Origin of the sequence: Rhizobium sp. AC44/96, from assembly GCF_001692185.1 — a bacterium.
In the GTDB taxonomy this organism is placed as follows: Bacteria; Pseudomonadota; Alphaproteobacteria; order Rhizobiales; family Rhizobiaceae; genus Rhizobium.
Genome location: NZ_LXKO01000011.1, coordinates 1 through 56956 on the forward strand (window position 1 = coordinate 1; position 56956 = coordinate 56956).

At 58.8% G+C, this 56956-nt stretch carries 54 protein-coding genes and 1 pseudogene (1 of these 55 cut by a window edge); 35 read left to right on the top strand and 20 right to left on the bottom strand.

The window, feature by feature from the left end:
* Positions 1–286 (top strand): annotated as a pseudogene (locus A6U87_RS11265) (cytochrome b); the annotation flags it as partial.
* Between the two features lie 3 nt (positions 287–289).
* Positions 290–1171 (top strand): cytochrome c1, encoded by an 882-nt coding sequence (locus tag A6U87_RS11270; RefSeq protein WP_065691363.1) that lies wholly within the window; start codon positions 290–292, stop codon positions 1169–1171.
* A gap of 366 nt (positions 1172–1537) precedes the next feature.
* Here A6U87_RS11270 and A6U87_RS11275 read toward each other — a convergent pair whose 3' ends face one another.
* The 7 genes from A6U87_RS11275 to A6U87_RS11310 all read right to left on the bottom strand — a co-directional run bounded on the left by A6U87_RS11275 (position 1538) and on the right by A6U87_RS11310 (position 8230).
* Positions 1538–1771 (bottom strand): hypothetical protein, encoded by a 234-nt coding sequence (locus A6U87_RS11275; protein WP_065691364.1) that lies wholly within the window; start codon positions 1769–1771, stop codon positions 1538–1540.
* Positions 1772–1781: 10 nt separating this feature from the next.
* Complete coding sequence (locus tag A6U87_RS11280) at positions 1782–3416, bottom strand: copper resistance protein CopC (RefSeq protein WP_141683940.1); 1635 nt, start codon at positions 3414–3416, stop codon at positions 1782–1784.
* A gap of 53 nt (positions 3417–3469) precedes the next feature.
* Positions 3470–3997, bottom strand: a complete 528-nt coding sequence (locus A6U87_RS11285) for a YcnI family protein (RefSeq protein ID WP_065691365.1) — start codon at positions 3995–3997, stop codon at positions 3470–3472.
* Between the two features lie 54 nt (positions 3998–4051).
* Positions 4052–4495: a pseudoazurin gene (locus A6U87_RS11290; RefSeq protein ID WP_065691366.1), complete on the bottom strand. Its 444-nt coding sequence runs from the start codon at positions 4493–4495 to the stop codon at positions 4052–4054.
* Positions 4496–5129: 634 nt separating this feature from the next.
* The gene (locus A6U87_RS11300) at positions 5130–5438 is read right to left on the bottom strand and encodes a hypothetical protein (RefSeq protein WP_065691368.1); all 309 of its coding nucleotides are present in this window, start codon (positions 5436–5438) and stop codon (positions 5130–5132) included.
* A 129-nt stretch (positions 5439–5567) separates the two neighbouring features.
* A complete protein-coding gene (locus A6U87_RS11305; RefSeq protein WP_065691369.1) occupies positions 5568–7490 on the bottom strand; it encodes a PAS domain-containing sensor histidine kinase in 1923 nt (640 codons plus the stop codon).
* 14 nt (positions 7491–7504) lie between these two features.
* A complete protein-coding gene (locus tag A6U87_RS11310; RefSeq protein ID WP_065691370.1) occupies positions 7505–8230 on the bottom strand; it encodes a cyclic nucleotide-binding domain-containing protein in 726 nt (241 codons plus the stop codon).
* Between the two features lie 233 nt (positions 8231–8463).
* Between A6U87_RS11310 and ccoN the strand changes: the two genes are divergently transcribed.
* From ccoN to A6U87_RS11395, 17 genes are all read left to right on the top strand, one after another.
* Positions 8464–10086: a cytochrome-c oxidase, cbb3-type subunit I gene (gene ccoN / locus A6U87_RS11315; RefSeq protein ID WP_065691371.1), complete on the top strand. Its 1623-nt coding sequence runs from the start codon at positions 8464–8466 to the stop codon at positions 10084–10086.
* An 8-nt stretch (positions 10087–10094) separates the two neighbouring features.
* Positions 10095–10829: a cytochrome-c oxidase, cbb3-type subunit II gene (gene ccoO / locus A6U87_RS11320; RefSeq protein ID WP_065691372.1), complete on the top strand. Its 735-nt coding sequence runs from the start codon at positions 10095–10097 to the stop codon at positions 10827–10829.
* Between the two features lie 9 nt (positions 10830–10838).
* Positions 10839–10991 carry a cbb3-type cytochrome c oxidase subunit 3 gene (locus tag A6U87_RS11325; RefSeq protein ID WP_065691373.1) on the top strand — a complete coding sequence of 51 codons (153 nt, stop codon included), beginning with the start codon at positions 10839–10841 and terminating at the stop codon, positions 10989–10991.
* A 1-nt stretch (position 10992) separates the two neighbouring features.
* Entirely contained in the window at positions 10993–11856 is an 864-nt protein-coding gene (gene ccoP / locus A6U87_RS11330; RefSeq protein ID WP_065691374.1) for a cytochrome-c oxidase, cbb3-type subunit III, read from the top strand.
* Positions 11857–11866: 10 nt separating this feature from the next.
* Positions 11867–12055 (top strand): hypothetical protein, encoded by a 189-nt coding sequence (locus tag A6U87_RS11335; protein ID WP_065691375.1) that lies wholly within the window; start codon positions 11867–11869, stop codon positions 12053–12055.
* A 259-nt stretch (positions 12056–12314) separates the two neighbouring features.
* On the top strand, positions 12315–13877 hold the full coding sequence (gene ccoG, locus A6U87_RS11340) for a cytochrome c oxidase accessory protein CcoG (RefSeq protein ID WP_065691438.1): 1563 nt from the start codon (positions 12315–12317) through the stop codon (positions 13875–13877).
* Positions 13874–14359, top strand: a complete 486-nt coding sequence (locus A6U87_RS11345; RefSeq protein WP_065691376.1) for a FixH family protein — start codon at positions 13874–13876, stop codon at positions 14357–14359. The genes ccoG and A6U87_RS11345 overlap by 4 nt, the downstream gene beginning before the upstream one ends.
* Positions 14356–16638: a cation-translocating P-type ATPase gene (locus A6U87_RS11350; RefSeq protein ID WP_065691377.1), complete on the top strand. Its 2283-nt coding sequence runs from the start codon at positions 14356–14358 to the stop codon at positions 16636–16638. Before A6U87_RS11345 ends, A6U87_RS11350 begins: the two co-directional genes overlap by 4 nt.
* On the top strand, positions 16635–16793 hold the full coding sequence (gene ccoS, locus A6U87_RS11355; protein WP_065691378.1) for a cbb3-type cytochrome oxidase assembly protein CcoS: 159 nt from the start codon (positions 16635–16637) through the stop codon (positions 16791–16793). Before A6U87_RS11350 ends, ccoS begins: the two co-directional genes overlap by 4 nt.
* 19 nt (positions 16794–16812) lie before the next feature.
* A complete protein-coding gene (locus tag A6U87_RS11360) occupies positions 16813–17481 on the top strand; it encodes a Crp/Fnr family transcriptional regulator (protein WP_065691379.1) in 669 nt (222 codons plus the stop codon).
* A 185-nt stretch (positions 17482–17666) separates the two neighbouring features.
* A complete protein-coding gene (locus tag A6U87_RS11365; RefSeq protein ID WP_065691380.1) occupies positions 17667–19580 on the top strand; it encodes a HAMP domain-containing methyl-accepting chemotaxis protein in 1914 nt (637 codons plus the stop codon).
* A gap of 134 nt (positions 19581–19714) precedes the next feature.
* Positions 19715–20434: a response regulator gene (locus A6U87_RS11370; protein WP_065691381.1), complete on the top strand. Its 720-nt coding sequence runs from the start codon at positions 19715–19717 to the stop codon at positions 20432–20434.
* A gap of 78 nt (positions 20435–20512) precedes the next feature.
* The gene (ccmI, locus tag A6U87_RS11375; protein WP_065691382.1) at positions 20513–21634 is read left to right on the top strand and encodes a c-type cytochrome biogenesis protein CcmI; all 1122 of its coding nucleotides are present in this window, start codon (positions 20513–20515) and stop codon (positions 21632–21634) included.
* Positions 21631–22083 (top strand): cytochrome c maturation protein CcmE, encoded by a 453-nt coding sequence (ccmE, locus tag A6U87_RS11380; protein ID WP_065691383.1) that lies wholly within the window; start codon positions 21631–21633, stop codon positions 22081–22083. Before ccmI ends, ccmE begins: the two co-directional genes overlap by 4 nt.
* Positions 22080–24065: a heme lyase CcmF/NrfE family subunit gene (locus A6U87_RS11385; RefSeq protein ID WP_065691384.1), complete on the top strand. Its 1986-nt coding sequence runs from the start codon at positions 22080–22082 to the stop codon at positions 24063–24065. Before ccmE ends, A6U87_RS11385 begins: the two co-directional genes overlap by 4 nt.
* Positions 24066–24133: 68 nt before the next feature.
* Positions 24134–24565: a cytochrome c-type biogenesis protein gene (locus tag A6U87_RS11390; protein WP_244499478.1), complete on the top strand. Its 432-nt coding sequence runs from the start codon at positions 24134–24136 to the stop codon at positions 24563–24565.
* A 75-nt stretch (positions 24566–24640) separates the two neighbouring features.
* A complete protein-coding gene (locus tag A6U87_RS11395; RefSeq protein ID WP_065691385.1) occupies positions 24641–25327 on the top strand; it encodes a CBS domain-containing protein in 687 nt (228 codons plus the stop codon).
* Between the two features lie 467 nt (positions 25328–25794).
* Here the strand turns inward: A6U87_RS11395 and A6U87_RS11400 are convergent, their stop codons facing one another.
* The 3 genes from A6U87_RS11400 to A6U87_RS11405 are packed head-to-tail and all read right to left on the bottom strand — an operon-like array spanning position 25795 to position 27277.
* The gene (locus A6U87_RS11400) at positions 25795–26364 is read right to left on the bottom strand and encodes a DsbE family thiol:disulfide interchange protein (RefSeq protein ID WP_065691386.1); all 570 of its coding nucleotides are present in this window, start codon (positions 26362–26364) and stop codon (positions 25795–25797) included.
* Positions 26361–26624, bottom strand: coding sequence for a heme exporter protein CcmD (locus A6U87_RS30635; RefSeq protein ID WP_342587886.1), 264 nt, complete (start codon positions 26622–26624; stop codon positions 26361–26363). The genes A6U87_RS11400 and A6U87_RS30635 overlap by 4 nt, the downstream gene beginning before the upstream one ends.
* Positions 26519–27277, bottom strand: a complete 759-nt coding sequence (locus tag A6U87_RS11405; RefSeq protein WP_065691440.1) for a heme ABC transporter permease — start codon at positions 27275–27277, stop codon at positions 26519–26521. The genes A6U87_RS30635 and A6U87_RS11405 overlap by 106 nt, the downstream gene beginning before the upstream one ends.
* Before the next feature lie 326 nt (positions 27278–27603).
* On the opposite strand from A6U87_RS11405, the gene hemA reads away from it, so the two are divergent.
* Positions 27604–28818 carry a 5-aminolevulinate synthase gene (gene hemA, locus A6U87_RS11410; RefSeq protein ID WP_065691387.1) on the top strand — a complete coding sequence of 405 codons (1215 nt, stop codon included), beginning with the start codon at positions 27604–27606 and terminating at the stop codon, positions 28816–28818.
* A 34-nt stretch (positions 28819–28852) separates the two neighbouring features.
* On the opposite strand, the gene A6U87_RS11415 is transcribed toward hemA, so the two are convergent.
* From A6U87_RS11415 to A6U87_RS11455, 9 genes are all read right to left on the bottom strand, one after another.
* Positions 28853–30598: a bifunctional diguanylate cyclase/phosphodiesterase gene (locus tag A6U87_RS11415; RefSeq protein ID WP_065691388.1), complete on the bottom strand. Its 1746-nt coding sequence runs from the start codon at positions 30596–30598 to the stop codon at positions 28853–28855.
* Between the two features lie 99 nt (positions 30599–30697).
* The gene (locus A6U87_RS11420; RefSeq protein ID WP_065691389.1) at positions 30698–31132 is read right to left on the bottom strand and encodes a pseudoazurin; all 435 of its coding nucleotides are present in this window, start codon (positions 31130–31132) and stop codon (positions 30698–30700) included.
* 123 nt (positions 31133–31255) lie between these two features.
* Complete coding sequence (locus tag A6U87_RS11425; protein ID WP_244499471.1) at positions 31256–32254, bottom strand: FAD:protein FMN transferase; 999 nt, start codon at positions 32252–32254, stop codon at positions 31256–31258.
* Complete coding sequence (locus tag A6U87_RS11430; protein ID WP_065691391.1) at positions 32241–32807, bottom strand: nitrous oxide reductase accessory protein NosL; 567 nt, start codon at positions 32805–32807, stop codon at positions 32241–32243. The genes A6U87_RS11425 and A6U87_RS11430 overlap by 14 nt, the downstream gene beginning before the upstream one ends.
* The gene (locus tag A6U87_RS11435; RefSeq protein ID WP_065691392.1) at positions 32804–33631 is read right to left on the bottom strand and encodes an ABC transporter permease subunit; all 828 of its coding nucleotides are present in this window, start codon (positions 33629–33631) and stop codon (positions 32804–32806) included. Before A6U87_RS11435 ends, A6U87_RS11430 begins: the two co-directional genes overlap by 4 nt.
* On the bottom strand, positions 33628–34545 hold the full coding sequence (locus tag A6U87_RS11440) for an ABC transporter ATP-binding protein (RefSeq protein ID WP_198928698.1): 918 nt from the start codon (positions 34543–34545) through the stop codon (positions 33628–33630). The genes A6U87_RS11435 and A6U87_RS11440 overlap by 4 nt, the downstream gene beginning before the upstream one ends.
* Positions 34545–35918, bottom strand: coding sequence for a nitrous oxide reductase family maturation protein NosD (locus A6U87_RS11445; RefSeq protein ID WP_083199349.1), 1374 nt, complete (start codon positions 35916–35918; stop codon positions 34545–34547). The genes A6U87_RS11440 and A6U87_RS11445 overlap by 1 nt, the downstream gene beginning before the upstream one ends.
* Positions 35918–37837, bottom strand: coding sequence for a TAT-dependent nitrous-oxide reductase (nosZ, locus tag A6U87_RS11450; protein ID WP_065691394.1), 1920 nt, complete (start codon positions 37835–37837; stop codon positions 35918–35920). The genes A6U87_RS11445 and nosZ overlap by 1 nt, the downstream gene beginning before the upstream one ends.
* A 47-nt stretch (positions 37838–37884) precedes the next feature.
* On the bottom strand, positions 37885–40032 hold the full coding sequence (locus A6U87_RS11455) for a NosR/NirI family protein (protein WP_244499472.1): 2148 nt from the start codon (positions 40030–40032) through the stop codon (positions 37885–37887).
* Positions 40033–40292: 260 nt separating this feature from the next.
* On the opposite strand from A6U87_RS11455, the gene A6U87_RS11460 reads away from it, so the two are divergent.
* From A6U87_RS11460 to A6U87_RS11535, 15 genes are all read left to right on the top strand, one after another.
* Positions 40293–41150, top strand: a complete 858-nt coding sequence (locus A6U87_RS11460) for a ferritin family protein (RefSeq protein ID WP_244499473.1) — start codon at positions 40293–40295, stop codon at positions 41148–41150.
* Between the two features lie 294 nt (positions 41151–41444).
* A complete protein-coding gene (locus tag A6U87_RS11465; protein ID WP_065691444.1) occupies positions 41445–43238 on the top strand; it encodes an ABC transporter transmembrane domain-containing protein in 1794 nt (597 codons plus the stop codon).
* A complete protein-coding gene (gene hemC, locus A6U87_RS11470) occupies positions 43238–44203 on the top strand; it encodes a hydroxymethylbilane synthase (protein ID WP_065691395.1) in 966 nt (321 codons plus the stop codon). Before A6U87_RS11465 ends, hemC begins: the two co-directional genes overlap by 1 nt.
* 74 nt (positions 44204–44277) lie before the next feature.
* Positions 44278–45012 carry a LuxR family transcriptional regulator gene (locus A6U87_RS11475; RefSeq protein ID WP_065691396.1) on the top strand — a complete coding sequence of 245 codons (735 nt, stop codon included), beginning with the start codon at positions 44278–44280 and terminating at the stop codon, positions 45010–45012.
* A 626-nt stretch (positions 45013–45638) separates the two neighbouring features.
* Positions 45639–45839 (top strand): hypothetical protein, encoded by a 201-nt coding sequence (locus tag A6U87_RS11485; RefSeq protein ID WP_065691398.1) that lies wholly within the window; start codon positions 45639–45641, stop codon positions 45837–45839.
* A 133-nt stretch (positions 45840–45972) separates the two neighbouring features.
* Positions 45973–46164, top strand: a complete 192-nt coding sequence (napE, locus tag A6U87_RS11490) for a periplasmic nitrate reductase, NapE protein (protein WP_065691399.1) — start codon at positions 45973–45975, stop codon at positions 46162–46164.
* Between the two features lie 8 nt (positions 46165–46172).
* Positions 46173–46661, top strand: coding sequence for a ferredoxin-type protein NapF (locus A6U87_RS29250; RefSeq protein ID WP_083199350.1), 489 nt, complete (start codon positions 46173–46175; stop codon positions 46659–46661).
* Positions 46654–46935 carry a chaperone NapD gene (locus A6U87_RS11500; RefSeq protein WP_065691401.1) on the top strand — a complete coding sequence of 94 codons (282 nt, stop codon included), beginning with the start codon at positions 46654–46656 and terminating at the stop codon, positions 46933–46935. The genes A6U87_RS29250 and A6U87_RS11500 overlap by 8 nt, the downstream gene beginning before the upstream one ends.
* Entirely contained in the window at positions 46904–49414 is a 2511-nt protein-coding gene (napA, locus tag A6U87_RS11505) for a periplasmic nitrate reductase subunit alpha (RefSeq protein WP_065691402.1), read from the top strand. The genes A6U87_RS11500 and napA overlap by 32 nt, the downstream gene beginning before the upstream one ends.
* The gene (locus A6U87_RS11510) at positions 49384–49884 is read left to right on the top strand and encodes a nitrate reductase cytochrome c-type subunit (protein ID WP_065691403.1); all 501 of its coding nucleotides are present in this window, start codon (positions 49384–49386) and stop codon (positions 49882–49884) included. The genes napA and A6U87_RS11510 overlap by 31 nt, the downstream gene beginning before the upstream one ends.
* A 3-nt stretch (positions 49885–49887) precedes the next feature.
* Positions 49888–50595: a NapC/NirT family cytochrome c gene (locus A6U87_RS11515; RefSeq protein WP_065691404.1), complete on the top strand. Its 708-nt coding sequence runs from the start codon at positions 49888–49890 to the stop codon at positions 50593–50595.
* Positions 50596–50747: 152 nt separating this feature from the next.
* Positions 50748–51491 (top strand): (Fe-S)-binding protein, encoded by a 744-nt coding sequence (locus A6U87_RS11520; RefSeq protein WP_065691405.1) that lies wholly within the window; start codon positions 50748–50750, stop codon positions 51489–51491.
* On the top strand, positions 51488–52930 hold the full coding sequence (locus A6U87_RS11525) for a lactate utilization protein B (protein WP_065691406.1): 1443 nt from the start codon (positions 51488–51490) through the stop codon (positions 52928–52930). Before A6U87_RS11520 ends, A6U87_RS11525 begins: the two co-directional genes overlap by 4 nt.
* Positions 52930–53556: an LUD domain-containing protein gene (locus A6U87_RS11530; RefSeq protein WP_065691445.1), complete on the top strand. Its 627-nt coding sequence runs from the start codon at positions 52930–52932 to the stop codon at positions 53554–53556. Before A6U87_RS11525 ends, A6U87_RS11530 begins: the two co-directional genes overlap by 1 nt.
* 817 nt (positions 53557–54373) lie before the next feature.
* A complete protein-coding gene (locus A6U87_RS11535) occupies positions 54374–55327 on the top strand; it encodes a sensor histidine kinase (RefSeq protein ID WP_065691407.1) in 954 nt (317 codons plus the stop codon).
* Positions 55328–55561: 234 nt separating this feature from the next.
* Here the strand turns inward: A6U87_RS11535 and A6U87_RS11540 are convergent, their stop codons facing one another.
* Positions 55562–56956, bottom strand: the 3' portion of a protein-coding gene (locus A6U87_RS11540) for a CocE/NonD family hydrolase (RefSeq protein ID WP_065691408.1). Its footprint extends 366 nt past the window's final position; only the last 1395 of its 1761 coding nucleotides appear in the window; its start codon lies beyond the right edge, outside the window; the stop codon is at positions 55562–55564.

The following is a 56956-nucleotide window of genomic DNA, read 5'->3' on the forward strand; positions in this document are numbered from 1 at the left end:
TTCGGCGGTTTATCGTCCGTGGTACAAGATGGCTTACTGGCTGTTCGTGATCAACGCGATCATCCTCGGCTGGCTCGGTTCGCAGCCGGCGGAAGGCCTTTACACCACGATCTCGCAGATCTGTACGCTGCTTTACTTCGCCTTCTTCCTGGTCGTCATGCCGGTGCTGGGTCTCGTCGAGACGCCGCGCCGTGTGCCGAACTCGATCACGGAAGCCGTGCTTGAAAAGCGCAACAAGACTGCCTCGGCTAAGGCTGCGAACCATCAGGCGTTTGACAGGAACTGACACATGATCAAATTGATTTCGGCGATCGTCACCGCGGCCGTGGCGCTGCTCGCGCAATCCGTCCGCTCCGAAGAGGCGCCCCACCAACCGGCCGCGCTTCATGCGGAAGGGACGACACCGCATTATCCCCTGAGGCATCCAAAAGAGATCGATTGGTCGTTTGCGGGCTTCACGGGTCACTACGACAAGGCTCAACTCCAGCGCGGTTTGAAGGTCTACACCGAAGTCTGTTCTGCCTGCCACTCAATGAAGATGGTGCCCTTTCGCTCGCTCGCGGATCTGGGCTACAACGACGAGCAGGTAAAGGCTTTCGCTGCGAATTACGAGATGCAGGACGGCCCGGATGCCAACGGTGAGATGTTCACCCGCAAAGCGGTACCCTCCGACCACTTCCCTTCACCATTTGCGAACACCGAGGCCGCCGCCGCTGCTAACAACGGTGCTCCTCCGCCCGACTTTTCGCTGATTGCCAAGGCGCGAGGCATTACTCGCGGCTTCCCACAGTTTGTTATCGACATGTTACCGGGCGTCGGCGGATATCAGGAAGGGGGGCCTGACTACATCTACTCGCTACTGACGGGATATGACGAAACGCCTCCGGCGGGCCTCGAAATTGCGGACGGGACAAACTACAATCCCTATTTCGCTCACGCGGCAGCACTCGCCATGCCAAAGCCGATCTCCGACGATCAGGTCACGTACGACGACGGATCGCCCCAGACGGTCGACCAGTACGCTCGTGATGTGTCCGCCTTCCTCATGTGGGCTGCCGAACCGCATCTCGAGGAGCGTAAGCGAACTGGCTTAATGGTAATGGTATTCCTGATAATTTTCTCCGGCCTCATTTATTTGACGAAGCGCTCGGTCTATTCCGGCAAAAGTTGAAGCGCGCTCACAAATGTCTCTTCATTGCGCCGGCGCAAGCAGCCGCCGGCGTCTCCCTTCATGATGAGAGGAAGTCTTCAAAGGATCCGGAACCGATGTGCAAGATCACCTGCGTAGCCCTTTTATTTCACCGCAGTCGCAACACTGGCGCGTCCGGCTAACGCCGCCGCCTGCTAACGATTTGAGCTACAGCCCGCTTTGACCTGCGCCGAAAGCAGGGGCAATTCGGCGGACTTCGGCACTCAGTGCACTGGTCGGTCCGACACGGTCAGAGTGGAGCTCGCCTGCCCAACGGTCGCAAAGCCCACCTCGAGCTGCAGAACTTACCGCGGGGGGAGGCAGCTACGGCGATAACCGCGCGTGCGATCACGGGTCTGATGGCGGTTGGTCTCGACTTGATCGGGGAGGTTCGCTTCGACAGTGGACCGCGGCGAGGTCAACGAGGGCGAGGTCCACGACATCGCCCATTTTGAAGGACTGCGCCGTCTCGCCCAGGAGCGCCACAAGGTTGTCGCCTACGAGCCGAACCTCGTCCGTCACGAAGGTTCGCTCGTCGCCATTGTCGAGAACGGAAAGCACAAAAAGCAAATAGTTATCCATTTCGCCCGACCTATCTTTCATAGGCCGTCGATGAAGCTTCAGCCTTGGGAAATTCAGGATCTGCGCCCGCATCATTGGAGTCCGCTGCTTCTACGCCCTCGTCTAGATCAGCTTCGAGATGCGCGGTAGTGAAATCGTCTATCAGGACCTGCACGTCGACCTTCCATCCGTCGGGGGCTCGGAAGGGGACATCCTCAGTTTCCCATCCGCCATCCTTGGATTCAGCTAGCTCGTACTTTATCGGTTCGACACCTGCAGCGGGGTTCCAAAGCCGTAGTGTGACGGCCTTAGGATGCATCGGTGCGAAGTCAGATGCGAGGATCGTGACATGCACGCTCGCGGCGTCATGAGATTTCGGCTTCAATTCGAACTCGGCCATCGCCCTGTCGGTATGAATGTGGATCGAGACAGGGTGCAGAGGAGCGTACTGGAACTGGTCAGGGCCTGCGAAGCGCCATAGAGAGGCGGTGCCTACAATGGCGACAGCAAGCACGATTTCTGCCGATATGCTGGTCCGAAGTCGCCCGCGGGCCGCGACGTCCCCCTGTATGGCCGGGGCGGTAAGCCAGAACCGGTTATAGGCCGCGAGAAAGCACAGCAACGCTACCAGGCCGATCTTGACGACAAGCACGCGGCCGTAAATCGAATCCAGTATCGAACCCAGGTCGGGAAGCTCAAGGGCAGCAAGAGTAAGGCCAGCGACCAACATCGCGACGAACGGAGCTGGTATTGCTGCGGAAAAGGCTTTCAGGGACATCTGCCGAGAGGGATGGCGGCTTAAACGCCAGAGCGGCGGCAGACTCCCGATCCAGAACAGAAGTATTCCGCCGTGGAAAAAGATGCAGGTCTTCGCCAGCCACGGAGGGGTGGCAAGTGCGCTGTGCCCGGTGAATGTGAATGCTGCCGACGCGATCGTCATGGCGATTACTGCAGTCGACACAGTGAGCGACCGGGTTCTGAATGGCGGCAGAATGGCAAGAATGAGGGTAATCAAAAACAATCCGTTGGCAACTGCAACATTGCCCCCAATGGCGGTCGACAGCGGCGTTGCCCCGGCGAACGTGAAGCCCACGCCAATCTCGTCGAGTCCCTGGAGATAGAGACCCGAAGCAAGAAGAACGGATCCCACTGAGATCATCGTCAGTGGTCTCTTCGCGCGAACGTCCGACGGATTGAAGAGCGCGGAGAACAGCCTTCCGCCGACGACGTGCGCGACAAGGAGGATTGATGCGACGTGAACGAACCAGATGACCGCACCAAGGACGACCGAAGGTGTTTCAGACGGGCCGGCGGGAGCCGCTGAAGCCGCTCCGACGTGGAAAACAACGGCGCCCCCGACGGGATGACCATCCTCCGACACGACGCGATAGCTGGCGATCACGGTACCGCGGGCAAGCGAGGGAAGGCGAAGCGATATGTCCGCGCCTCTGCCCGAAGACTCGAGGTCAACGCTTTTGTCGTTAGCGAGCCGGGCACTCGCGCGGACAATTTTGACGGGCTCGTTGAAGTGGAGCTGGATCTCCGCTGGCGCCTCGTTCACTATCTGATTGTTTGCGGGAGAGGAGTTGAGGAGCACCGCGTGAGCGTATGCGTAGGCTGGGACAAGGGCTGAAAGCAGCAGGACCAGCAGGACTGCTGCTTGCATGGGGAGGGCCGCCCACGCACGTGCGATAGGCCACATGAGCGGCATTCCCTTTTTCAGGATCGGGGCTGCTCAACGACGTCGAAGAACGGCGCCGGCGTTTCATAATCGTCAGACGTTTTTCCCGCAGCGGGGATTTCTATCCAGCGTTCGGCGGCACCATCGGTGCACTCCTGAACGATAGGGACGTATACGCGGGTACCGACGGGAAGTTCCTTGGCCACCGTACCTCGGAATACAAACTCGTCGTATTCGTCATCAGGCAGGCTGTTGCCCGAGAAAACGATCTCAGTCGTGCCGTCCTTAACAGCCTCGCCCCAGAGCTCGTACGTCTTGGCATAGGATCCCTTGATCTTTTCGATCGTCCAGCCCGGCTTGGGCATCGGCTTCGCGGAGAGGAGGCCCTCTGGAACCTTGATCCGAACCTTGATTGTCGGCTTGCCTTCGCAGCCGTGTCCAATGCGCACGACGGCCTTATAGGCCTTGCCCGGGTTGGCCTGCGTCTGCTCGAGGGTGGCATGTGCGTAGGCGGTCCCGACGGTGAAAAGGGCGGCGACTACTGCGATCGAGGCATGCTTGAACATGAATGTCTCCTTGGCGGGGCGGCCCCTTGGGGAGGCCGCCATCGGCCTTAAGATTTACTGGGTGACCTGTGCGAGATCGGCGTCGAGACGCTTGCGAACCGGGTTCGGTACCTTCGCTGTCTTGATTGCGTCGAGATTGGCCGGAGCGTCGCCCACCTGGATCAGCGCGACCATGCCCATTCCAGCATGCGGTGTGCACTTGACGACGTAGGCGCCGGGGACGTCGAACTTGGCCTGGTACTGTTCGCTCGGCTTGGACTTGAAATCAGCCGCGCCTTCCGGGATCAGACCCTTGTAGGTCTCCACATTGTGGCTCTTGTCGGTCGGGATGAAGGTGACGGTGTCGCCAGGGGCGACCTTGACGAAGCCCGGTTCGAAGACCATCACACCGTCTGCGCCCTTGTTGAGCATGTGAACTTCATGGTCGGCCGCCATCAGCGGCGCAGCCGATGCGATCAGAACCGCGGTTGCAGTGATCAGACCGATATTGAAACGCATTGCATTCTCCTGTGTTACCGGGCCAACCTTGGCCTCGAGGAGTGTTCTATGCGATACAAAACCGCCGCTCTTTGACAAGCGTCAAATTCGCACGAAAGAGTTGAGAATAACCCGCGCCCACTTTGTTGAGATAGAAGGGGTGAAGCAGGCCCTGATAGATTTGGACGGCCAACCCACTTCGCAGGGCTTTTTCTTTGGCCTCATTGGATGCCTCGATAAGGTAGACGAGGACGCGACCCTCGGGCTCCTCTCACTCCGCAGTTTCGCGAGCGATGTTCAGCGCGAAAACCAAACGCGGGAATTTGCTTTCGATCAAGTACAGCCATCAATTCGCTTCCCAAGTTTGCCTCTCCTATCGCGACCTGGCCATGCATGACGGTTCAAAGCTTCTTGTAATTCTGACTTGGGTTTAACCCGCTCACGTCCACTCGGATCGCCGTCGCCTTGGCTCCACGTCCACGAGTAATCCCGAAGCGGCTTGTGGTCGCTGCACCAGGACAGCACGACGTGCAGCGCCCCGTCGCGCCCCCTACCGCAATATAGAAGCGCTAGTGCTGGGCGCTCGCGAATCCCGCTTACTCGAACGCGGCGAAGCGGCGGGATTGTTCCTATCAAAACTCGCCGGCTTGAGTGACTACGCGATCCCGCCTTTGATCGCACGAAGGCCAGCTTGCTGGGCAGTGATGACGTTCATGATGGCGTTCACCTCATTGGCGACCACAACATCCGACCAGAGAGGGGGAGTCTGCTGGTTTTCGCCTGGAAGATGGCGATCCCGATATGCAGTGAGCATTTCCAAGAGTTTGTTTGGCGATTCCGCGACGGCGGCTCCCAGGATTGCGATGACGCTGAAGTGGGCGCGCATTCGCTCCTCCAGTACCTCCACGCGCCTTGCAAGCTGGTCGTAGGGAACCTCGGCGGTCGAATTCGAGCGGGATTGCATGGAGAGCGTCCTGTTCTTTTGGGTCGCGGGAAGCTTATCCTCTTCCACGCGACCCCCAAAATGGGGCAACAGGATTAACAAAGGGCTAACGAATTAGCGTAGGCGAAAAAGTCAGTGTCTCCTTCGCGCTCAAACTCGGTCAAGAAGATCGCGGATCTTTCCTGCCAGCTCCTTCGCGGTGTAGGGCTTGCGAAGCCACTGGGCGCCGGGGATAACGTCCTTGGAGGCTAGGGCGGGTTCCGAATAACCGGATGTGAAAAGTACACGCAGATCGGGACGCTGTCGGATCGCTTCCGTTGCCATCTCATCGCCAGTCATTCCGCCGGGCATGACGATATCGGAGAACAGCAGGGCGACATCGGGATGCCCCGCAAGCACTTCCAGCGCCGTGCGCCCGTTGTCTGCTTCTAGCACGCCGTAGCCCATGTCCTTCAACCTGGCGACCGCCACCTTTCTCACTCGTGGGTCGTCTTCGACCACGAGCACGAGCTCAGTCCCGCGGGGTAGCGGAGTCTCGGCAGCTTCCGTCGCAACCGTTTGAGCGGCTTTCGGTTCGGCAAGAGCGGGCAAGTAGATGCGAACGGTCGTGCCGTGACCCAACTCGCTGTAGATCTGGAGATGACCGCCCGACTGCTTGACGAAACCGTACACCATACTGAGACCGAGACCGGTACCGGATCCAACGTCCTTGGTGGTGAAGAATGGTTCGACCGCACGTTTCTTGACTTCTTCGGACATTCCAGAACCGGTATCCGTCATTGAAATCAATACGAAATGACCGCTGCGAACTTCGGGGTACATCTTCGCGTAGTCCGCGTCCAGGCGCACGCGCGAAACCTCCGTAGTCAGGCTGCCGCCTTTCGGCATGGCGTCGCGGGCATTGAGCGCGATGTTCAAGATGGCGTTCTGGAGCTGCGAACCATCAACGAGCGCTTCGAAATGCGAGCCTGTGAGGATAGTGGAGAGCTTGATGTTCTCGCCGAGAGTACGGCGCAGAAGGTCCGAAAAGCCGGTCACAAGACCGCCGAGATCCACCTGTTTCGGGCTGAGGGGTTGCCGTCTCCCGAAGGCGAGCAATTGTCCGGTAAGCTTCGCGCCGTCGTCGGCGGCATCCTGCGCCTCGCGGAGCATGTCGCGCAGTGAGCCTTCCGGTAGCTTGTCCTCCACCATCTCCAGATTACCGCTGATGACGGTCAGGAGATTGTTGAAGTCGTGTGCCAGTCCGCCGGTCAACTGGCCGACCGCTTCCATCTTTTGCGCCTGGCGCAAATCTTCTTCGACTTTCAGGCGGCTGGTCAGATCGCGGACGAACCCGGTGAAGATACGTTCGCCATTTGCCGTTGCCTCGCCGACATGTAGTTCCATCGGGAAATGAGATCCGTCGGCCCGCTGGCCCGTGACGACGCGGCCATAACCGATAATGCGCTTCTCGCCGGTATCGAGATAATGGTCGATATAGCCGTCGTGGGCATCCCGATAGGGATTCGGCATCAGGTTGCTGACATTCTTCCCGCAGATCCGATCCGCGCTCATCCCGAAGAGTTCTTCGGCCGCCTTGCTAAAGGACATCACGATGCCCTTTTGGTCGATGACGATCATCGCGTCCGGAACGGTCTCAAGGATGGAACTCAGATGAGCCTCGCGGGATTTGACAGCTCGTTCCGCCTTCTTCAATGCACTAATGTCGCTGTTCGCCTGGATGACGGCCATCTGTCCGTCTGGCAGATTCACGAGGACGCACCGGGACGCCACGTCCACGTCATGGCCGTTCTTGTGACGATGGACGACCTCGCCCTGCCAGAAGCCGCGTGTCTTCAACTGAGCCAGGATTTCCTCTCGCGGTGCTGGGTAGCGCGTTGCGAGGAGATCGAAGATCGGTTCATCGACCGCCTCCTCGCGCGTCCACCCGTACATGTTCTCGCAGCCGATTGACCAGTGGGTGATCGCGCCTTCGAGCCGGTGTATGATGATGTCCGCCCCATCAAGAACATGCACGAGCGCGTCAAGTTCCTGCGAAGACGCGGTGCGCGGCGAGATTAGACGATGGGGCATGGCCGCTCCTTGGATCAGTGTAGATTGACCCTATGGCAGGTTTTCTCAGAAAAATCATCAGACCCGCCGGAAAGCCGGACGAGCTTGTCCATGCTGATGATCTTCAGGTCGTGGCGTCCTTCGGCGGCCAGGACAGCGCGTGCGGCAAGCTTTGTTATCGTCCGAGACACGGTTTCGATGGTCAGGCCGAGATAGTCCGCAATGTCCTGCCGGTTCATCGGAACACTCAGAACATTCATGCGGCGCGTCCCAGGCCATGAGGCAAGCTTGATGATGAAGCTGCAGAGACGTTCCTCGGCGTTCTTCTTGGAAAGGAGTACCATCTGGTCGTTGGCTGCTGCGTTCTCGCGGCAGAGAAGTTCGATATACGCAGGACGAATATCGTCGCAACGCGACACTTCCTGCTGGAAGCTGCGACGCGAGACGCGACGAATCTTGCAGTCGCTAACGGCCTCGGCGGTAAAGGAGAAAGTCTCCATGAGGGAAGCGCCGATCACGTCACCGGCAAAGTGGAAAGCTGTGATTGCCCGCCGACCTTCACCGATGATTCGATGAAGCCGGACCACACCTTCGACCACCTGGAACAGGTGCGTAGCATCGTCGCCTTCCCAACAGATGGCGTCGCCAGCGGCGATCGATTCCAGCGCGCTGGCATGAAAGATCGAAGAAAGGGGCCGAGTAGCAACCGCGTGTTTGGTTGGTTGTGCATTCGTGAAAGCGTTTTTGCCCTGCATCAGCATCGTCGTGTCCCCTCGTTGAGTGAACCCAATAGAAACTGCGCGAGTCACACCACGATGAGCGCGGCGTGCGATTTGGTGCGTTTTTGTAACAGTTTGTAACGGCTTGGGCCTCGCCGTCTTTGTGTGATTTCGTTGATGTAGATCAAGGAGCCGTTGTCGGCCCCATGACAGTCGTACCCTCAAAGTACGAGCAGGCGGCTGTTCGCCAGTCGTCTGCGCACGGGGACTCAGTCATGAATTACACAATTGAAACAATCTTGGTCGCGGCGGCTGCGTTTCTGGCCTTGGTCGGGGCAGGGCTTGCCCATGACCATCTTTTTGCTGTCCATATGGGCATCCTCTGTTTTTGCCTGACCGCTGGTACGGTACTGCTCGTACGGCGGATCGACTTCTCGCCGGCCGGGCGGTTGCCGAAGGTCGAGGCCTCAGGTTACTTCGACGAAGTCATTCGCTACGGACTGATCGCCACTGTGGGGTGGGGCGTTGTGGGCTTCCTCGTCGGAGTGGTCGCCGCCGCCCAGCTGGCATGTCCAGACCTGAACATCGCGCCCTGGTTCAATTTTGGCCGCCTGCGCCCGGTCCACACCTCGGCGGTGATCTTCGCCTTCGGCGGCAACGCGCTGATCATGACGTCGTTCTATGTGGTCCAGCGTACCTGCCGCGCTCGCTTGTTCGGCGGTAGCTTGGCCTGGTTCGTGTTCTGGGGCTACCAGCTGTTCATCATCATGGCGGCGACCGGCTATCTTCTCGGCATCTCGCAGGGCCGCGAATATGCGGAACCGGAATGGTACGTCGACCTCTGGCTCACGGTCGTCTGGGTCGCCTATCTCGCGGTGTATCTGGGCACGATCCTGAAGCGCAAGGAACCGCACATCTACGTCGCGAACTGGTTCTATCTCGCCTTCATCGTGACGATCGCCATGCTGCATGTTGTGAACAACCTGGCAGCCCCGGTCTCCTTCCTGGGTTCGAAGAGCTATTCGGTCTTCTCGGGTGTCCAGGATGCGCTGACGCAATGGTGGTACGGCCATAACGCCGTCGGCTTCTTCCTGACTGCCGGGTTCCTCGGCATGATGTACTACTTCGTGCCGAAGCAGGCGAACCGCCCTGTCTATTCGTACCGCCTGTCGATCATCCACTTCTGGGCACTGATCTTCATGTACATCTGGGCGGGCCCGCATCACCTGCACTACACCGCGCTGCCGGACTGGGCCCAGACGCTCGGCATGGTCTTCTCGGTCATGCTGTGGATGCCGTCTTGGGGCGGCATGATCAACGGCCTGATGACGCTGTCGGGCGCGTGGGACAAGATCCGCACCGATCCGATCATCCGCATGATGGTCATCGCCATCGCATTCTACGGCATGTCGACCTTCGAAGGCCCGATGATGTCGGTGAAGACGGTGAACTCGCTCAGCCACTACACGGAATGGACCATCGGCCACGTTCACTCGGGCGCGCTTGGATGGGTCGGCATGATCACCTTCGGTGCAGTCTACTACCTGACGCCGAAGCTTTGGGGGCGCGAACGCCTCTACAGCCTGCGCATGGTCAACTGGCATTTCTGGCTCGCCACGCTCGGCATCGTCATCTACGCGGCCGTTCTCTGGGTCGCCGGTATCCAGCAGGGCCTGATGTGGCGCGAATACAATTCGCAGGGCTTCCTCGTCTATTCCTTCGCCGAGACCGTCGCCGCCATGTTCCCCTACTACGTACTGCGCACGGTGGGTGGAGCGCTCTACCTGGCGGGCGGGCTCGTCATGGCCTGGAACGTGTTCATGACGATCAAGGGTCACCAGCGTGCGGAAGCCGCTATTCCGACCGCATATGTGCCCCAGGCACAGCCTGCCGAGTGAGGTGAGACATGGCATCGATACTAGACAAACATCATATCCTCGAGAAGAACGCCACGCTGCTTCTGGTCGGCTCGCTGCTCGTCGTCAGCATCGGCGGCATCGTCGAGATTGCTCCGCTGTTCTATCTCCAAAACACCATCGAGAAGGTCGAAGGCATGCGTCCCTACACGCCTCTCGAACTGGCGGGACGCAACATCTACATCCGCGAAGGATGCTATGTCTGCCATAGCCAGATGATCCGGCCGTTCCGGGACGAGGTGGAGCGCTACGGCCACTATTCGCTTGCCGCGGAATCCATGTACGACCATCCGTTCCAGTGGGGATCGAAGCGAACCGGTCCTGACCTTGCTCGCGTTGGCGGCCGCTACTCGAACGAGTGGCACGTTCAGCATCTGTCGGATCCGAGAGCCGTCGTGCCGGAATCGATCATGCCCAAATATGCCTTCCTGAAGGAACAGGAAGTCACGGTCAAAGACGTCGGCATGGACCTCAAGGCAAACGAGGATGTCGGCGTGCCTTATAACGACGACATGCTCGCCAATGCCGAAGCCGACATGAAGGCGCAGGCCGATCCGAACGCCGATACCGCTGCTCTTCTCCAACGATATCCGAAGGCGAAAGTCGGCGATTTCGACGGTGACCCGCAGAAGCTGACCGAGATGGATGCGCTTGTCGCCTACCTCCAGATGCTGGGCACGCTGGTCGATTTCTCGACCTACGACGACGCAACCGGCTATCGATGAGGTGATCTGATGGAAACCTATACCGCAATGCGGCACTTCGCCGACAGCTGGGGTCTTCTGGCAATGGCCGCGTTTTTCGTTGGCGCGATCGTCTTTACGCTCCGTCCCGGCAGCAAGCAGACGGCCAAGGACGCCGCCGATATTCCCCTGAAGGATGATTGAGATGTCGGAAAAGCATGTTGATGAAATCAGCGGCGTCGAGACCACCGGACACGAATGGGACGGCATCAGGGAGCTGAACAACCCGATGCCCCGGTGGTGGGTCTGGACGTTCTATGCGACAATCGTCTGGGCGATTGGCTATGCTATTGCGTATCCAGCCATCCCGATGATCACCTCCGCCACCAAAGGGTACCTCGGATATTCGACGCGCGCTGAACTTCAGCAGGATCTGGATCAGGCAAAGGCGGGACAGGCGAAGTATCACGAGATGATCGCAGCAAAGACCGTGCAGGAGATCGACGCCGATGCGACGCTTCGTGAATTCGCGATCGCCGGTGGCGCGTCCGCTTTCAAGAATAACTGCGCTCCCTGCCACGGTTCCGGCGCGAGCGGCGGCCCCGGATTTCCGAACCTGAACGACGACGACTGGCTGTGGGGCGGCGACCTGCAGTCGATCCAGACGACGATCGCCCACGGCATCCGCTATGATGCCGACACCGATACCCATGTATCGGAGATGCCTGCGTTCGCCGATACGCTCGATGCGACTCAGACGACGCAGGTTGCTGCCTATGTCTGGAGCCTGACCAATACGCCCTCCGATCCTGCTTTGGCCCTGGCCGGCAAGCAGATCTTCCTGGATAACTGCGCCGCATGCCACGGCGAGGATGCCAAGGGCAAGATCGAGATGGGGGCTCCGAATCTGGCAGACGCGATCTGGCTCAAGGCAAAGGGCGAGGAAGCCATCGCGAAGCAGGTGGCCTCGCCAAAGCACGGGGTGATGCCTGCCTGGGCGGGGCGCCTAGGTGACACGACGGTCAAGGAGCTCACTGTCTTCGTTCATTCCCTCGGCGGTGGCCAGTAAGGAGGATCAGATGAGCACCCATGATCACAACCCACTTCTCGGGCTCTATGGCACCCCGCGCTCCGTTATCCACTCCCGCGTATCGTCTCGCTCCAGCAAGACTGTGACACCGGTGAGCGAACAGGAAGATCCGGAAAAGATCGGCAGTTCGATGATATCTTTGACGTCGCTCAAAGATCAGTCGACGACAAGCCGATAACAACGGTCTTCGAGGACGTCCAAGCGGAAATCTCCCCCGCAGTTCCTCGCGGCTACGTGTCTTAATCTCCTTTGACGTAGCCGAAATAGCTTCGCGCAGCGGCATCGCACCTGCTGCGCGAAGGCCTTGGTTCCCAGTCTTTCGGGGTCGTGCTTCCTGTCCGGAGCGCGGCCCTTTTTTGAACTCTTTTTGCTTGATCTGGATCAAGGATCGAAGGAGCGAAACGTAGCAGAAGTGCATTGGAACCTTGGGAATGCAGATGAATCTCTATACAGCTCCTGATCCGAAAAACGTCCGGCGAGTGAAGGGCGTGAACAACCCCAAGGGCAGCCAACCGTTGTACGCGGCGCGCAAAAAGATTTTGCCAAAGCGTGCTGAGGGTCGGTTTCGCCGCCTGAAGTGGATCGTGATGCTGGTCACGCTCGGCATCTATTATCTGGCGCCCTGGATTCGTTGGGATCGCGGACCTTACGCGCCCGATCAGGCGATTCTCGTCGATCTCGCCTCGCGACGCTTCTACTTCTTCTTCATCGAGATCTGGCCGCAGGAATTCTATTACGTCGCAGGGCTCCTCGTCATGGCGGGTTTCGGACTGTTTCTTGTGACATCCGCCGTCGGTAGGGCGTGGTGTGGCTACGCTTGTCCGCAGACCGTCTGGGTCGATCTTTTCCTCGCGGTCGAGCGCGCCGTCGATGGCGACCGAAACGCGCAAATCAAGCTCGACGCCGCGCCTTGGAGCTTCGATAAGCTCCGCAAGCGGGTCCTGAAACATGCGATCTGGCTGGTGATCGGCGTAGCCACCGGCGGTGCCTGGATCTTCTACTTCGCCGATGCGCCGACACTTCTTGCGTCCCTGGTCCAAGGGCACGCTGCTGGCGTGGCCTACGCCACTGTGGCGACGCTGACCGCGACGACCTACATACTTGGCGGCTTCATGCGCGAGCAGGTCTGTACATACATGTGCCCCTGGCCGCGTATTCAGGGGGCGATGTTGGACGAGAACTCGCTCGTCGTGACCTATAACGACTGGCGTGGGGAACAACGCTCCCGCCACAGCAAGAAGGCTCAGGCGGCAGGTCAGCCTGTCGGCGACTGCGTGGACTGCAACGCCTGCGTCGCCGTCTGTCCCATGGGCATCGACATCCGGGATGGCCAGCAGATGGAGTGCATCACCTGCGCTCTCTGCATCGACGCTTGCGACGGCGTGATGGACAAGATCGGCAGGCCACGCGGCCTGATCTCCTACGCGACGCTCAGCGAGTACGCCAGCAACATGAAGATTGCGACCGACAATGGCCGCACGCCCGTGCAGCCTGCGCTGGTTCGCAAGCCGGACGGCTCCTTTGTTGATGGGATCAGGCATTTCAACTGGCGGATCATCTTTCGTCCTCGCGTCGTCTTCTACGCCACGGTGTGGTGCATGATCGGCGTGGGTATGATTGTCCATCTGGCCACGCGCGAACGTCTCGAATTGAACGTCGTCCATGACCGAAATCCGCAATACGTACTCGAGAGCGACGGCTCTATCCGCAATGGTTACACGCTCCGCGTTCTCAACATGGTCCCCAGGCCGCGAAAGATCGAGTTAAGCATCACCGGTCTCGACGGCGCGACAATGCGCATTCCCGAGCTCGGCAAGCAGGAGGGCCGAACCTTTACGATCGACGCCGCACCGGATGCCGCGACGACCCTCAAGGTCTTCGTGACACGACATGGCGCGAGCGCTCCCGTTTCAGAGTTCCTGCTCTCGATCGAGGACGACGGCCACTCGGACCGCGCGACCTACCGCGCGGCATTCAATACCCCTGGAGCAGCACAATGACTTCGACATCCAAAGGATTCACTGGCAGACACATGCTGTTGACGACTTGCGGGTTTTTCGCGGTGATCATTTCGGTGAACGTGACCATGGCGTGGTTCGCTTCATCGAGCTGGAGCGGGCTGGTCGTAGAGAATACCTATGTCGCGAGCCAGCAGTTCAATCAGAAGGCCTCTGCAATAAAGGCGATGGTCGCCACGGGCGTCACCGGTGCGACCTCTCTCCACGGCGACATCTTCACCTACAGGCTCCGCAATCGCGACGGCTCGCCCGCTCAGGCCGATGAAGTCGAGGCACACTTCCGACGTCCAGTGGGCGACCACGAGGACTTTGTTGAATCCCTAAAACTCGTTGAGGCGGGACGATACGAGGCAGACCGCCACGTTCCCTCTGGCGACTGGATTGTCGAGCTGATTTCGAAGCGCGACGGCGTGGTGGTGATGCACGAAGCCCAGCGCTTCGACACCGCGGGGTTCGGTCGATGACCTGCTGCATGATCAACGCCGAAGCCGTGCTCGCGATGAACCCAAGATCTTTCAGCTCTGAAGAGATCACCCTTGCAAGTCATTCTCTTGGGGATGGAATGCGCCAGCTCGACCTGAGCGTTCCAGACGCACACTGCGGCGGCTGCATCGGTACGATCGAGAAGGCCCTCTCCGCTCTGCCTATCGTGAAGAAGGCCAGAGTCAATCTTACATCGCGTCGCGTCACCTGCGTTTACCGAGAGGCGTTGGAGGATAGGCCCACGGATCCGGCGCTCATCCTAGAGGCTATCGAGAAGGCGGGCTATCGCGCCCACCTGTTTGCGCCTGTCGCCGCCGGAAATGACGAGACGCGCAACCAGTTGCTGCTGGCGGTCGGCGTTGCCGGCTTTGCTGCGGCCAACATCATGCTGCTCTCGGTTTCGGTCTGGTCTGGCGCGGACGCCGCAACGCGGGACATGTTTCATTGGATTTCGGCGATGATAGCGGCACCCGCGCTCGTCTATGCCGGTAGGTTCTTCTTCCGCTCAGCCTGGAACGCACTAAAGCACGGCCGCACCAACATGGACGTGCCGATATCGCTCGCTGTGACGCTTTCCTACGCGGTGTCGCTATGGGAAACGATGCACCACGGCGAACACGCCTGGTTCGATGCTACAGTTTCGCTGCTGTTCTTTCTTCTTATCGGCCGGGCGCTGGACCACGTCATGCGTGAAAAGGCTCGCGCGGCGATCAACGGTCTGGCCCGCATAGCACCCCGCGGCGCGCTAGTGTTACAGCGCGATGGCTCGCGACGGTACGTAGCGGTAGAGGATATCGACGTAGGTGACGAGATCGCAGTGGCACCGGGCGAGCGGATTCCGGTGGACGCCATCGTAGTCAGCGGCGAAAGCGATCTCGATCTCTCGATCGTCACGGGTGAGAGCAGCCCGGTGGCAGCCCGCCAAGGCACGTCTGCGAGTTCGGGAGCCATGAACTTAACCGGATCCATCGTCGTAAGAGCGACCAAGATGGCGAAGGATTCGCTTCTCTCCGAAATCATCTCCCTGATGGAGGCCGCTGAAGGTGGAAGGGCGAGGTACAGGCGCATCGCAGACCGGGCCGCGTCCCTGTATTCGCCTGTCGTGCATCTCCTTGCACTCGCCTCGTTCCTTGGCTGGGGTCTCATAGGTGGCGACTGGAAACAGGCCATGTTGGTCGCTGTCGCCGTCCTCATCATTACATGCCCGTGTGCACTCGGACTTGCTGTTCCCGTGGTGCAGGTAGTAGCGGCCGGGGAGCTCTTTCGTCGGGGTATCATGGTCAAGGACGGTTCCGCCCTCGAGAGGCTCGCAGAGGTCGACACGGTCGCGTTCGATAAGACTGGTACCGTCACTATGGGGATCCCACGACTGGTGAGCATGGAGGCGTTGGATGAAGCGAATGTCGCGTTAGCTGCCGGTCTGGCGGTTCACTCGAAGCACCCGCTTTCGCAGGCGCTAGTCCGCGGCGTCGCCATGCCGACTGCCTCGTTCGACCGCGTCCTTGAGATACCCGGCGGCGGTCTGGAAACGTCCTACAACGCAGCGTGCTATCGACTGGGTAGCTTCTCCTTCGCCTGCGGCGGTACTCCCTCGCAGTCCCAGGGATCTCTGTCTGAGGTCGTTCTGGCGAAGGACGGTCGTCCTGTCGCCCGCTTCTTCTTTGAGGATGCACTAAGGCCGGGCGCGGACGCCTCGATCCTTCGGCTCCACGATATGGGGTTGAAGACCTTGATGCTCTCGGGAGACCGCGAAGGTGTTGTGGCGGCCACGGCGGCCAAGCTTGGAGTCGATGTGGCGCTTGCAGCGTTGACGCCTCGGCAGAAAGTCGATGCGTGCGAGAGACTGCGCGACGATAGCCGCAAGGTCCTCATGGTCGGAGACGGCATCAACGACGCTCCTGCACTCGCCGCCGCCCATGTCTCCATTGCCCCCGCCACCGCCTCCGATATCGGCCGACAGGCCGCTGATCTCGTCTTCTTCAACGAACGACTGGACGCGGTGCCACATGCCATCGAAGTGGCAAGGCGGTCGGCGTCGCTCATCCGCCAGAACTTCGCCCTTGCAATCGGCTACAACATTCTGGCCGTGCCCATCGCGATCGCCGGGTTCGCCACCCCGCTTATAGCAGCGGTCGCAATGTCGACGTCGTCAATCATCGTGGTGAGCAATGCGCTGCGTCTCAACGCTTTCGCTCGGCGACACCAGATAGACAGCCGGGCCAACGCAAGCGAACTGACGCCGGAGGCGGTTTTGGCATGAACACGCTGATCTATCTGATCCCGATCGCGCTCCTGATGGGGGGCATAGGTCTATCAGCCTTTCTCTGGTCGCTGAAAAGCGGGCAGTACGAAGATCTCGAAGGCGCGGCGTGGCGCGTTCTCGCCGACGACGAACGAGAGGAAACACGGCGCTAGAGGTGGCCAGGAGGAAACGATGCTTCAAAAAATTCGCAGGGTAAGGCAGTCGGAACTTTTGCGTGGCGTCTCCGCCGAGGTGGCCTCCGAAATAGAGGCGACGTGCCAGATTAAGACATTCTCGAGCAACGAGTTAATCCATCAGGAGGGCGAGCGGGCCGCCGCGATTTTCTGTGTCCTCAACGGCCTTGTCAGGCTCACGAAGACGGACGCCGCGTCGGGGCGGGAGGCTGACGTCTGCATATGCGAGGCCGGTGAGACCTTTGGAGAGTATCTTCTCCTGGACGGTGCAAGCTATGCAACCGCCGCCCGCACGGCCGACATCACCGACGTTGCCATCTTCGATCTCGTGAAACTTCGGAAGCTCGCCGGGCGTCACCCAATCCTACAGACCAATGCTGCGCGGATCATGTCGAGACATCTCAGTGAAGCATTTCTTTGCATATGTGCCGACCGGCTACAGACCGCGCCACAGCGGGTGGCCAATTATTTTCTGGGTCGCTGCCCGGAGGGCGCCGTGCAGGCCAGCTTCCGATTGCCATTTCAGAAACGAATCCTTGCAGGAAAGCTCGGTCTTGCTCCCGAAGCTCTGTCCAGAGCGTTCGCAGCCCTTGCCGATGCCGGAGTGGACGTGCGCGGCAGCACGGTGAATATCCTGAGCGTGGCAAACCTTCGGGCTGCCTGCTAGACGAGACCCCAAATATGGGGGCGACAGGTGAAGAACGTTTAAACGTACTTTAAGCTCTTCATCCTATTTTTGGGGTTGCGGCTACGTCGCGGCCTCACACAGGCATAACATGAGGGAATGCCACGGGTTTTTCTGCGCGGGATGTCATCCGCTGACAGGATCAGCGAGCGTTTTGCGGAGTTCCGATGCGTCACCTCTCAATCACAATCAAATTTCTTACACTTCTTGCGTCGGTGGGGCTCTTCGTCCTTTGTGCGGTCGGGTACTCAAGCTACCAGATGTTGTCGATCGACAAGCAGTATCAGGGTCTGTTGCAAGGCGAGGAAACCGCGGTGATCAATCTCGCGCGCGCGAACCGCTCCCTCCAGACAGCACGCGCGGCGATCAGCGACATGCTGATGTCGCGGACCGACGCCGCGAACCAGTCTGCCATGGCGGAATTGGATTCCGCGCGCCAGAGCTTCGTGAAGTTCATCGACACCGCGATCGCAGCCTTGCCCGGCAACGCGGAACTGCCGACGATCAAGGTTCGAGGCCTGCGGATCGTCGACGAAGCGTGCAAACTCTCGATTCAAAAGGCGCTCGTCGCCACGGCATCTGAAGAGGTCCTGGCTTCCCAGGCAGAATTCCTAACGAGGTGCCAGCCTCAATTCCCAGAAGTATCCAAGACTTCGGTCGAAGTCGCGCAACGGCTTATCGGCGACGTAGACGCGAAGGACGATGCCGCGGAGACTGCCGCGCGGAACGCGGTATGGACGACGGTCACTTCGATCCTCGCAGGTCTTTTCCTGTTCCTTCTCCTCGGCTTGGCAGGAGTTCGCAAATGGTTGGTGGTCCCGGTCAGGGACCTGTCTGAATCCATGCGCCGCCTAGCCGACGCGGACTATTCAACCGAAGTGATGGAGCGCGACCGCCGCGACGAAATCGGCGCCATGGCTCGCGCCGTCCAAGTCTTCAAGGAGAACGGGCAACGCGGCGTCGAACTGGAGCATGAAGCCGAGGAAACTCGCGGCAGAACGGAGGAGGAGCGCCGACGCAATGCCGAGATGGAGCGACGGCGTGCTGACGAGATGGGAACCGCCACGCGAAGCCTGGGATCCGGCCTCAAGCACCTTGCAGGAGGCGATCTCGGCTTCACCCTTGATACGCCGTTCGCCGCCGATTTCGAAGGGCTTCGAACCGACTACAACAGCGCGGTCTCCCAGCTGGCTCAGACGCTCCGGGCAGTGTCGCAGGCGACGGCGGCCATCGATGCGGGATCGCAAGAGGTCAGCCAAAGCGCAGACGACCTGTCCAAGCGGACCGAGCAGCAGGCAGCCTCGCTCGAAGAGACCGCCGCCGCGCTCGACCAGATCACCGCCAACGTTTCGAACGCGTCCAGGCGTGCAGAAGAAGCCCGGTCCGTCGCCGCGGAAGCGGAGGAGAGCGCGGAGCATTCGGCTCAGGTCGTCGCGAGAGCCGTCGATGCGATCGAGAAGATCGAGGGATCGTCACGCCAGATATCCAACATCATCGGCGTGATCGACGACATCGCATTCCAGACCAATCTCCTGGCACTGAACGCAGGCGTCGAAGCAGCTCGAGCTGGAGAGGCCGGCAAAGGATTCGCAGTTGTTGCCCAGGAGGTCCGAGAACTTGCCCAGCGCTCCGCAACCGCCGCCCGCGAAATCAAGGATCTCATCCGCTCCTCCGAAACGGAAGTCGAGAGCGGCGTTGCGCTCGTTCGCGAAACCGGGAGCGCGCTCGAAACGATTCAGAAGCACGTCGCCAAGATCAACCAGCACATGGATTCAATCGCATTATCCGCCAAAGAACAGTCAGTCGGCCTGACGCAAGTGAACACCGCCGTAAATGAGATGGACCAGGTGACCCAGAAGAACGCTGCGATGGTGGAGGAGGTAAACGCCGCTAGCGCCACGCTTGCCGGAGAGAGCGGTAGGCTGCGGTCATTCTTGTCCGCATTTCATCTTCCGGGCGTCGAGACCAGCCCGCGTGTCGGCCAGCCCTCCCGCTCCGGCGGGAACATCAGCGTCCTCACACCTTCTTCAGGACGCGCTCCAGCGGCTGCTCAGGCCGCAGCCGATTGGGAGGAGTTCTGATTTACGGCACCATCGCCCGCGATTTGTGTTTCGCGGGCGATGGTGCGTCGATCGGTCCTGCGTTCTGCCAGGCGGTAGCGCGGCTTGCAATCCTGCGTTATGTGTGAGGCGCACAGGCAGCAGGACGGAGGAACATGGAACCGGATCGTATTCTCGTGGTCGATGACGACGCCCGGATCAGGCAGATGCTCGTCCGATATTTCGATGACAATGGATACCGCGTGACGGCGGTCGCGAATGGCGCGGGGATGCGCGCTGAACTTGTTAAAAGCGAATATGTCGCTATTTTTCTTGATCTCGTTCTTCCTGGCGGGGAAAACGGCTTCGACCTGCTCAAGGAGCTGCGGAGCAAATCCGACGTTCCCGTGCTGATGCTGACGGGACAGGACGACGTCACCGACAAGGTCATTGGACTTGAGTTCGGTGCCGACGACTATGTCGCCAAGCCATTTCACCTTCGCGAACTTCTCGCTCGGCTGAGAACCGTGCTTAGACGACGGGCGGCTGCAACTCCCCCCACGGGGAAATCCGCGCCAGCGGACGAAGCGTTCCATTTCGAAGGCTACCGTCTTGACGTGCCACGACGCCGACTCACCTCGCCCGAGGGCGATGATGTCCCGCTGACGACCGGCGAGTTCGACATGCTTCTTGTCTTCGTGCGGAATTCCGGGCGGGTGCTGTCGAGAGAGACCCTGATGGAACTCACTCGAAGTAGAAACCTCGAAGCGTTTGATCGGGTTATCGACGCGCAGATCGTGCGGCTCCGCAAGAAGATCGAGCCGGACCCGAAGGCGCCCGCCCTCATCCAGTCCGTTCGCGGCATCGGCTACGTCTTCACCGGACGCCAGCTCTAAGCGCGAGTTAATTGATCCCCGTCAATGTGCGGGGCAGGGACGTGGATAATATGCTCTCGCAACAGAGCACGTTTGAACATGATCATTTGGACATTATTCGCGGTCATCACGGGCATCGTGACGGCCGTGCTACTGCACCCGCTGTCGACGCCTCGCAGAGCCATCGAGCCGACAAGCGACGCAGGGCAGATCTATCGCGACCAGATGGAAGAGCTCAAGCGCGAACGCGCGGACGGCAGAATAAGCGTGGACGACTACGAGCTCGCGCGGGCGGAGACAGCAAGGCGGCTGTTCCGCGAAGCTGACGTTGGCGAGATAAAGAGCCGGCCTGTTTCCCTGGCAAAGGTGAAACTAGCTACGGCGGCCTTCCTATCACTTGCGAGCATTTCGCTTTATGTCGCAGTTGGCTCGCCGGATCTTCCGTCTCTCCCGCTACAGCAGAGGCTGGCTCATCCGGGTCAGGATCTTGCCATCTTGATCCGCAAGACGGAGGCTCATCTTGAGAGAGCGCCCGACGACGGCCGCGGCTGGGACGTCATCGCGCCGATCTACCTGAGAACCAATCGCGCCGCTGACGCCACCAAAGCCTACGAGAATGCCATTCGGCTGCAAGGTCCAAGTTCTGAAAGGCTCGATGGTTTGACCGAAGCCGTTTTGGCGACTTCGGACGGTACGGTCACGGATTCAGTCAAACGCGTGTTGGACCGGTCCTTGGCGATCGATCCGAAAAATCCTCGAGCCAGGTTCTATCACGCTTTGGGCCTCGAACAGTCCGGAAGAACTGGCGACGCGCTAAAGGCTTTCGAGGCGATTGCTAAGGATTCACCGACCGGCGCGCCTTGGCTGCCGCTGGTCAACGACCACCTCGCCAAAAACGGCGGAACGCCTGTTTCTCCACCCCTCGGCGCCCCTCGCGGACCGACTGGGGACCAAGTCGTAGCCGCGAACGGAATGAGCGCGAACGATCAGGAGGAGATGGTCCGTGGTATGGTGGAACGCCTCGATGAGAAGCTGACCAGGAATCCGGATGACTTCCAAGGCTGGCTGCAGCTTATCACTTCATATGGCGTCCTTCATGACAAGCCTCGCACGCAAGACGCGCTTGAGCGCGCACTTGGGAGTTTTCAGTCGAAAAGTAACGAGGGTTCGAAGCTCATCGCGGCCGCGCGCGAATTCGGCGTTGAAAGAAACGAACAATGACTAGAAAGCAGAAGCGTCTCGCCGTCATCGGTGGTGGGATGAGTTTCATAATGGCCGCGGTTCTCCTGGTAATGTTTGCCTTCGGCCAGTCCGTTGCCTACTTCTATATGCCGTCGGACCTTGCGGCGAGCGGCGTCCTGCCTGGCACAAGAATTCGTCTAGGTGGTCTCGTGGGAGAGGGCAGCGTCAAGCGGGGCGGCGGACCCGAGGTCGATTTCACCGTGACCGACCCCGGCGGCGCGATCGTGCATGTTCGATACGCTGGGATCCTTCCAGACCTTTTCCGCGAAGGACAAGGCGTCGTGACTGAAGGGAAGTTCGAAGCTGACGGGCAACTCTTCTCGGCGGACACCGTGCTTGCCAAGCATGATGAACGTTACGTACCCAGAGAAGTCGCTGAAAAGCTGAAGGAACAAGGCCTCTGGCAACAAGGGGAGCCGAAGCAATGATCATCGAGATCGGCCACTACGCACTCATTCTAGCGCTAGCGACGGCGATCATTCTTTCTGTCGTTCCCGTGATCGGCGCCCGCCGCAGCGATCAGGCGATGATGGACGTGGCGCCGCTCGGCTCAATGGTTCTTTTCAGCCTCGTCGCCTTCTCCTTCGGCGTGCTGACCTATGCGCATGTGGTCTCCGACTTCTCGGTCGAGAACGTCTGGGAGAACTCGCACTCACTTGTGCCGCTGATCTACAAATATTCCGGCGTATGGGGCAATCACGAGGGATCGATGATGCTCTGGCTGCTGATCCTGGCGCTCTTGAGCGCGATGGTGGCACTGTTCGGGCGAAATCTACCGGATACGCTGAGGGCCAATGTGCTGGCGGTGCAGGCCTGGGTTTCTGTCGCCTTCATCCTCTTCATCTTGCTGACCTCAAATCCTTTCGTTCGCCTTGATCCGGCACCGGCCGAGGGACGTGACCTGAACCCGGTGCTACAGGATATCGGCCTCGCCATCCATCCGCCTCTTTTATATCTCGGCTATGTCGGCTTCTCCGTCTGCTTCTCCTTCGCCGTCGCGGCGCTGATGGAAGGACGGATCGATGCCGCCTGGGCGCGCTGGGTGCGGCCATGGGCGCTTGCCGCTTGGACCTTCTTGACCCTCGGCATAGCCATGGGTTCTTACTGGGCCTATTACGAACTCGGCTGGGGCGGCTGGTGGTTCTGGGATCCGGTGGAGAATGCCTCTTTCATGCCCTGGCTGGCAGGAACGGCACTGCTGCATTCCGCCCTTGTCATGGAAAAGCGCGAAGCGTTGAAGATCTGGACGGTGCTGCTTGCGATACTGACATTCTCCCTGTCGCTGATGGGCACTTTCCTGGTGCGCTCCGGCGTGCTGACCTCCGTCCATGCCTTTGCGAGCGATCCGAGCCGCGGCGTCTTCATCCTTTGCATCCTTATGATCTTCATCGGCGGGGCGCTGTCGCTTTTCGCCTTCCGCGCGCCCCTGCTTTCTGCTGGCGGGCTCTTTGCGCCGATCTCGCGCGAGGGCGCGCTGGTGCTGAACAACCTGATCCTGACGGTTGCCTGCGGGACGGTGTTGACGGGCACGCTTTATCCGCTGCTGTTGGAAACGCTGACGGGAGACAAGATCTCCGTCGGGCCGCCCTTCTTCAACATGACCTTCGGGCTGTTGATGATCCCGCTGTTGCTGGTAGTACCCTTCGGTCCACTGCTCGCCTGGAAGCGCGGCGATCTCCTGGGCGCCATGCAGCGCCTGTATGTCGTGGCAGGCCTTGCCTTCATTGCGGCTCTCGTCTTCTTTTATATCGAGCATGGCGGGCCGGTTCTTTCAGTTCTCGGTCTCGCTGCCGGCCTTTTCCTCGTCTTCGGCGCTGGGGCTGATCTCTGGTACCGCGCTGGTATCGGCAAGGTGGCGGCCAATGTCGCTTGGCGCAGGCTTAGCGGTCTTCCGCGTTCGGCCTTCGGTACCGCACTGGCGCATGCCGGCCTCGGCATCACAGTTCTTGGTATCGTCGCGGTTTCGACCTTTGCGACGGAACATGTGCTGGAGATGAGGCCGGGAGAGACCACTTATGCTGGCGGCTACTCGCTTCGGTTCGATGGAATGCAGCCAGCGGCCGGACCCAACTACAAGGAAGATCGCGGTCATTTCAGCGTCAGCCGCGCTGGTGTCGAAGTCGCTGACGTCTGGTCCGCCAAGCGCGTCTATAGCGCGCGCCAGATGCCGACGACGGAGGCGGGCATCCTGACCTTCGGGCTGAGTCAGCTTTACGTCTCGCTCGGGGACCCAACCAATGCCGACGGCATTGTGGTGCGTATCTGGTGGAAGCCATTCATTCTTTGCATCTGGGGTGGCGCGCTCGTCATGGCTTTCGGGGGTTTCGTCTCGCTTAGCGATCGACGCCTGCGGATCGGTGCGCCCAGGCGCAAGGCCAAAGCTGTTGTGGCAATGGAGCCGGCGGAATGAAAGCGATGAGATGCTCCTCTTTTCCGTTGCCGGGTTGCATAGTGCAGGTGCTGGCGCTTCTCCTGACGATGTTGTCGCCATTCCCGGCGCTCGCGGTGAACCCAAATGAAATGCTGCCGGACCCTGCGATGGAGAGTCGCGCGCGAACGCTGTCGGCGGAACTGCGCTGCATGGTCTGCCAGAACCAATCGATCGACGATTCCAACGCAGAGCTCGCCAAGGATCTGCGGCTTTTGGTGCGTGAGCGCATTAAGGGTGGCGACAGCGACGAACAAGTTTTGGACTACATCGTCTCTCGCTATGGCGAGTTCGTTCTCTTGAAACCGCGCTTAAGCATCCGCACCATTACGCTCTGGGGAGCCCCCATCATTCTCGTCCTGGCGAGTGGCGTCTCGCTGCTGGTCTTTGCGCGCCGCCGCGCCGGACAGCCGCCGGGCAGTCGTCTGAATCCGGAGGAGGAAGCAAAGCTGCGGGGTCTGCTGAACCCGCCGCCTCTTTGATCAAGGTCAAAGCGTAGTTCAGCACTGACGACTAACGTCTTATCCGAACAATACTTTCATATGCGAGGCAGACAGATGCAGGCCAAGGACGTCATGACAAAAGACGTAGTCCATATCAGCCCGGCCATTGGTATCCGTCATGCTGTTGCCGTCATGCTCGAGAACAACGTGAGCGGCCTCCCTGTGGTCGATGATCAGGGGCGGGTGTGTGGAATGCTGACCGAGGGCGACCTTCTGCTTCGCAGGGAAATAAGGCTGTCGTCTCGACCAGCCCGCGCGCCGGAAGTCATTTCGGAAACTGATCTCGAACGATACATCAGCAGTAACGGGTGGTCGGTTGCCGACGTCATGTCCCAGGACGTCATCGTGGCCGGTCCTGACAGCGAAATATCGGACATTGCCGAAAGCCTGCAGGCCCATCGAATAAAGCGCCTGCCGATCGTGGAGGACGGAAAGCTGATCGGGATCGTCAGCAGGCGGGACATCTTGCAGATTATCATCGACGCGCCGGCAACTACCCTGCCAAGAGGAGACGCTTCTATAAAGCTTGCATTGCGCACCCGCCTTCGTTCCGATCTGGGGCTGACCTCTCAGAGGATACAGGTTACGGTCAAGGACGGTCAGGTCACACTCGAGGGGCAGGTTGAGTCCGAGCTCAAGCGGAAGGCCGTTCGAAGCCTCGTCGAAGGACTTGGGGTCGGGGCGATATGCGACCGAATTAGAATCGCCGAGGCGCCAATTGAGGCAACTGGAGCAAGATAGCTGGGCGAGCGTTCTGCTCACGGGCCACCGCATTACGTGTGGAAAAGGTTAAGGCTGTATTGTTTGTTGAAGGGATGTTCAGGTCGCCGCAGCCTCGACGCTGTTTGCACGGGGGAGGCGGATCGGCTTGCGAAATGGTGCACGCGAGGAGACCTGTCTAGTAGTGCGCCACTATCCAAGACAAGACAAGGCCTCTGCCAAGGTTTCCCGCACCTGACACGGACTGTTGCTCCGACCCGCGCATTTACCATCTCACCTTACATGCTGCGCGTCTTTGCGCCGGCTCAAAGATACGCTTGTTCGGCAGGAAAGCGTTTCTACCAATCAACTTGTTTGGTGGGATGAACACGGCAGATCGAGTGTCGCGCATCCCATCGGCGATCGGCGATACCGAAGCCACGTTACTTCGGCGAACCTGCTGCACGCGTTCAAGCTATTCGCCGTACCGGCGCGTCCTGAGCGATAGATCAGAGATTTGCGCTTGCCGACAACTGTTCGATGAGAGGCTGGAGTTCGCGCGTGATCGCTTTCTCGTCGAGCGGACCCACGTGCTTGAAGGCGATGCGCCCGGTCCGATCGAGTACGAAAGTTTCCGGAACTCCGTAGACGCCCCACTCGATAGATTGACGCCCTGATCGGTCGGTTCCGACGGCTGCGTACGGATTGCCTTCGCTGTTAAGGAACGCGCTTGCGTCTTTCGGGTCGTCTCTGTAGTTGATCCCAACCACCTTCACCCGCCGGTCCGAGGAGAGACGCATAAGGAATGGGTGTTCTTGGCGACATGGGACGCACCAGGACGCGAACACATTCACGATCGTCACGTTGCCCTTGATGATATCCTCGCTCGGTGCCGGGGGCCCTCCCTCGAGTCTTGGCAGCGCCATTGGAGGGTGGTTCTCACCGATGAGCGCGGACGGGAGGGTGGATGGCGAGTAACCTTCTTGTGCCTCGCGGTAGAGGTTATTTGCGACCACGGCCGCGAAACCCAGGAATACGACGAGTGGAAGCGCGGCTGCCAGGTGGCGGCTCGCTGTCAACGTGCTCTCCGAGGTTGCTTGGCATGAACCAGTGCCGCCACCCGGCGTCGAAAGGACCTACCTTCGATCCAAACCTTCGCCGAGGTCGATATGACCACGGTAAGCGTGACAGCGTATGCGGCCAGAACGTAGACTTCGTGTTGCATTTTCATCCTTACTTGTTCGTGGCCGCGCGTGCTGCAAGCCGATAGTGCGAAATGAGCTTTCGACGCCATATCTCGTTTCGGATCGACGCCAGGTAGAGCGTCGCGAACAGGCATGCGAACGCGAAACCCATCGTCAACAAAGGCCGCAGGAACTCCAAGTCGAGTGCCGGTCCGTCGGACCGTAGAACGCTCGCTGGCTGGTGAAGGGTGTTCCACCAATCGACCGAAAACTTGATGATAGGTATGTTCACGAACCCGACCACGATAAGTACCGCTGTGACCCTACCAGCGCGATTTGGCTCGTCTATCGCCCGATTGATCGCGAGAATCCCGAGGTACATGATGAAGAGTATGAACATTGATGTCAGGCGTGCGTCCCACACCCACCAGGTTCCCCACATCGGCTTTCCCCAAATCGCTCCCGTCATTAGCGAGACAAAGGTGAAGGCTGCCCCTAGCGGGGCGGCTACCCGCGCCGCGACGTCCGCAAGCGGATGCCTCCAGACGAGCGACCCGATGGCGTTCACCGTCATCACGCTATAGCAGAGCATGCCCATCCAGGCCGAAGGAACGTGAACGTACATAATCCGTACGGTTTCACCTTGCTGGTAGTCTACGTCCGTTGTGAAACTCAACCACAGCCCGACCGCGAAGGCGACTAAAGTCGTCCCTGCCAATGTTGGGATAACACTGTCGGCCAGCGCGACGAAGCGAGAAGGCTGTGCCAGGTCGCTAAGAGACTTGGAGAACTTGGAAACGACATTCATGCAGGCACCACTAGCCTGCCTGGCGTCCAAGATAATTGATCCTGATCAAAGAATGCGTCGAAGTGCCAGCGGCCCGAAAGTTCAGGCCCGCGCCGCCAGTGCAGACATGCTTGACCGGCGGTGTCCTGTTGAGAAAGCTGAGAGGCGCTCAAGCCTGCTTGCCTTCGGGGATAGGGCCGCAGTCGCCGCATTGGATTCCTCCACCATCGCCGCGGTGCGCTGCGTATGGCGATCGGGGGAGGGATGTTTTTGATCTGAACTTGACGCAGATCAAATAAGATCGACGTTCAGGGGGATACTCCTGCATTGATCGCAAGGAGCATATGATGGCTTTCGAAGCATTCTTCAAAAACGAGCTGGAAGGCCTGCATGCGGAAGGCCGCTACCGCGTTTTTGCCGATCTTGAGCGTCACCGGGGCAGCTTTCCGCGCGCGACCCGGCATACGGCCGATGGCCCCAAGGATGTGACTGTCTGGTGTTCCAACGACTATCTCGGCATGGGCCAGAACCCCAAGGTGATCGAGGCGATGAAGAACGCCATCGATCACTGTGGCGCGGGTGCGGGAGGCACCCGGAATATTTCTGGTACCACCCACTACCACGTTCTGCTCGAGCGCGAACTTGCCGACCTGCATGGCAAGGAATCGGCGCTGATCTTCACCTCCGGTTATGTCTCCAACTGGGCAGCCCTCGGCACGCTCGGATCCAAGATCCCCGGCCTCGTGATTTTCTCGGATGCGCTGAACCACGCCTCGATGATCGAGGGCATTCGCTACGCCAAGTGCGACAAGGTCATCTGGAAGCACAATGACCTGCAGGATCTGGAAGCGAAGCTCGCCGCGGCCGATCCGAAGGCGCCGAAGCTGATCGCGTTCGAATCGGTCTACTCGATGGATGGCGATATCGCTCCGATCAAGGAAATCTGTGATCTCGCCGACAAGTATGGCGCGATGACCTATCTCGATGAAGTCCATGCCGTCGGCATGTATGGTCCGCGCGGTGGCGGCATTGCCGAGCGCGAGGGCCTGATGGATCGGCTGACGGTTATCGAAGGCACGCTCGGCAAGGCTTTTGGCGTCATGGGCGGTTATATCGCCGCGTCGACGGCGCTCTGTGATTTCATCCGCTCATTTGCTTCGGGCTTCATCTTTACAACAGCGCTGCCACCGGCGCTGGCCGCTGGCGCCGTCGCCTCGATCCAGCACCTGAAGGTGAGCCAGTTCGAGCGCGCCCGCCACCAGGAACGCGTGCGGACGCTGCGCGCACTGCTCGACAAGCGCGGCATCCCGCACATGCCGAACCCGAGCCATATCGTGCCCGTGATGGTCGGCGATGCTGCAAAGTGCAAGTGGATCTCCGACCTGCTGCTCGACAATTGCGGTGTCTACGTGCAGCCGATCAATTATCCGACCGTGCCGAAGAAGACCGAACGTCTGCGCATCACGCCGACACCGCTGCATAGCGATGCCGATATCGAGCATCTGGTCGAGGCATTGCATTCGCTGTGGTCACGCTGTGCGCTGGCCCGGCATGTGGCCTGAGTTCTTGCTGATCCGCCGCAAGGCTTCGGCTTTGTCACCGGGTCGAAAGAATGTTGGCAAGTGCCTCATACGGCATCGGTCGCCCGTACTTGTAGCCCTGTGCCGCGGAGCAGCCGAGCGATAGCAGGAACGCTTCTTGTTCAGAATTCTCGATACCTTCGGCTATCGTCTCGATCCCCATTTCGAGGCTCATTCTAATCATAGCCCGCGTGATGGCGGCGTCACGGGGCTTCGTCGACAGCTCGGAAACAAATCCACGGTCAATCTTTAACGTGGTAAGTGGATACCGCTGTAGTGAGCTGAGAGATGCGTAACCGGTGCCGAAGTCGTCAAAAGCGATACCAACGCCGATGTCACGTAGCGTGTTCATGGCCTCAAGAGACCGGTCGTCGTCGGTGAGAGCGATAGTTTCCGTGACCTCGATCTCGAGCAACTTGGCCTCGATGCGATATTTTTCGAGCGCCTCAGAAACCTTGCGGCAAAGATGCGGGGCGCGGAGCTGCGCAGGAAAGAGGTTGACGCCCATCTTGATCGGGTGCGGACTCAGAACATTCAACAGCGCTGCTGTCCTGCATGCCTCATCAAGGGTCCACCATCCGATCTCAAGTGCAAGCGCGCTTTGCTCTATCGCGGGGAGAAAGGCTCCAGGGAGCAGCAATCCTCGTTCAGGGTGTTGCCAGCGGATTAGGGCCTCGGCTCCGAAGATGGTTCCAGTTTTCATATTCACCTGCGGCTGGTAGTAAAGCGCAAGCTGGCGGGCGCGAAGGGCCAGACGGAGCTCGTCCCTCATGGCGCGTCGAGCTCCAGCCTCGCTTCTTAATGCTGGTTCGTAAACCTGGAATGATCTACCGCCTATGCTCTTCGCCTTGGTAAGGGCTAGGTCAGCACTAGCGAGAAGCTCGTCTGCATCTTCGCCATCACGGGGAGATATCGCGGCTCCTACGCTGACGCTCACGTCCAGCAATTGTTCATTCACTTCGAAGGGCATCGAAAATGCCGTCGTCACAGTCCCGGCCAACTCCTCGAGATCCACCTGTTCGCTGGCGTTCTGCACGAACACGGCAAACTCATCATTGCCAAAGCGCGCAACTTGGGCCGCGGATGGAAGGCGATGACGGAGTCGGACCGCGATCGACTGCAGTAATGAATCTCCCGTCGTGTGGCCGTGGGTGTCGTTGACATCCTGAAATCCATCGATGTCGATCATCAGCACGATCGACGGCCGACGAGGAACGGCCTCCTTAAGGAACTCCACAAAGCGTCCGCGGTTGTGAAGACCAGTGAGTGTATCCTGATTTGCAAGCCTCATGAGCCTGCTGTCACGCTCGCGGCGCTCGGAGATGTCTCTTATGACGGCACCGGCGCCCATCTCGACTCCGTCATGCCAGGCGCATAGTGTGAGTTCGATTGGAAACTCGCTCCCATCTTTGCGGATCGCATAGACTTCGACAGCCTTTCCTCCAAGATTCAACTCTGCGCCAGCCATGGCGCGGGCGAATCCTCGCGCGTGCGCGCTACGAAGGCGTTCGGGGATGATCATTTCGACCGGGCAGCCGATCATAGCCTCGCGTTCGTAACCGAACAGATCCGCCGCTGCGCAATTGACAAATCTGATGTTGCCTCGCGAGTCCACTGATATCATTGTAAGTGAGGTAGCATCGGCTAAGTTCGCCGCGGCGGTCGCATCGAAAACCGCCGTTCGCTTCGGACAAGATGAGACCACCGATTCATCTGAGGTCATCACCGCGCCTTTTCGTAATTCCAAATCAACCAGCGTCATTGTGCACCACTGCTAAACGTCCGAAATTGATCGCGTGAAAGAATTAGCAGCCAACACCTCGCTCGCACGAGCCGCCGAGGCTTGGTGTCATGCGGAAAGTTAAAGCTGCGAGAGTGCCTTATCCACGCGCTCGCGAGCCTTGTTGGGGAGTTTCCCTGCTTTCACAGCGTCTAGATTGGCAGGTGCGTTACCCACCGTAACGACAGCAACCATCCCCATCGAAAAGTGGGGCAGGCACTTGATTACATAGACGCCCGGTGCAGAGAACGTCTCTTTTACGGTCTCGTTTGTCTTTCCCTTGAAGGCTTCGGCGCCATTCGGGATCATGTCCTTCACGGTTTCGGCGTTATGGCCCTTGTCGGTGGGCACGAAGGTGACGGTGTCGCCAGGTTGTATTTTCGTCAGAAGAGGTTCGAACACCATGACGCCGTCGGCGCCTTTGTTCAGCATGTGGACCTCGAAATCTGCAGCAGCAACCGGACCGGCGATCGCTGCTATCGGCGTTGCTAAAATCAGCGTTTTCAGAAAGTTCATTTTGCTTCTCCGTAGTAGTGTCCCCTCGAGACATCAATTGACAACCGGCTTCCGATTTGCTCGCCGATCGAAACTGGGTATCCGGCTGCAGGTGCCGCACCAAATGGTGGGATGCGGACTAGGTCAGGCAGAGTGTCCGAACCGCGCATGAACGCCTGTATCACTTACAAGATCGACCATAAGATCGGGCTCTTCTCCGGCGATCGCCCGGATCGCTCTCTCCGGCATAAGGCAGAACGAGGTCGCTAAGGCGTCGGCGCGGGTCGCGTCGTCTGCCACCACGGACACGCGCCGGTAAAGGCGCGGCGTGAAACCGTTCCGGGGGTCAATAATGTGGCCGAAATGGCCTGCCTCATCGAACTCAAATCCGCTGCTGCTTGAGGTAGCAACGGCCTTATCGATTATGTGGAGAACCTGGTCTGGGTGTTCGTCGTTTTCGCTTTCCGCAAGACCGACCTGCCAAGCAGTCCCGTCGGCACGGCTTCCGATAGCCCGATCCTCGCCCATATCGACAAGGCAGCTAGTGACGCCAGCATTGCGTAGCAGGTCAACGATCCGGTCGGTGATATACCCCTGCGCGATGCCGTTGAACGTCAACCCCGCGGAAGAGCCTAAAACGACACGATCCCGATTGAACTTGAGCCGATCGAAACCGACAGTCGAAAGAGCCTTTGCGATTTCGGCTATATTTGGACCCGAGGGATCGGCGTTCTGAGAGGAGAAATGATTGTAATATAACCGCCAAATCGGTTGCACAGTGGGGTCGAACGCGCCGCCGGTCTTCTCCCAAATGCTGCGACTGCTTTGAAGCAAAGTTATAAGGTCCAGTGGGGGAGCGGCAAGGACACCGACCCTATTCAATTCTGAAAGCGCCGAGTCGGTACGGCTGAGGCTGAAGACCTTCTCGAGTCGGGCGACTTCCGCCACGACAAGCTCGATCAGGCGTGAGGCGGCCGCAGGATCCGGATGGTTCAGAAGAAGCCGCGCCGGCGCGCCGAGAGCTTGGCCTTCCCACGTCGTTGGAAGCGCGGCTGCTTCCGTATCTCTTAGAAGAGGCAGGCCGGCCACCGCGGCGAAGATAAAAATAGCTCGACGTCGGCTGAACATCCTAACCATGGTCATGTGCCTCCGATTTTACGGATGAGTCGCTCGGCGTCTGATCGCCTCCGTCGGATCCGCTTCCAAGTACGTAGTCGCGAGGAACGTCGTCGAACGTCACCACCTGACCACCATTTTTTCCTGCGAATTCGATAGCAGCGTCTTCTGACGAAAACGGCACCGTCTCCTCTGTTCCCATTCCTCCACGGCGAGAGCTGCCAATCACGTAAAACGCCTTTCGAGCGTCCACCCAGTTCTCGGCGCCCGGTCTTTCCCAACTCGGCGCCTTGCCCATGTCGGAGACGTAGATGGCGACAAAATCCTTCGGCTCTTCAGGAAGCATTGTGAACGCAAGAGCGTCACGTGCCGAAGAAAACCAGATGGGCTCTCCTACCTTGGCGTCCAGGATGACTTGACCCTTCGGTCCCGCGTGCTCGAGGACGTTCATTCCGCAGTACCTGCCTATTGCATCCTTCGTCAGTGCGAAGGGAGCCGGCGGTGGCGATTCCTTCTTTTCTTCGCAACCGCTCAGAAACAGCGACGAAAGGAAGATCATGATCGTGATCAGGTTTTTCATAGCTCTCTCCTAGAAAACGTCAGGGAAGCCAGTGCCAGAGGACCGGCGGTCCACGCCGCAAGCGCTGCTACCAAGATAGTCGGTCCAAGTGCCGAGTATTCGGCTACGCCACCCATGCCCGACAGTGCTCGGGCGCCTCCCGATCCGAGGTTGAGCATCCGGTAGGCGTCCGTGGGGTTAATGAGTAGCAGAGCGTCGAGCACGCCCGCTGGTAGGGCATGTCCTCCGGCGGCCACCAATGCCCCAAGCAACGCCATGTCGTAGATCACGACAAAGAGCAGCCAAACGCCAATGGCTACCCCGCCTGCAGTGCTTCGCTCGCTGACCAGACCGCTGATGAGATATCCGACCGCAATGAATACGCCACCCAAGAGTATCGACGATCCGAGCAGAACCATGAAGGCATACCAGCTTGCGGCATCGATAGTGTTTCCTGTCGCGACAAGCATGACCGCGGTCGCGCCGTAGCCGATCAGTGTTGCGAATGCGAGAATCGCGATGTGGCCGACAAATTTCCCCAACAGGACCTGGTTTCGTCCAACGGGGTAGCTCAAGAGCAACAGCATGGTGCCTCTTTCCATCTCGCCGACTATGGCGTCATGGGAAAGCAAGAGCGCGATCAGTGGCACGAGGAAGATCGTGAGGCTGGAAAGGCTTACGATGACGACGTCGAGCCGGCCGCTACCAACATTCCCGGTCGGAGCGCTTCCAAGCAGAGAAAGCGTCAACGCGAGTGCGCCGAGAAGAAGCGTTGTCGCAAGCACCCATCTGTTGCGCAGCCCCTCGCGGATTTCCTTTGATGCTATAATCAGGACGTTTCTCATGCCGCTCTCTTTCCAGCGCTCAGGAAATGAGCATAGAGGTCATCCAATGTGGGCTCGATTATGTGGAGTGCCGCGACGTCGCCGGGGACGACGGTTACGTGACGGAGAAGCTCAATCTTTTCTTCGTTGCTCACCATGGCCTCAACCGTGCCCGGCACCGTTTCTTTCCAGCCGAAACTCTCGCTCTTCAGTCTTTCGACAGCCCGACTGTTTGCAAGCGTGACGCGCACGTGCGTCGGCAAACGCGCCAGTCCTCGAAGATCGTCCATGGTTCCATCTGCAACGGCCACGCCCTCGTTGACGATTAGCAACCGATCCGCGCGATCCTCCAGCTCTGTAAGCGCGTGCGAGGAGAGAAGGATGGCCGCACCTTTCGATTTCAGTTCCCCCAACAGATCGTAGAACCTACGACGCGATGCCGGGTCGAGGCCGCTCGTCGGTTCGTCCAGGAGCAGAAGGCGAGGCTCGCCCAGGAGGGCTTGCGCCAGGCCCAGCCTTTGGCGCATCCCTTTCGAGTACGTGCGGACCGGCCGGGCCGCTGCCTCCGCACCAAGCCCGACGCGCTCCAGCAGACCTATGGGATCGGATCCCTGCACCTGCTTCAGCCTCGCATAGAATGCGAGAGTCTCCCGACCAGTCAACGCGTTATGGAATGCGACGCTCTCTGGAAGGTACCCAAGTCTCTGACGCACAGCAACAGCGCCGGACGCTGGATCTTCGCCCATCACCCTGATACTCCCGCTTGAGGGGCGAATGAGGCCGAGCATCAATTTGATCAAGGTGGTTTTTCCAGCCCCATTATGGCCTACGAGCGCCACCATCTCGCCCTCGTTAAGCGCAAAAGAAACATCTCTTACTGCCTGCACTTTTCCGTAGTGCTTGGCGATTTTGGATACGACGACGGTCGGCTCTATCATTTTACAGCTCCAGAGGGCGCGGGAGGCACCATCAAGGGGTGGTTGTCTATTACGCCGCCAGGAAGCAAGGCCGGGAACTGAGCTTGCGCCCACCGGATCAGTTGGACGGCAGGGCTGGTCGCGAGAAGCTTGGCCTGCGGCGATGTCCACAGAACCTTGTCCATCACGTCGTTGGGGCGGTAGGGATTGTCACCAATGCCGTCGCCGTTGAGGTCGAACGCGGGGTTGTCGCTCCAGTAATTGCCGCGACCGTTGGCCGACCAATCGAGGTAGCGTGTTCCGACATACTTCACCTGATTGCGATTGTTTATGAAGGAGTTACCACTCATCGTGTTTCCCTCCGAACCGGCCGTGAAGTGGATGCCGATCGCGCAGCCATTGAACTCGTTGTCGATGAGCTTGTTTTTGTTCGCATTGTAGATGAATACGCATTTTTCAGGACCAAGGCGGAACCCCGAGATGTCTCCCGCGGCAATGGGGCTCGCCGCGTCCGCAGGTATCTCGTCCGCAGACGCCCGTGCGCCTGCAGACGCCCAACGGCTTTCGGCCTGTGACCGTCCGCGCACGACATTGCCTTCTACCAAGGAACTGTTGGCTGAATTCAGCAGGATCCCGTGATCGCGATCACCGTCGGAGACGTTGTCGATGATCTTAAGGCGGTTCGAAAACATGATCGCATAGCCGACAGTGTTGCCCGTCGAAACGTTGCCACTGATCTCGCTGTCGTTGGTGTACATGTAGTGAATTGCAAAACGTAGGTCGTGAAAGTTATTCTTGCTAAAGACATTGCGCTTGCTGGCGTTTGTCGCGATTCCGTCGCGCCCAAAACTGATGTCGTTCTCAACAACTTTCGCGCCAGGAGCGTTCCAGACCGTTACGCCGTTTCCAGACTCGCTGAGCCGGCCTTCCTTGATCCCGACGATCCGATTTCCGCGGGTGACGGAATCCTTCGCACCATGAATGTAAATCCCATAAAGATTCTCTGAGATCAGGTTCTTTTCAATGACAGCACCGGTAGCAGCCTCGGTCGCAAAGACGCCAGAGTCCATCGTTTCCAGGTTCGAGCCGGATCCTCTGATCTCAAGACCGCGCACGGTGACGTCCGCAGCATTTATTGTTACGACCGTTCCTCTGCCATTCCCGACCACGACCGCGCCTGGGGATCCTTGAAGGACCACCGGCTTGCTAAGAGTCAGAGGCCCTTCGTAGCTACCCGATCGGAGGGTGATCGTATCTCCCGACGCGGCCCGCGCGACGGCCTCGACTAGACTCGGACCGTCCGACGGCGACACAAAGCGATCCGCGGCCGAGGCGGTGGCAGCGATGGCGGCCCAGAGGGCCGCCATCGTGAGTGTCTTTGCTTGGCCCATCAGATCGACTTCGGTTCGACCAACATACGGCCCTTCATTTCCATGTGCATCGCATGGCAGAACCACGAGCAATAATACCAGTAGACGCCTGGCTTGCTTGCTTTGAAGGTGACCGAGGCAGTCGCTTGCGGAGCGACCTCCATGTTGATCCCGTAGTTGACGATCGCGAAGCCGTGCGTCAGGTCCTCGACTTCGTCAATGTTCGTAACATAGACGGTGACCTCGTCTCCTTCCTTGACGGTGAACGATTCCAGGCCGAAGGCGGGCGCCGACGACGTCATGTAGACTCTCACCTTGTCGCCATCCCGGACCACTTGAGAATCCGTCATGAGGTCGATGTTGTCTTTCTTCGCTTGCGCCACCGCGTCGGCAAAGAAGGCATCATCGCGGCTCCAGATGCTGACCGGGTTGATTTTCGATGCGTGAACGATCGTCGCATCATGCGGTTCTGCGAAGGTTGGGTTGTCATGTACAAGTACCATCTCGTCCCCGGAGATGTCGATGAGCTGGTCGCTTTCGGGCTTCAGCGGCCCTGCGTTGAGATACCGGTCCTTCGAGAACTTGTTCAGCGAAATGAGCCACTTGCCGTCAGCTTCCTTGGTCTGGCCCATCGAGCTGTGGTTGTGGCCCGGCTGGTAATGGACGTCGAGCTTCTGCCGGATCGGATTGACCTTCTCGCCCTTGAAGGCACGCTTGGCGTCTTCGATGTTCCATTTGCAGATCTGGCTGTCGATGAAGAGCGTGGTATAAGCGTTACCACGTCCGTCATAGGCCGTGTGCAACGGACCGAGACCGAGTTCCGGTTCCGCGACCACGGTATCTCGCGGCTTGATCTTGTCGTCGAAAAGATCGTCGAACTTGCGCACGTCAAAGACGGTTACGGTTGGGGACAGCTTGCCTGCAGCCACGGCATGGATCCCGTCAGGCGCCGTGTTCATGCCATGGGGCCCGTTCGAGACCGGAATATAACGGGTGTATTTCGAACCATGTCGTCCGTCGATGACAGGGACGCCGCCGATCTCCTTGAAGTCTCCGTTCTTGACGGCTTCCTCAATGCGCTTGATGTTGAAGACGACCACCCAGTCTTGGTCCTTCGCCATCATTTGCTCGAGGTTCACACCGTTCTCGGAATTGTAGCAGGTGGAGTAGCAATACTTGCCCTGATAGTCGGCATCGACGTTATCAAGGTTGCCATCGACGATGACCTGCCATGCGACCTTCATTGTTTCGCCATCGACCGCGGTGAACACGGCCTGATAGGCCTTCGGATCGTCCAGGATTTTGCCATCGTTCGGGATCGGAACGCCGTCTTCACCGTTGCAGAAGACATAACCGGTCTTCGGGTACTTCTGGACACGAAGACCATGAACCGTGTGCTGGTTCGGCAGCTCGATGATCTTGTCGCACTTCATCACATCCAGACGAATGCGGCAGACGCGAGTGTTGGCCTTGTCGTTGGCGTAGAGATAACGCCCATCGTAGGTGCCGTCCGTCTGGGACGGGTGAGGGTGGTGAAGGTCTCCGTTGTGGTAGACGCCGCCTTGGTCCTTGAGGAATTCGACCGTCCTGGGAAGCAGCCCTTCGGTCAAGATTTTGCGGCTCTCGTTGGTCAGTCCCCAACCGGTTGCGCTGCAGCGGTTGAACACCGGAATGCGCATGATTTCGCGCATCGAAGGCACGCCAACTATCCGGATTTCTCCAGACTGGCCGCTAGAGAAGAATGTGTAGTACTCGTCGAGTTCTCCCGGCTTGACTTCCCAGGTCTGCTTGCGTCCTTCCGCGGCCATTGCCTGCGTGGCGAGCGCGCCAGAGAAGTTAAGGGCACCGCCTGCTGCTGCAGCTCCGGCGGCCGCAGCAAGTGCCGTGGTCCCGAGAAGCTGACGTCTGTTGAAACGTGGCTGCGTGTCTTCCGTTGACATGTTTCACTTCCTCAGTTGTGGCCGCGACTGGAACGCCGCGCGCCGATTTAAGCTCTTTCGATGGGTTTCCCGTTGTGGGTGACGACGGTTTTCGGTGGTTTCTCGCCGCGCGACTCCGGTGTGGAGAGCGCCATGAATTTCTCGCGCTTCAGCCGTACCTGAATCATGTGCGGGCAGCGGTGGTCATCATGATAAAGTTCCTGGCAATGCATGCAGTAGATGCACTCGTTGACATTGATTTGCCCTTCGGGATGAATGGACTGCACGGGACACTCCTTCGCGCAGCGCTGGCACGGAGAACCGCATTCCGGATATCGCTTCAGCCACTCGAACATTCGAATTCGTCCGGGAATGGCAAGCGCAGCGCCGAGCGGACAAAGGTACCGGCAATAGAAGCGCTCGATGAACAGGCTTGCGATGAGCAGGGCGCCGGCGAAGACGACGAACGGCCAATCGCGGACGAATTTCAAGATGATTGCTGTCTTGAACGGTTCGACTTCCGCTGCCATCTCGGCGTACGAGATCGAGTAGAAGGACAGTCCGAACAGTCCAAGAAAGATGATGTACTTGATAGGCCAGAGCCGTTCGTGCAGCCCCCAGGGAAGCTTGACCTGAGGCACCTTCAGGCGCTTTGCGATGCTGCTGAGCAATTCCTGCAACGCACCGAAGGGGCAGAGCCACCCGCAGAAAGGACCACGCCCCCAGAACAGCAGGCCGGCCGCGACCGACGCCCACAGAATGAAGATCAGCGGCGCCGCCAAAAAGAACTCCCAACTGAAGTTCGTGATCAGCGCGTTGGTGAAGGTCAGAACATTGACTACGGATAGTTGGGCGTTCGCATACCAGCCAAGCCAAACGAGCGTGAAGACAAGATAGCTGTTCCTCACCCACGCAAACAAAACTGGACGTTTGACTAGCCAGTCCTGGAAGAAAAAGATTGCGGTCAGGACGAGAAGGGCGGTGCCGGTGATCCCGATATTGACGCGGTTCAGATTCCAGATACTGATCCAAAGCGGCTGTTCGTCTGACGCCTGCGTTGTTGTATCCGCCAGGGGGACGATCGCCGGAGCCGGAGCGGCCGCCCTAGTCACCGTGACGTACTTCGATGGCAACGCATATCCAAGATTGAAGGGAATGACTGCTTTGTCGCGCGCACCGGTGCTGCTTCGCTGTGCCAGAAGCTGGAGTTCCCAAGGCTCAGTCACGTCGAATGTATATTCGGGCGCAACGACAAACAGTGCGATCTCCTTCAACGAAGGCGCGTCAACCGGTGCGAGAGCTGCGATACGAGTGTGGTAGCGATCGCGGAATCGGAGCCCCTGTCCGTCCTGTAAGAGCTCGATTCGATCGAATATGCCGCCGCGGACGTAACCTGAACCTTTGAAGGAATACGCGCCGTCGCCAGCGACCAGGATCGCAGACTGGCCAGGCTGCAAACGGCTCTGAAGCCTGGCATATGCTGCATCGCCCAGAAGGGTTTTCCCAATTGACGGAACGTTCACCGGCGCCACGTAAAGATCAATGAAGCGGTCGTCCGGTGTCGTCGTTTCCGGATGCGATGCTGCGTCGGGCTGGCCGGCATCATTGAAGGCCTTGGAGACCTCGCCAACAGTTAACCGAAGGCTTCGCACAGACCCGTCACCTAAGAGCGTCTGCCAGTCGCTGACGTCCGTCTTCGTCAGATCCAGCGTCTTCACGTCTGCTTGTTTTTGGACGCCTCCGGCGTCGGCGGGATTAAGTCTGCCACTGCGAATAAGCTTGACCGCGGAGCGGATGACGCTGTCGCCCATGACGAGGACTGTCACGGTTGCGCCGCTTACGATCTCGACCTGCGGCGGCCGCTCTTCGCCGGCAGCTACGCGGCCGAGATTTTTTCCGATGATGGAATTTAGTGCTGCAACCACCTTGGCCTGGGGAATGCCGATGAGCACGATCGGTTCATGGTGATCGATCAGCTTGATCCCTCGCACAACGCCTGCTGTGTCGATCCCCACGGCGATATGGATAGGCTTGCCAGAATAGCCCGTGGAATTGGTGAAGTCCGAATTTAGATAGGCATAACCAAGCACGTCAGGGCCGCGGTACACTGGCGCGATCGGAGGCTCGCCTTCTGGGTTGCCGAACCGATCAGCACCCTGAAACAGGTCGCTTGGTTGAATCTTCTCCAGATATGACGGTAGCTGGCCCGCCGACATTGCAGGCGCCGCGAAAGCTGCGAGAAGACCGATTGCCGCTATGAAGAACATAGCTATGCGGCCAATGTCTGCGCCTTTTTGTATTGTTATCATCGCGTCCTTCAGCCCTTCGGTGCGTTCGCGGTGGGAACATATACGGAGAAAAACCATGTGTTATTTGATCAAGATCAACCAAGAGTGATGATTTTCCGGTGAAATGCGCAGGCTCAAAGCGCCAAACAGCAACCGCGAAAGCCGCAGGCTTGCCGAGAAGAAAGGGAATGGACATGTCAACCACTCGCGAGCCTTGGAAACTGGCCTCTCTCGCCGAACTGTTGGCGCTCGCGGCTCGAATGGAGCAGGAGGCGATTGACGGCTACCTGGATTTATCCCGGAGGATGGAATCGCTGGAGCGACCAGATCTGGCACGCGTTTTTGACACTCTGGTCGCAGAGGAGCAGGGTCACCTCAGCAAGGTCGACGAGTGGAGACTGGGGCTGGGTGTCTCGACTCCAAGCCAAGCACCGGAAAGTCCAAACGAGGTGTTTGAGGACGAAGGCGTCGGGATCGTCTCTCCTGATCTTCTGAGCGCCTATCGGGCCTTTTCAATGGCGGTGCGGAATGAGGAGCGCGCCTTCGTGTTCTGGACCTACGTCTCAGCACACGCGCACTCTGAAGAAATACGGGAAGCAGCCGAGCGGATGGCGCGAGAAGAGCTAGGACATGTCGCAACGCTGCGACGAGAACGCAGGCGAGCATTCCACACGGAGCGCAGCCTGAACATCGACGTCACGATAGACAGTCTGCCCGACCTCGAGCGCAAACTGAAGCACCATCTTGATACGCTGGCAGCATCCGAAACCGACGCTGGCAAGGAAACGGCGTTGCGATCTTTCTCACGGCAGTCGGAATTGCGGCAGGCTTCTCTAGTAGAGACTCCACTTGAGGGGCCTGCGTCCCCAGCAAGCTTTCCGCGATCCGCGCTTGGGTCTCCCCTCGCGCTGGGCGAAATGCTGGTGGACTACTATCTAAATCTCGGAAGCCAAGCCAAGCAGGACTTGGATGCTTCGCGTGGGAGGGCCTTCGCTGCGGAGTTGATCCATTGTCTGGCAGTTCTCCGAGGATCTTCGCCCGCATAGGTTGGCTCAGGTTTGCGACGGTTGACGCCGACGCCTGATTGTCTATTGAGACGCGTCCCACAGTCTGGCTTCCGCTGAGACCGGCCGACCTTTAGCGTCGCAGGTGAGGCTTGCCCACAGATTCACTGGGTCAATAAAGGATGCTGGTTATTGATCGCGATCAAAGACGCGACGTGGATTCGACGTGAAAAACGAACTCAACGAAACTTGGAGTTCAAGGCAATGATGATTGCCCAGCACGACCGCGTCGCCGAAGCGCAATCCCCTGCGGCGGATTCCACTGCCAACAGTTCAATGGGGAGTAGGGGCGGTGGACGTAGATCACTTGGCGGTTTGAGAAGACTCGCTCCTTTCTTACGAACGCATCAATGGCTTGTTGCCGGGAGCCTGGTCTCCCTGACAGCCGCGGCACTGATCTCCCTGGCGTTACCAACTGCAGTCCGCCGTTTGATAGACCAGGGGTTCACCCGTACCGATGGGGCGTTCGTAGACCGCTACTTCGTAATGCTTGTTGCTCTTGCCATAGCGCTCGCGGTCGCTAGCGCGTGTCGATATTACTTCGTCGCCGCGCTTGGAGAACGCCTTGTCAGTGACCTTCGGCTCCAGGTTTTCAAAAAGGTCGTGCGACTCCCTGCGTCTTTTTTCGACGCTAATCGGTCCGGCGAGATCAGTTCGCGCCTGACCGCCGACACCGCCCAGATCAAGTCGGCTGTCAGCTTGGCCGCCTCAGTTGCGCTACGCAACTCCATTCTTTGCGCGGGCTCGCTGGCGATGATGTTCATGACCAGTCCCAGCTTGTCGTCGATCACCATCGGCGCCATTCCGTTGATCGTCGTTCCGCTAGTAGTTTTTGGCCGCTCGGTTCGACGCCGCTCGCGAGCCGCGCAGGATGCACTGGCGCAGGCGTCTGCGTTCGCGAGCGAGGTCATTGCTGGGAACAGAACAATACAGGCGTTCAACGGCGAAGAATCTGCCGAGCAGAAATACATCAAGGACGTCGAGACTTCCTACGCGAGCTCGGTGAGCGCGGCTCGATCTAGGGCTTACCTGACCGCCTTCGCGATCGCTCTGATCTTCGCCAGCGTCGTCGGGGTTCTGTGGATCGGCGCGCGTGGCCTGCTGTCAGGATCAATGACCGCCGGAAACCTCAGTCAGTTCCTTCTTTACGCAGTCATAGCTGCGGGCTCTCTCGGATCGCTGTCCGAAGTCTGGGGTGAACTAGCACAGGCAGCAGGCGCCGCAGGGAGGCTTTTCGAGCTGTTGGGTGAAGAAGAAGGACGCCCAGAGCCGGGCGCGACGGTCCCGCTGCGAACCCCGGTAGCCGGCGGCGTCGAATTCCGCGATGTCACGTTCGCCTATCCCGGCATGCCCGACCGTGAAGTGCTCCAGGGATTGTCGATGCGGGTTGCGCCGGGCGAGACCGTTGCGGTTGTCGGTGCATCAGGCTCGGGGAAGAGCACACTCTTCTCGCTCTTGCTCGGTTTTTATGGAACAAACGAAGGGCAGATCTCGATCGATGGGTACGATGTTACCTCCTTGTCCGCGGAGGAGGTCCGACAACAAATCGCTATCGTTCCTCAGGACGTCACTATCTTCGCCTCCTCCGTCAGGGACAACATCGCTTTGGGAAAAACGGGCGCGAGCGACGCCGAGATCGAATCCGCGGCGCAGCGGGCCCAGGCGCACGACTTCATATCCGTCCTTCCTCATTCTTACGATACGGTCGTAGGCGAGCGGGGCCTCACGCTTTCAGGAGGGCAGCGCCAACGGATCGCAATTGCCAGGGCGGTCTTGAAGGACGCCCCCGTTCTTCTTCTCGACGAAGCGACGTCGTCGCTGGACGCCGAAAGCGAGATGTTGGTGCAGAAGGGACTCGAAGAACTTATGAAAGATCGAACCACGATCGTCATAGCACATCGACTCGCTACGGTGCTCAAGGCAGATCGGATCTTGGTCATGGACGGCGGCCGGATCGTCGAGGAAGGAACTCACGCTTCGCTGGTCCGCAAGGGTGGCGTATACGCAAAACTTGCCGAACTCCAGTTTGACGCGCCGGACTCGCACCGAGACGAACGGGACGCCGCCTGATGATCAAGGAGAAATTCGGGAGACGCATCAGGATCGGCACTCGTGCAAGTCCGCTGGCAGTCGCCCAAGCGACGGAAGTCGCTTCGCGCCTTGCCGCCTGTCACGGACTGTCGATCGAATCCTTCGAGATCGTCCGACTGACAACGAAAGGGGATCGACTCAATGAGTGGCCGCTTCCCGACCTCGGTGTCAAGGGCCTATTCACCCAGGAACTGGAGGAGAGGCTCCTAACGGGAGAACTCGATCTCGCAGTCCATTCGTGCAAGGACGTTGCCACTGTGCTTCCGGAGGGGCTCCACATCAGCGCGGTCTTGCCAAGGGAAGACATCCGCGACGCGCTCGTGTCCCGGAGCGGCGCCCATTTCTGGGAACTGCCGGCCGGAGCCATTGTCGGCACGTCCTCAGTGCGAAGAGCGGCGCTCGTCAAGATGCACAGGCCAGACCTCGTCATCGTGCCATTTCGAGGTCTTGTCGGAACGAGGCTGCAGAAGATGACGGACGGGTTCGTCGACGCTACGCTGCTAGCCCAAGCCGGGTTGAACAGGCTGGTTCTTGCGCGCGTCGCGACGGAGGTGTTGGATCCTCGCGCCTTCCCGCCGGCTCCTGCTCAAGGTGCGATCTGTATCGAAAGCGCCAAGGACGATCGTATCGTTGGCGAACTGGTCTCCGCGCTGGACGACGCGGCCACCGCCGACGCCGTCCGATGCGAACGCGCGTTTCTTCGTGCCCTAGACGGCTCGTGCCGTACCCCCATTGCCGCTTACGCGACCTGTCATGGAAGCGAGGTGATGCTCCGAGGAATGACGATCGAAGCAGACGGAAGCAACCCAATCAGGGTGGTGGTCACAGGCGCGCGATACGCCAACGAAAAAATTGGGCTCTCTGCTGCGAATTGTATCATATCCCGACAAAAAGAGCTGCTGCGAAAGGAGGAGATCTCTCGATTGCCCGAGCGGGTAGATTGATCTGGATCAACCCGTTAAGGTTCGGTTAACTCTCGGGGCCCATATTTGGAGGAACCGAAACTGAGTCTCCTCCCATGCCGGTCAGCGCTCTGTCAGTCCTTTTGCCTGACGCCCTGGACGACTACATCGATCTGCGCTCGGTTCCGCAACATCGCTTCTTTGGTCAGAACGACATGATCGACAGGCTTAGAAAGGCCGTTCCGTTCGACTACATGTTCGTTTGCGGACTTGACGTGGACCACTATCGGTTCGGCGAGGGTTTCTCTATCGATACCGATCTTCCGCCTGCGTTCATTGAGGCCTATATAGCAGACAAGCTGCCGCAAATCGATCCATTCATTCTGGCGTCGAAATCTTCGAAAACAGTCGTTATCGAAAGCGAGGTCTACGCACATCAGGATGTGCCGCGGCGCCTGCTTTATCTTCAACGTATGTTTGGCGTCCACAATCGCACCATCGTACCCATCTTGCGGGATGAGACGATCTATGGCGCGGTTGGCTATACGCGCGCGACGCCGTTCGGATCCGCAGAGATAGCATTTCTCGAGCTTGTTTCCGGAGCGGTTCACAACGCGTTCGCCAAGCCCCTCATGGACCGCTACGCCGCGGACCAGATGCGATTGTCGAAGGGCGAAATGGCCTGCCTTTCGCAAGCAAGCCTCGGCCTGACCAGTGAAGGCATCGGTAAAGCCACTGGCTATCAGTTGGAGACCGTGAACAGCTACATCAAATCGGCGACGAAGAAGCTTGGAGCAGCCAATCGCACGCAGGCGATCGCCGAGGCACTCCGGCGGCGGCTGATCGCTTGACTTTCGAGCCCCGCCGGCTTGGTCGATCGAATGTGATCGGCTCCGAGGATGCAAATGGTTGAACGGGGGCCTCATTCTACTTGGGCCGACCTCATATAGTCGTCTGGGAGGGCTCGGGGAAAGCGATTCCGGAGATCAGCGCGTCCTCGATTACGGAGCTGGAGAGCCGCAGCGCGATTGGTTACATACTAGCCGTCTCGAAACGCGATCTCGATGGATGATGCGGTTGAATCGTGCCGTGTGGGCGCTTGCGTGCCCAGTCGACAATGACGAGGGCAACCATATTTGCAACAATTCACATCCTGTTCGCAAGCGCGGTAATTGTCATATAATTGCACACTCTAAAATCATCGGAAAATCAGTTGCTTGGGGCGTTCATCTGGGCTAGATTTTGCTCGATGTGGTAGTGGACTTTACCCTGCATATATCTTCGGTGTGTATCTGGTCGATGATGCCTAGAGGAATGGACTGAGCCGATCTTTCGACTGCCTGCCTTTGTAGTGGCGAAGCGAGCGCGTTACGCCGGATCGACCCGATTTCGACTTGCAAGCCCTTAAGGACGCAGAAGATCTTGTTCTCATTGTTGCTAACGGTGCGCATGATTGTGCGGGACGCGGAGATTTGACATGCACAAGCAAGCTGTCGTCTTTGAAGGTCAGGAGGTCGGGATCGCCGTTCCGATCGATAGCCGTTTGCGGTTCATTGCTGTCCGGTTCGATGTCATCGACCTCGACAATCGATTGTTCGATACGGTCACAGACATCAAAGGTGCAATCGCTGAGCATGTCGCCGCAAACATCTCGAGAAGGCTAGCGCGTTCCAACTGACCCACTCGCGCCGGGAATGAGTTTTACTAGAGATGTTACGGGATACTACAGGCCTCCGCTGTCGTAGGATGCTAGTTTTTCCTGGGATGAATAAAACGATGAGGGCGAGTTGCGCTCGGGGGTAGGGTTCTCGATGACCGATCTACCGGAAGCTTTGAAAGGCGACAGGCGGCTTTCGCGACGGGGTGAGCGACTGGCGTTTGCGATCCTGGCATTTGGTGTCTGGCCCGTGGTCGCGGTTGGAACCGTGGCGACGTACGGCTTTCTTGTCTGGTTCTACCAGATGATCTATGGCCCGCCAGGGCCGCCACCGACCATTCACTGAGGCGGCCCATGGACGCGATCGCACTCTCTCGCCGGGCCTTCCTCAGGGGCGACGTTACTCGCCTGCCGATCCTGCCTCCGGGCGTGTCGCCGTCTTCGCTTGAACGATGCACCGGCTGCAATCGATGCGTCGAACGATGTCCCACCTCCATAATCCGGCTTGTCGCCGGAGTTCCCGGAGTTGATCTGTCTGTCGGCGAATGCACGTTCTGTCGAGAGTGCCTGAATGTCTGTCCGGAGCCGGTCTTCGATGCCGAGCGCTTCCAGTTCGATCATGTGGCAGAGGTGTCTGAAGGCTGTCTCGCTGCGAAGGGAGTTGCTTGCCAATCCTGCGGCGAGGCTTGCCCCGCTCAAGCCATACGATTCCGGCCACGGATTGGCGGGCCGTTCTTGCCGCTCATAGAGACATCCGCCTGCGCAGGATGCGGCGCATGCCTGCAGGTCTGTCCCGTGGATGCCATCGCCATCCGTTCGCTGAGCGAGGTCTCCAATGGTTGAGCACTCTCTTTGGCACGTCTCAAGTGCGGTCATCGCGACACGGTTTGAATTTACGCAAGCAGTTTTGGCGCAGCTCGAAGACGTCGAAGGGCTGGAAGTGCACGGCCATGACCGAGGCAAGATCGTCGTTGTCATCGAGGGCCCGAGCACGGGGTTTCTGGGCGAGGTTCTGTCCAGAGTCTCGCTGATGGACGGCGTCATTGCCGCCAACATGGTTTTTGAGCAGGTTACGGAGGAGAAGCATGTCGAAGACCGAATCCCTGACCCGGCGTGACGTCCTGAAGGCCCAGGCTGCGGCCATAGCGGCCACTGCTGCCGGAATAACGCTGCCCGCCGCCGCGCAGCCGGTTCCCGGCGGGGTGGAAGCCTTGCAGATCAAATGGTCGAAGGCGCCTTGCCGCTTCTGCGGCACGGGCTGCGGCGTCATGGTTGGCGTCAAGGCGGGGCAGGTTGTTGCCACGCACGGTGACATGCAGGCCGAGGTCAATCGTGGCCTGAACTGCATCAAGGGCTACTTTCTCTCCAAGATCATGTACGGCGAGGATCGGCTGCAGACGCCACTGCTGCGCAAGCGGGACGGGGTCTATGCCAAGGACGGCGAGTTCATGCCGGTCACCTGGGACGAGGCCTTCGACGTGATGGCTGAGCAGTGCAAGAAGGTGCTGAAGGAGAAAGGGCCGACTGCGGTCGGCATGTTCGGCTCCGGCCAATGGACGATCTTCGAGGGCTATGCCGCAACGAAGTTCATGCGGGCCGGCCTTCGATCAAACAACCTCGATCCGAATGCCCGCCATTGCATGGCCTCGGCCGCCTACGCCTTTATGCGCACCTTTGGCATGGACGAGCCGATGGGCTGCTACGACGATTTCGAGAACGCGGATGCCTTCGTGCTTTGGGGTTCCAACATGGCGGAGATGCATCCGATCCTGTGGACGCGGGTGGCGGATCGCCGCTTGGGGCACCCACACGTCCGCGTGGCGGTGCTCTCGACCTTCACGCATCGGAGCATGGATCTCGCGGACGTGCCGATCGTGTTCAAGCCGGGCACAGACCTCGCGATCCTCAACTACATTGCAAACCACATCATCCAGACCGACCGCGTCAACAAGGACTTCGTGGACAAGCACACCAAGTTCGCGCGGGGGGTAACAGACATTGGTTATGGTCTGAGGCCTGACAATCCCGCGGAGACGAAGGCTGCGAATTCGGCTGACCCTGGAAAGACTGAGCCAATTGATTTCGAAGCGTTCAAGGCATTCGTTGCGGAGTATACGCTCGAAAAGGCAGCGGCGCTGTCCGGCGTCGATGTTGGCTTCCTTGAACAACTGGCGGAACTTTACGCCGACCCGGCCCGCAAGGTCATGTCGCTCTGGACGATGGGCTTCAACCAGCATGTCCGCGGCGTCTGGGCCAACCAGATGGTCTACAATATCCACCTGCTGACGGGTAAGATTGCCGAGCCCGGCAACAGCCCGTTCTCGCTGACCGGCCAGCCATCGGCCTGCGGCACGGCCCGTGAGGTGGGGACGTTCGCCCACCGTCTGCCGGCGGACATGACCGTGACCAACCCGGAGCATCGCAAGCACGCGGAGGAAATCTGGAAGGTTCCGGAGGGGATCATCCCCGAGAAACCCGGCTATCATGCCGTCCAGCAGGACCGGATGCTCAAGGATGGCAAGCTCAATTTCTATTGGGTTCAGGTCAACAACAACGTTCAGGCCGGCCCCAACACCAGCAATGAAACCTGGCAGGGCTATCGCAATCCTGACAACTTCATCGTGGTCAGCGACGCCTACCCGACCATAACGGCCATGAGCGCCGACCTGATCCTGCCGGCGGCGATGTGGGTCGAAAAGGAAGGCGCTTACGGCAACGCTGAACGCAGGACGCATGTCTGGCACCAATTAGTGCAAGCGAAAGGCGAAGCCCGTTCGGACTTGTGGCAGATCGCCGAGTTTTCCAAACGCTTCACGACCGATGAGGTCTGGCCCAAGGACATTCTGGACGCCAACCCAGAGTATCGCGGGAAGACACTCTTCGACGTGCTGTTCCGCAACGGCCAGGTCGACAAATTCCCCCTGAGCGAGACCAGCGGGGACTACGACAACAACGAGGCCAAGGCTTTCGGCTTCTACATCCAGAAGGGACTGTTCGAGGAGTACGCGACGTTTGGCCGGGGGCACGGGCATGATCTTGCGCCCTACGACATGTACCATGATGTGCGCGGGCTGCGCTGGCCCGTTGTCAACGGGCAGGAAACCCGCTGGCGATACAGGGAAGGCTATGATCCCTACGTCAAGCCCGGCGAAGGGCTGAGATTCTACGGTCAGAAGGATGGCAAGGCCGTTATCCTGGCCGTACCCTACGAGCCTCCGGCAGAATCGCCTGACGATGAATACGATTTCTGGCTGGTGACCGGCCGCGTGCTTGAGCATTGGCATTCCGGCTCAATGACAATGCGTGTTCCCGAGCTCTACAAGGCCTTCCCTGGTGCGCGATGTTTCATGAATGCGGAGGATGCCCGCAAGCGCGGCATCAACCAGGGAGCAGAAGTTCGCATCATCTCGCGTCGCGGTGAGATCCGTTCTCGCATCGATATCCGCGGTCGAAACCGCATGCCGCCTGGTGTCATCTTCGTTCCCTGGTTTGATGCCAGCCAGTTGATCAACAAGGTCACGCTGGACGCCACCGATCCCATCTCCAAACAGACGGATTTCAAAAAATGCGCGGTCAAAATCGTTTCCGCCATTTAGGGCGGTCGCAGTGGATGACAGTCATGGCCGGTCTCGTCGTGTTCGTCGCGACAGCCGCCATCGGCCAGGTTGTGCAGCAGAATGTGCCCCAACTAGAAGGACCGCCCCAGGCCATGGATACCGGCGAGGCGAAACCCTTGCCCAAATGGGTAACCGATGATCAGCGGAAAATGCGGGCCTATCCTGATCAGCCACCGATCATCCCGCACTCGATCGAGGGCTACGAGCTGTCGGTCAACGCCAACCGCTGTCTCTCATGCCACAAGCGAGAGTTCACTCAGGATTCCGGCGCGCCGATGATCAGTGTCACGCATTACATGACGCGCGACGGCCAGATGCTCGCCGACGTCTCGCCACGGCGATATTTCTGCACGACATGCCATGTTCCGCAGGCTGATACCCGCAGCCTCGTGATCAATCAGTTCAAGGACATGAGCGAGCTCGGCTTCAAACCGGCGGGGAGCGAGTGACCCATGGCCTGGCTGAAGACGGCATTCTTGTGGGCTTGGTCGATCCTGACCACGCCCGCCGCAACGATCGGCCTGGGGGTTCTGACCCTCGGCGGTTTCGTCGGCGGCGTGATGTTTTGGGGCGCGTTCAATACGGCGCTGGAGCTCACCAACACCGAGAAGTTCTGCACCTCCTGTCATGAAATGCACGACAACGTCTATCAGGAACTCAGTCGTACCATCCATTTCTCCAACCGCTCCGGCGTGAGGGCAACCTGTCCCGATTGCCACGTTCCGCATCAATGGACGGACAAGATTGCGCGCAAGATGCAGGCTTCGAAGGAGGTCTGGGGGAAACTCTTCGGGACCATCAACACTCGCCCGAAGTTCCTTGAGAAACGACTGGAGCTTGCCCAGCACGAATGGGCGCGCATGAAGGCAAACGACAGTCTGGAGTGCCGGAACTGTCACTCGGCCGTGGCGATGGACTTCCAGAAGCAGACGCAACGCGCCGCCGATATCCACTCGAAGTATCTGCTCTCGGGCAAGGCCACGTGCATCGATTGCCATAAGGGAATTGCCCATGAACTTCCGAATATGGAGGGCGTTGATCCGGGCTGGAAAATGCCGAAGGAACTCGAAGGTAACAAAACGGCTAACGCAACGCCGATTGATGATCTCGAACGAGCGATCGCCGACGCGCATGGGGCGGCCTTCAATCTACAGCAGTGAAGACCGCCCATCGAACTTGAGCGAGATGCCGCCGCTGATTTCTGTTCTCTTTGGCAGTTGCTCCCAATGGCACAAATACCGACCGGTTGCGCGCCTTAGAACCTTGAATGAACTCGCTCATTCCGAGGCCCGTTGCACCGAAGGAGACACCCATGCGCATTGGGCTATTCATTCCCTGCTACATTGATGCCTTCTTTCCGGAAGTGGGCATTGCTACACTCGAACTCCTCGAGCGCTTTGACTGCGACGTGATATACCCAATGAACCAAACCTGTTGTGGTCAACCGATGGCCAACGGTGGTTTCAATACGTATTGCGCCGATGTTGAGACACTGTTCGTGCGCAATTTTGCGCATTTCGACTATGTTGTTTCCCCGTCAGGCAGCTGTGTCCATCATGTCCGCTACAATTTTGACGCCATTGAACAGACCGATGAAGTAAAGAATGTTCGTTCGCACACGATTGAGATCGTTGAGTTCTTACACGACATCTTAAACGTCAACGCCTTTCCCTGGGCTCGGTTTCCCCACCGGGTTGGGCTCCACAACGGGTGTGGATCGCTGCGAAAACTTGGTCACGCGACGCCGTCCGAACTGCATAAACCGTTCCTCTCCAAACCGCATGCTCTCCTGTCTAAAGTGGAGGGCATCACGTTTGTGCAGCCCTCGCGACCAGATGAATGCTGCGGTTTCGGCGGCACTTTCTCTGCCTATTACGAGTCCGTTTCCGCCAAAATGGGCTACGACAAGGTTGCCGACCATGTCCGCGCCGGAGCCGACTACATCGTCTCGGCTGACTCTTCCTGCCTGATGCACCAGCAAGGGTGTGCGGAGCGCTGCGCTTTGCCGATCAAATTCGTTCATATCGCGCAGGTCTTGAACGGGGTAGCATTATGAAACCCGGTTCCGGGGCGAAGGGGGCGGACACCCGCGAACCGCAGCCGCGCGGAGCTGTCGTCCGCGGTAACCGGCCCATCGATCAGGCAAAGGCCGCTGCCGACTTTGTCGCAGCGAAGCAGCATGCGACAATGCATGATGAGAGGCTTTGGGGCCTTCGACAGAAGCGCGACCGAGAGATGCACGGAATCGAGGAGTGGGAAGAGCTTCGCGAACTTGCCTCTGCGATCAAAGAACATACCCTGACCCGCCTCGACGACTATCTCCTGGAGTTCGAAAGCAAGGCGAAGGCGAACGGTATCCACGTGCACTGGGCAACGGATGCGGACGAGCACAACAGGATCGTTCACCGCATACTAAGCGATCACGGGGCGACATCGCTTATTAAAAGCAAGTCGATGCTCACCGAGGAGTGCGGCTTTAGAACATACATGGCCTCTGTCGGCATCGATGTGTTGGAGACCGACCTTGGGGAGAGAATCCAACAACTGGATAACGAAGAGCCGAGCCATGTTGTCGTGCCCGCAGTACACAAGCTCAAAGCGGACGTCGCCGACGTTTTGGCTAGAACCATCGGTACCGATCCCCACAACAGCGATGCCCATTACCTCGCAGAGGCTCAGCGCCAATCTGCCCGTCCCTTGATCCTTGATGCCGGCGCAGGCATGACAGGCGCGAACTTCGCCGTTGCAGAGACTGGTACGTTTGTAGTGTGCACCAACGAAGGCAATGCAGACCTATCGGCCAATGTGCCGGATCTACATATTGCCTCAATCGGAATCGAGAAAATCATTCCGCGAATTGAGGATTTGGCCGTCTTCATCCGGTTGTTGTCCCGCAGTGCGCTCGGGACGCCGATCACCCAATATACCTCGCATTTTCGCGGTCCCCGCGCGGGAGGGGAGATGCATGTCATTTTGGTTGACAACGGTCGCTCAGCGCGGCTTGGCATGGCCGAGTTTTGGACTTCGCTCAAGTGTATCAAATGCGGTGCTTGCATGAACACATGCCCGGTCTATCGGCGCAGCGGCGGGCTCAGTTACGGGGCCACATATGCCGGTCCGATAGGCCTTATCGTCGATCCGACCTTCAATGCACGGAAATTCAGTAATCTGCCTTTTGCGTCAACCCTCAATGGCAGCTGCACGAATGTCTGTCCGGTCAAAATTAACATCCACGAACAAATATACGCTTGGCGCCGCCAACTCGTAGCCAAGAAAGAAGTCCCGCTAGCCAACCGAGCAGCTATGAAACTGTCCGGCCAACTGCTCGCGCGTCCCGCCGCATATCGTTCCGCTCTCAAGGTAGTAAAAGTTGGCCTGAAGCATCTGCCACGTTTCGTGCTGTACAACGGATTGAATTCGTGGGGGAAGCATCGCGAGCTTCCCCCCGCGACAAAGCATACATTCCATAGCTGGTACGCGGAAAACGGGAAATGATGGAAAGCAGAGACAAAATTCTTGCATCCATCCGCGCAAACCTGCCCAGGCTTCAGCGGCCGCTTCCCTCGTCCCCATTGTACGATGATCACGCGCCCGCTTCGCTGGTTTCGACCTTCAAATCAAGTCTCGAGCATATGGGAGGTGTCCTGCTCGATGCTCCCGCCTCGGACGCCTTTCTCGCTGACGTCAGGGATAGGGTCTCGGCGATCAAAATAGTGTGTTCGATGGTTCCAGAAATTGAGGGTAACCGGAGCATTTCCGTCGGCGCTCTCCCTCGGCAATTAGCGGACGTCGACTTTGCGATAGTTCGCGCCTCCTTTGGAGTGGCGGAGACAGGTTCGGTCCTCCTCAGTGATGCGGACTTGGGCATAAATGCGCTTGGATATCTTGCGCAGCATTTGGTCGTGCTACTCGATCCCGCCGATATCGTTGTCAATATCCACCAAGCGTATCGTCGACCGGAATTCCGGAACAGTCGCTACGCAAGCTTCCATACTGGCCCATCGGCGACAGCGGACATTGAGGGAGTGCTTATACATGGTGCTCAGGGGGTACGATCGCTTTTCGTACTGCTCGTCGCCAATTGGCAACCTGAAACCGCCGATGTGGTCGCGCCACAGTAGGGAACTGAAAGCGCAATCCCTCACACAGGTTGAGGTGTTCCGCGAGCGAACGGCCACTGGCACTTCACCACGAAAAGGCCAGCGTGCACACACGCCACGGCGTTGCCGACGCTGTTGACCAGGTCGGTGATGAACAAGATCACGCGGATCCCCCGGACGACCATGCTGGTTGAAATAGTTAGGTGTCGCGATCGCCACTTGGCGCAATTCGGGTCCCAAACGGACAGCAACCATATCTCGTTCAATGACCTCGCCGATCCTTAGGGCGACATCATAGCCTCCGGCTACGATGTCCACCGCCGAGTCCTTTGGCAGTTCCTGTTATATCCCGATACGAACAACGTTGTCGTTGCGTCGGTAACGCGCTCCAGCTTCGTGAACTTCTGCCTCAAGGTGGAGAGCTGCGGCATCTTGCTGTGCTGCGGCCTCGAATTCTAATGCGCGGGGGATGCTTCGAGATCCAATTTATAAAGCACTTGCCCCATCTGACTAGGGCGCCGCCGGTTCAGATCCGTTCAAGGCGAATGTGAACTATGGTTCCCCGAACCGATCACATAGGCTGCCACCCGAAGCGGACATCCAGTGGATTAGGGGCTGGCGCTTCCGTTTCGCTGCCTTCCAGATCGCAGTTAGCCCAAAGATCCGCATTAGTTCTGCGTGTCAAGGCTCCCAAAATCTCGCCCCTTGTCAGTCGTCTCCGTTAACCCCGCTCGAGTCAGCTTGCCGACAAGGCGCTGCGACGGCTACTGTCATATTCCTCGTTGCCACCGTGCGAAGTGGCCGACCCAATGAAATGCCTTTTAGGGTAATAATCAGAATGGAACGGCTACTCTATTTCCTCCCCGGAAAACCGCAGCCTGTATGGGTAAGGTACTCGGCAACAACTGTGATAATGGCACTCTGCATTGGCGTGCAGATTAGTCTCTACGCACAGACAGGCTTTGTTGGTTTCTTCTTTCTCTTGCCCGGTATTTTCCTGACAGGAATTATGTTCGATCGAGGTTCGTCACTTTATGCAACCGCGCTGGGTGCCGCGTTCGCGTACATGTCACTCAGACCAACCGTGCCGTTCCCGGGCTATGTCCTGCCTATCTTGTTGTTCACAGTAACCGCCGCTGTCATCGGGCTTGTGGCCGAAGCACTGCGGACCGAGATGGAAAAAGTCGTGCGGGCGGAGAAAGCCAAAACAGTCCTCCTGATGGAGCTTGCCCATCGCACCAAGAACAATCTGGCGATGTTATCGGCAATAATGCGGCTTCAGGCGAGGCATCCTGGGGTGAGTGCTGCAGAAGCGCTCACCGAGATGGGTGAGCGCATTCAGGTCATGGCGCAAGTATACGACCACCTTACGATACTTGCAGACCGGAAGGTTGTGAATGCAAGGACATACTTGACGGAAATCTGCCAACATCTCAGCGCGTCGATCAGCGGAACGAGTCCGGTTGCCATCAAGGCCGATGCGGATGAACTATTTATTCACAGCGAACAGGCCGTGCCGATTGCGATCATTGTCAACGAGCTTGTGACCAATAGCCTCAAGTATGCATTCCCGGAGGCGCGAGCCGGCCTTATACAGGTTATGCTGAGAGCCGGCGAGGAGGTTGTTCTGTCTGTAACTGATAACGGCGTAGGCATGCATGCTAGTACACCAGAAGGCATAGGTGCTCGGATAGTATCGCTGCTAGTCCAGCAACTCGGAGGGACGATCACTCGTGAAAATTTGGAGTCGGGGTGCCGCGTGACACTGCGGATGCCAAAGCCGCCCGTTTAGCCATTTTGGAAGGCCCAACGCCGAATTTTGCTAGAGTGCGCCGATGTTATCAATGCCTATGACGGTGACTCAGGAGGGTCGGCAGACGACTCCAACAAGTCATTCGAGCCAGCTAAATTCTTACATCATCTGGCGGACTCGGTTGGACGAGGATTTGTAATAAGGGGTTCGCTGGTTCGGATCCCTTCAAGAGCGTAAACACGGCGTTTTGCCAGAACCCCGGCTTCGACATTCTCACGGGCTATTGAGTGCACCCCCGCTGACTTTCCTTAAGTCAGACAACGACCTCGCGCACGGATAGGAGACTGTTACCACGGGCAGTGTCAGACGGCTCGGAAATCCCGATCCGGAAAACACTTGCTGCTCGGCGATAACGAAGTCTGATGCCTTTGCAAGGGTCGAGGGCACGGCTGATTGCGGATTGCGATCAAAGCGCGGGAAATTGGATGACGCGACCTGCAACCGCAATCGGTACCCTTTTTTAAACAAACGGCTAATGTGTCCCAGCCGAACGGTGACCTCGACCGGGTGATCACGGGTCGCTGCTGCATTCTCCCATCGCAGGACACCATCGACAATGCCGACGCTTCTGCCAACAGGATCCACCTCACAGAGTTTCGCTGTCCAATCGGACCTGGGACTGGAGGAGGTCACCCAGAGGCAAGCCGTCACCAACCCGGTCACCTCCAGATCCTCGCGCAGCGGCTGGCCGGTGAAAACCCGCACGTCGCTTCGGGCCTCGATCACCGTCTGATCGACCGGGCCCGAGTTGCGCCCGAGGAGGAGACCGGGAAGGAACGTTGCGCCGCCGGCGGTCGGCACCGGCGTCGATGGATTGGAAACGAAGTCGCTGCTGGCTTTCGCACCCGGTGTCGAACCGAGCGTGCCTCGGCTGCAATCGAGAAAATGCGGCACGTCGATTGAATCCGGAAGAGGCCAATCCGGCGCGGCGTGCCAGCTGTTCGAGCCCGAACGGAAATAGCGCACGATAGGCGACACCGGCTGCCGATCTTCAAGAACGCTGTCGAAGTAGGCGAGGTTCTCCTCCGGTAAATCAGCGCTGGACGCCGAGTAACCCAACCATTCCTCGCCCTGCCAGTCGGTCGGATTGCCATGTGACCAAGGGCCGATGATCAGACGGTCGGGCATGTGGCTCCGCCCCCCCCACCGAGATTTGGCCTTCTCGAAAAGCTCGATCGAGCCCTCGAGGAAAATATCATTCCACCCTGCGACGACAAGCATGGCGGTTTTGTTCGTCTTCACCCAATCGAGGCGATCGGCGCCGGACTTGCCGCCCACAGCCTGCGGATGGAACCAGTCTCGAAGATGAGGCGCGAGCTCCGCAATCGCGTCGTCTAGGATCGGCAGTCTCGCAAATGCTGCAGCGGGATCTCGCTGTAAAAGCTCCAGCAGTGTCTGCACGCGGTCGCACATCTCAGCTGGCATCGCCGCCATTCGATGCTGGATATGGTCGGCACCAAGCGACTCGATGACCCACAGCAACACAAAGGCGAGCTCGAGAGCACCGCCGCGATACATCCATGTTTCGCCATGACGCGCCGTGGTCAGTTGTGGCGCAATGGCCTTCAGCCCATCCGGATTTTCGGAGAGTGCCAGCACCTGCGTTGC

Excerpts from the sequence above, each read along its gene's own strand:
- A6U87_RS11270 (WP_065691363.1), top strand. The coding sequence starts at position 290 with ATGATCAAATTGATTTCGGCGATCGTCACCGCGGCCGTGGCGCTGCTC.
- A6U87_RS11275 (WP_065691364.1), bottom strand. The coding sequence starts at position 1,771 with ATGGATAACTATTTGCTTTTTGTGCTTTCCGTTCTCGACAATGGCGAC.
- A6U87_RS11280 (WP_141683940.1), bottom strand. The coding sequence starts at position 3,416 with ATGCAAGCAGCAGTCCTGCTGGTCCTGCTGCTTTCAGCCCTTGTCCCA.
- A6U87_RS11285 (WP_065691365.1), bottom strand. The coding sequence starts at position 3,997 with ATGTTCAAGCATGCCTCGATCGCAGTAGTCGCCGCCCTTTTCACCGTC.
- A6U87_RS11290 (WP_065691366.1), bottom strand. The coding sequence starts at position 4,495 with ATGCGTTTCAATATCGGTCTGATCACTGCAACCGCGGTTCTGATCGCA.
- A6U87_RS11300 (WP_065691368.1), bottom strand. The coding sequence starts at position 5,438 with ATGCAATCCCGCTCGAATTCGACCGCCGAGGTTCCCTACGACCAGCTT.
- A6U87_RS11305 (WP_065691369.1), bottom strand. The coding sequence starts at position 7,490 with ATGCCCCATCGTCTAATCTCGCCGCGCACCGCGTCTTCGCAGGAACTT.
- A6U87_RS11310 (WP_065691370.1), bottom strand. The coding sequence starts at position 8,230 with ATGCTGATGCAGGGCAAAAACGCTTTCACGAATGCACAACCAACCAAA.
- ccoN (WP_065691371.1), top strand. The coding sequence starts at position 8,464 with ATGAATTACACAATTGAAACAATCTTGGTCGCGGCGGCTGCGTTTCTG.
- ccoO (WP_065691372.1), top strand. The coding sequence starts at position 10,095 with ATGGCATCGATACTAGACAAACATCATATCCTCGAGAAGAACGCCACG.
- A6U87_RS11325 (WP_065691373.1), top strand. The coding sequence starts at position 10,839 with ATGGAAACCTATACCGCAATGCGGCACTTCGCCGACAGCTGGGGTCTT.
- ccoP (WP_065691374.1), top strand. The coding sequence starts at position 10,993 with ATGTCGGAAAAGCATGTTGATGAAATCAGCGGCGTCGAGACCACCGGA.
- A6U87_RS11335 (WP_065691375.1), top strand. The coding sequence starts at position 11,867 with ATGAGCACCCATGATCACAACCCACTTCTCGGGCTCTATGGCACCCCG.
- ccoG (WP_065691438.1), top strand. The coding sequence starts at position 12,315 with ATGAATCTCTATACAGCTCCTGATCCGAAAAACGTCCGGCGAGTGAAG.
- A6U87_RS11345 (WP_065691376.1), top strand. The coding sequence starts at position 13,874 with ATGACTTCGACATCCAAAGGATTCACTGGCAGACACATGCTGTTGACG.
- A6U87_RS11350 (WP_065691377.1), top strand. The coding sequence starts at position 14,356 with ATGACCTGCTGCATGATCAACGCCGAAGCCGTGCTCGCGATGAACCCA.
- ccoS (WP_065691378.1), top strand. The coding sequence starts at position 16,635 with ATGAACACGCTGATCTATCTGATCCCGATCGCGCTCCTGATGGGGGGC.
- A6U87_RS11360 (WP_065691379.1), top strand. The coding sequence starts at position 16,813 with ATGCTTCAAAAAATTCGCAGGGTAAGGCAGTCGGAACTTTTGCGTGGC.
- A6U87_RS11365 (WP_065691380.1), top strand. The coding sequence starts at position 17,667 with ATGCGTCACCTCTCAATCACAATCAAATTTCTTACACTTCTTGCGTCG.
- A6U87_RS11370 (WP_065691381.1), top strand. The coding sequence starts at position 19,715 with ATGGAACCGGATCGTATTCTCGTGGTCGATGACGACGCCCGGATCAGG.
- ccmI (WP_065691382.1), top strand. The coding sequence starts at position 20,513 with ATGATCATTTGGACATTATTCGCGGTCATCACGGGCATCGTGACGGCC.
- ccmE (WP_065691383.1), top strand. The coding sequence starts at position 21,631 with ATGACTAGAAAGCAGAAGCGTCTCGCCGTCATCGGTGGTGGGATGAGT.
- A6U87_RS11385 (WP_065691384.1), top strand. The coding sequence starts at position 22,080 with ATGATCATCGAGATCGGCCACTACGCACTCATTCTAGCGCTAGCGACG.
- A6U87_RS11390 (WP_244499478.1), top strand. The coding sequence starts at position 24,134 with ATGTTGTCGCCATTCCCGGCGCTCGCGGTGAACCCAAATGAAATGCTG.
- A6U87_RS11395 (WP_065691385.1), top strand. The coding sequence starts at position 24,641 with ATGCAGGCCAAGGACGTCATGACAAAAGACGTAGTCCATATCAGCCCG.
- A6U87_RS30635 (WP_342587886.1), bottom strand. The coding sequence starts at position 26,624 with ATGCCTGTTCGCGACGCTCTACCTGGCGTCGATCCGAAACGAGATATG.
- A6U87_RS11405 (WP_065691440.1), bottom strand. The coding sequence starts at position 27,277 with ATGAATGTCGTTTCCAAGTTCTCCAAGTCTCTTAGCGACCTGGCACAG.
- hemA (WP_065691387.1), top strand. The coding sequence starts at position 27,604 with ATGGCTTTCGAAGCATTCTTCAAAAACGAGCTGGAAGGCCTGCATGCG.
- A6U87_RS11415 (WP_065691388.1), bottom strand. The coding sequence starts at position 30,598 with ATGACGCTGGTTGATTTGGAATTACGAAAAGGCGCGGTGATGACCTCA.
- A6U87_RS11420 (WP_065691389.1), bottom strand. The coding sequence starts at position 31,132 with ATGAACTTTCTGAAAACGCTGATTTTAGCAACGCCGATAGCAGCGATC.
- A6U87_RS11425 (WP_244499471.1), bottom strand. The coding sequence starts at position 32,254 with ATGACCATGGTTAGGATGTTCAGCCGACGTCGAGCTATTTTTATCTTC.
- A6U87_RS11430 (WP_065691391.1), bottom strand. The coding sequence starts at position 32,807 with ATGAAAAACCTGATCACGATCATGATCTTCCTTTCGTCGCTGTTTCTG.
- A6U87_RS11435 (WP_065691392.1), bottom strand. The coding sequence starts at position 33,631 with ATGAGAAACGTCCTGATTATAGCATCAAAGGAAATCCGCGAGGGGCTG.
- A6U87_RS11445 (WP_083199349.1), bottom strand. The coding sequence starts at position 35,918 with ATGGGCCAAGCAAAGACACTCACGATGGCGGCCCTCTGGGCCGCCATC.
- nosZ (WP_065691394.1), bottom strand. The coding sequence starts at position 37,837 with ATGTCAACGGAAGACACGCAGCCACGTTTCAACAGACGTCAGCTTCTC.
- A6U87_RS11455 (WP_244499472.1), bottom strand. The coding sequence starts at position 40,032 with ATGTCGGCGGGCCAGCTACCGTCATATCTGGAGAAGATTCAACCAAGC.
- A6U87_RS11460 (WP_244499473.1), top strand. The coding sequence starts at position 40,293 with ATGGACATGTCAACCACTCGCGAGCCTTGGAAACTGGCCTCTCTCGCC.
- A6U87_RS11465 (WP_065691444.1), top strand. The coding sequence starts at position 41,445 with ATGGGGAGTAGGGGCGGTGGACGTAGATCACTTGGCGGTTTGAGAAGA.
- hemC (WP_065691395.1), top strand. The coding sequence starts at position 43,238 with ATGATCAAGGAGAAATTCGGGAGACGCATCAGGATCGGCACTCGTGCA.
- A6U87_RS11475 (WP_065691396.1), top strand. The coding sequence starts at position 44,278 with ATGCCGGTCAGCGCTCTGTCAGTCCTTTTGCCTGACGCCCTGGACGAC.
- A6U87_RS11485 (WP_065691398.1), top strand. The coding sequence starts at position 45,639 with ATGCACAAGCAAGCTGTCGTCTTTGAAGGTCAGGAGGTCGGGATCGCC.
- napE (WP_065691399.1), top strand. The coding sequence starts at position 45,973 with ATGACCGATCTACCGGAAGCTTTGAAAGGCGACAGGCGGCTTTCGCGA.
- A6U87_RS29250 (WP_083199350.1), top strand. The coding sequence starts at position 46,173 with ATGGACGCGATCGCACTCTCTCGCCGGGCCTTCCTCAGGGGCGACGTT.
- A6U87_RS11500 (WP_065691401.1), top strand. The coding sequence starts at position 46,654 with ATGGTTGAGCACTCTCTTTGGCACGTCTCAAGTGCGGTCATCGCGACA.
- napA (WP_065691402.1), top strand. The coding sequence starts at position 46,904 with ATGTCGAAGACCGAATCCCTGACCCGGCGTGACGTCCTGAAGGCCCAG.
- A6U87_RS11510 (WP_065691403.1), top strand. The coding sequence starts at position 49,384 with ATGCGCGGTCAAAATCGTTTCCGCCATTTAGGGCGGTCGCAGTGGATG.
- A6U87_RS11515 (WP_065691404.1), top strand. The coding sequence starts at position 49,888 with ATGGCCTGGCTGAAGACGGCATTCTTGTGGGCTTGGTCGATCCTGACC.
- A6U87_RS11520 (WP_065691405.1), top strand. The coding sequence starts at position 50,748 with ATGCGCATTGGGCTATTCATTCCCTGCTACATTGATGCCTTCTTTCCG.
- A6U87_RS11525 (WP_065691406.1), top strand. The coding sequence starts at position 51,488 with ATGAAACCCGGTTCCGGGGCGAAGGGGGCGGACACCCGCGAACCGCAG.
- A6U87_RS11530 (WP_065691445.1), top strand. The coding sequence starts at position 52,930 with ATGGAAAGCAGAGACAAAATTCTTGCATCCATCCGCGCAAACCTGCCC.
- A6U87_RS11535 (WP_065691407.1), top strand. The coding sequence starts at position 54,374 with ATGGAACGGCTACTCTATTTCCTCCCCGGAAAACCGCAGCCTGTATGG.